At 64.4% G+C, this 56,368-nt stretch carries 51 protein-coding genes and 1 other RNA gene; 17 read left to right on the top strand and 35 right to left on the bottom strand.

Annotated features, from left to right (window positions below; translation table 11 throughout):
* Positions 1-96: 96 nt before the first annotated feature.
* From AC3WL2_RS22705 to gcl, 3 genes are all read right to left on the bottom strand, one after another.
* Positions 97-990, bottom strand: coding sequence for a 2-hydroxy-3-oxopropionate reductase (locus AC3WL2_RS22705; RefSeq protein ID WP_023631172.1), 894 nt, complete (start codon positions 988-990; stop codon positions 97-99).
* Positions 991-1,166: 176 nt separating this feature from the next.
* Positions 1,167-1,949, bottom strand: coding sequence for a hydroxypyruvate isomerase (hyi, locus tag AC3WL2_RS22700; protein ID WP_046856495.1), 783 nt, complete (start codon positions 1,947-1,949; stop codon positions 1,167-1,169).
* 54 nt (positions 1,950-2,003) lie between these two features.
* Entirely contained in the window at positions 2,004-3,779 is a 1,776-nt protein-coding gene (gcl, locus tag AC3WL2_RS22695; RefSeq protein ID WP_102684645.1) for a glyoxylate carboligase, read from the bottom strand.
* A gap of 257 nt (positions 3,780-4,036) precedes the next feature.
* Here gcl and AC3WL2_RS22690 point away from each other — a divergent pair, with 257 nt between their 5' ends.
* Complete coding sequence (locus AC3WL2_RS22690) at positions 4,037-4,477, top strand: GlcG/HbpS family heme-binding protein (protein WP_102684646.1); 441 nt, start codon at positions 4,037-4,039, stop codon at positions 4,475-4,477.
* Between the two features lie 141 nt (positions 4,478-4,618).
* Here the strand turns inward: AC3WL2_RS22690 and AC3WL2_RS22685 are convergent, their stop codons facing one another.
* Positions 4,619-5,230: a TetR/AcrR family transcriptional regulator gene (locus AC3WL2_RS22685; RefSeq protein WP_102684647.1), complete on the bottom strand. Its 612-nt coding sequence runs from the start codon at positions 5,228-5,230 to the stop codon at positions 4,619-4,621.
* A 132-nt stretch (positions 5,231-5,362) separates the two neighbouring features.
* On the opposite strand from AC3WL2_RS22685, the gene AC3WL2_RS22680 reads away from it, so the two are divergent.
* On the top strand, positions 5,363-6,277 hold the full coding sequence (locus tag AC3WL2_RS22680) for a DUF808 domain-containing protein (RefSeq protein ID WP_102684648.1): 915 nt from the start codon (positions 5,363-5,365) through the stop codon (positions 6,275-6,277).
* Positions 6,278-6,344: 67 nt separating this feature from the next.
* On the opposite strand, the gene AC3WL2_RS22675 is transcribed toward AC3WL2_RS22680, so the two are convergent.
* The 7 genes from AC3WL2_RS22675 to puuE form a co-directional block, all read right to left on the bottom strand.
* Positions 6,345-7,127 carry an outer membrane protein OmpK gene (locus tag AC3WL2_RS22675; RefSeq protein WP_102684649.1) on the bottom strand — a complete coding sequence of 261 codons (783 nt, stop codon included), beginning with the start codon at positions 7,125-7,127 and terminating at the stop codon, positions 6,345-6,347.
* A gap of 350 nt (positions 7,128-7,477) precedes the next feature.
* A complete protein-coding gene (locus AC3WL2_RS22670) occupies positions 7,478-8,263 on the bottom strand; it encodes an outer membrane protein OmpK (protein ID WP_102684650.1) in 786 nt (261 codons plus the stop codon).
* A 141-nt stretch (positions 8,264-8,404) separates the two neighbouring features.
* Positions 8,405-9,760, bottom strand: coding sequence for a nucleobase:cation symporter-2 family protein (locus tag AC3WL2_RS22665; RefSeq protein WP_046856489.1), 1,356 nt, complete (start codon positions 9,758-9,760; stop codon positions 8,405-8,407).
* A gap of 194 nt (positions 9,761-9,954) precedes the next feature.
* Positions 9,955-11,271 (bottom strand): urate hydroxylase PuuD, encoded by a 1,317-nt coding sequence (locus tag AC3WL2_RS22660; protein WP_102684673.1) that lies wholly within the window; start codon positions 11,269-11,271, stop codon positions 9,955-9,957.
* A 189-nt stretch (positions 11,272-11,460) separates the two neighbouring features.
* Complete coding sequence (locus tag AC3WL2_RS22655) at positions 11,461-11,964, bottom strand: ureidoglycolate lyase (RefSeq protein WP_102684651.1); 504 nt, start codon at positions 11,962-11,964, stop codon at positions 11,461-11,463.
* 98 nt (positions 11,965-12,062) lie between these two features.
* Positions 12,063-12,578 (bottom strand): 2-oxo-4-hydroxy-4-carboxy-5-ureidoimidazoline decarboxylase, encoded by a 516-nt coding sequence (gene uraD, locus AC3WL2_RS22650; RefSeq protein WP_102684652.1) that lies wholly within the window; start codon positions 12,576-12,578, stop codon positions 12,063-12,065.
* On the bottom strand, positions 12,578-13,504 hold the full coding sequence (gene puuE, locus AC3WL2_RS22645; protein WP_102684653.1) for an allantoinase PuuE: 927 nt from the start codon (positions 13,502-13,504) through the stop codon (positions 12,578-12,580). The genes uraD and puuE overlap by 1 nt, the downstream gene beginning before the upstream one ends.
* 366 nt (positions 13,505-13,870) lie before the next feature.
* Here puuE and uraH point away from each other — a divergent pair, with 366 nt between their 5' ends.
* The gene (gene uraH / locus AC3WL2_RS22640) at positions 13,871-14,224 is read left to right on the top strand and encodes a hydroxyisourate hydrolase (RefSeq protein ID WP_028692847.1); all 354 of its coding nucleotides are present in this window, start codon (positions 13,871-13,873) and stop codon (positions 14,222-14,224) included.
* A 72-nt stretch (positions 14,225-14,296) separates the two neighbouring features.
* On the opposite strand, the gene AC3WL2_RS22635 is transcribed toward uraH, so the two are convergent.
* Positions 14,297-15,073, bottom strand: a complete 777-nt coding sequence (locus tag AC3WL2_RS22635) for an RHS repeat-associated core domain-containing protein (protein ID WP_102684654.1) — start codon at positions 15,071-15,073, stop codon at positions 14,297-14,299.
* 177 nt (positions 15,074-15,250) lie between these two features.
* Complete coding sequence (locus AC3WL2_RS22630; RefSeq protein WP_102684655.1) at positions 15,251-16,600, bottom strand: NCS2 family permease; 1,350 nt, start codon at positions 16,598-16,600, stop codon at positions 15,251-15,253.
* A 355-nt stretch (positions 16,601-16,955) separates the two neighbouring features.
* On the opposite strand from AC3WL2_RS22630, the gene AC3WL2_RS22625 reads away from it, so the two are divergent.
* Positions 16,956-17,711: a GntR family transcriptional regulator gene (locus AC3WL2_RS22625; RefSeq protein WP_038705701.1), complete on the top strand. Its 756-nt coding sequence runs from the start codon at positions 16,956-16,958 to the stop codon at positions 17,709-17,711.
* 145 nt (positions 17,712-17,856) lie between these two features.
* On the top strand, positions 17,857-18,555 hold the full coding sequence (gene aqpZ / locus AC3WL2_RS22620; protein ID WP_102684656.1) for an aquaporin Z: 699 nt from the start codon (positions 17,857-17,859) through the stop codon (positions 18,553-18,555).
* Here the strand turns inward: aqpZ and guaD are convergent.
* From guaD to xdhA, 4 genes are all read right to left on the bottom strand, one after another.
* Positions 18,552-19,856, bottom strand: a complete 1,305-nt coding sequence (guaD, locus tag AC3WL2_RS22615; protein ID WP_102684657.1) for a guanine deaminase — start codon at positions 19,854-19,856, stop codon at positions 18,552-18,554. The two genes, aqpZ and guaD, sit on opposite strands and share 4 nt — an antisense overlap.
* Positions 19,857-19,866: 10 nt before the next feature.
* On the bottom strand, positions 19,867-20,712 hold the full coding sequence (gene xdhC, locus AC3WL2_RS22610; RefSeq protein WP_102684658.1) for a xanthine dehydrogenase accessory protein XdhC: 846 nt from the start codon (positions 20,710-20,712) through the stop codon (positions 19,867-19,869).
* Positions 20,713-20,776: 64 nt separating this feature from the next.
* Complete coding sequence (gene xdhB, locus AC3WL2_RS22605; RefSeq protein WP_102684659.1) at positions 20,777-23,176, bottom strand: xanthine dehydrogenase molybdopterin binding subunit; 2,400 nt, start codon at positions 23,174-23,176, stop codon at positions 20,777-20,779.
* Positions 23,169-24,623, bottom strand: coding sequence for a xanthine dehydrogenase small subunit (xdhA, locus tag AC3WL2_RS22600; RefSeq protein WP_102684660.1), 1,455 nt, complete (start codon positions 24,621-24,623; stop codon positions 23,169-23,171). The genes xdhB and xdhA overlap by 8 nt, the downstream gene beginning before the upstream one ends.
* Before the next feature lie 272 nt (positions 24,624-24,895).
* Between xdhA and AC3WL2_RS22595 the strand changes: the two genes are divergently transcribed.
* From AC3WL2_RS22595 to AC3WL2_RS22565, 7 genes are all read left to right on the top strand, one after another.
* Entirely contained in the window at positions 24,896-25,555 is a 660-nt protein-coding gene (locus tag AC3WL2_RS22595) for a GntR family transcriptional regulator (RefSeq protein ID WP_023631392.1), read from the top strand.
* Positions 25,556-25,558: 3 nt separating this feature from the next.
* On the top strand, positions 25,559-29,047 hold the full coding sequence (gene smc, locus AC3WL2_RS22590; RefSeq protein WP_102719458.1) for a chromosome segregation protein SMC: 3,489 nt from the start codon (positions 25,559-25,561) through the stop codon (positions 29,045-29,047).
* Positions 29,048-29,408: 361 nt separating this feature from the next.
* On the top strand, positions 29,409-30,299 hold the full coding sequence (gene zipA, locus AC3WL2_RS22585; RefSeq protein WP_046856479.1) for a cell division protein ZipA: 891 nt from the start codon (positions 29,409-29,411) through the stop codon (positions 30,297-30,299).
* Positions 30,300-30,399: 100 nt separating this feature from the next.
* A complete protein-coding gene (gene ligA, locus AC3WL2_RS22580) occupies positions 30,400-32,742 on the top strand; it encodes an NAD-dependent DNA ligase LigA (protein ID WP_102684662.1) in 2,343 nt (780 codons plus the stop codon).
* 156 nt (positions 32,743-32,898) lie between these two features.
* An RNA gene (gene ffs, locus AC3WL2_RS22575) (signal recognition particle sRNA small type) lies at positions 32,899-32,995 on the top strand.
* Between the two features lie 163 nt (positions 32,996-33,158).
* On the top strand, positions 33,159-33,548 hold the full coding sequence (locus tag AC3WL2_RS22570) for a hypothetical protein (protein WP_102684663.1): 390 nt from the start codon (positions 33,159-33,161) through the stop codon (positions 33,546-33,548).
* Between the two features lie 23 nt (positions 33,549-33,571).
* Positions 33,572-35,518, top strand: a complete 1,947-nt coding sequence (locus AC3WL2_RS22565; protein ID WP_102684664.1) for a hypothetical protein — start codon at positions 33,572-33,574, stop codon at positions 35,516-35,518.
* Here the strand turns inward: AC3WL2_RS22565 and AC3WL2_RS22560 are convergent.
* A complete protein-coding gene (locus AC3WL2_RS22560; protein WP_102684665.1) occupies positions 35,472-35,906 on the bottom strand; it encodes a helix-turn-helix domain-containing protein in 435 nt (144 codons plus the stop codon). The two genes, AC3WL2_RS22565 and AC3WL2_RS22560, sit on opposite strands and share 47 nt — an antisense overlap.
* An 85-nt stretch (positions 35,907-35,991) precedes the next feature.
* Here AC3WL2_RS22560 and AC3WL2_RS22555 point away from each other — a divergent pair, with 85 nt between their 5' ends.
* Positions 35,992-36,486, top strand: a complete 495-nt coding sequence (locus AC3WL2_RS22555) for a DUF2938 domain-containing protein (RefSeq protein WP_102684674.1) — start codon at positions 35,992-35,994, stop codon at positions 36,484-36,486.
* On the opposite strand, the gene AC3WL2_RS22550 is transcribed toward AC3WL2_RS22555, so the two are convergent.
* Positions 36,447-37,244, bottom strand: a complete 798-nt coding sequence (locus tag AC3WL2_RS22550) for a substrate-binding periplasmic protein (RefSeq protein ID WP_102684666.1) — start codon at positions 37,242-37,244, stop codon at positions 36,447-36,449. The genes AC3WL2_RS22555 and AC3WL2_RS22550 overlap by 40 nt on opposite strands.
* A 131-nt stretch (positions 37,245-37,375) precedes the next feature.
* Between AC3WL2_RS22550 and dnaX the strand changes: the two genes are divergently transcribed.
* The 3 genes from dnaX (at position 37,376) to recR (ending at position 40,528) form a co-directional block, all read left to right on the top strand.
* Positions 37,376-39,436 carry a DNA polymerase III subunit gamma/tau gene (gene dnaX, locus AC3WL2_RS22545; protein ID WP_102684667.1) on the top strand — a complete coding sequence of 687 codons (2,061 nt, stop codon included), beginning with the start codon at positions 37,376-37,378 and terminating at the stop codon, positions 39,434-39,436.
* A 65-nt stretch (positions 39,437-39,501) separates the two neighbouring features.
* Positions 39,502-39,837, top strand: a complete 336-nt coding sequence (locus tag AC3WL2_RS22540; protein ID WP_023632783.1) for a YbaB/EbfC family nucleoid-associated protein — start codon at positions 39,502-39,504, stop codon at positions 39,835-39,837.
* 88 nt (positions 39,838-39,925) lie between these two features.
* Entirely contained in the window at positions 39,926-40,528 is a 603-nt protein-coding gene (recR, locus tag AC3WL2_RS22535) for a recombination mediator RecR (protein ID WP_023632784.1), read from the top strand.
* Positions 40,529-40,594: 66 nt separating this feature from the next.
* Here recR and AC3WL2_RS22530 read toward each other — a convergent pair whose 3' ends face one another.
* The 16 genes from AC3WL2_RS22530 to ccoN (AC3WL2_RS22455) all read right to left on the bottom strand — a co-directional run bounded on the left by AC3WL2_RS22530 (position 40,595) and on the right by ccoN (AC3WL2_RS22455) (position 56,114).
* Positions 40,595-41,143, bottom strand: coding sequence for an adenine phosphoribosyltransferase (locus AC3WL2_RS22530; RefSeq protein WP_102684668.1), 549 nt, complete (start codon positions 41,141-41,143; stop codon positions 40,595-40,597).
* A 53-nt stretch (positions 41,144-41,196) separates the two neighbouring features.
* The gene (gene fnrA / locus AC3WL2_RS22525; protein WP_023630845.1) at positions 41,197-41,931 is read right to left on the bottom strand and encodes a Crp/Fnr family transcriptional regulator FnrA; all 735 of its coding nucleotides are present in this window, start codon (positions 41,929-41,931) and stop codon (positions 41,197-41,199) included.
* Positions 41,932-42,118: 187 nt separating this feature from the next.
* Positions 42,119-43,501 carry an oxygen-independent coproporphyrinogen III oxidase gene (hemN, locus tag AC3WL2_RS22520; protein WP_102684669.1) on the bottom strand — a complete coding sequence of 461 codons (1,383 nt, stop codon included), beginning with the start codon at positions 43,499-43,501 and terminating at the stop codon, positions 42,119-42,121.
* Between the two features lie 101 nt (positions 43,502-43,602).
* Positions 43,603-44,286, bottom strand: a complete 684-nt coding sequence (locus AC3WL2_RS22515; protein ID WP_102684670.1) for a sulfite exporter TauE/SafE family protein — start codon at positions 44,284-44,286, stop codon at positions 43,603-43,605.
* The gene (gene ccoS / locus AC3WL2_RS22510; RefSeq protein ID WP_102684671.1) at positions 44,279-44,491 is read right to left on the bottom strand and encodes a cbb3-type cytochrome oxidase assembly protein CcoS; all 213 of its coding nucleotides are present in this window, start codon (positions 44,489-44,491) and stop codon (positions 44,279-44,281) included. Before ccoS ends, AC3WL2_RS22515 begins: the two co-directional genes overlap by 8 nt.
* A complete protein-coding gene (locus AC3WL2_RS22505) occupies positions 44,473-46,944 on the bottom strand; it encodes a heavy metal translocating P-type ATPase (protein ID WP_256582586.1) in 2,472 nt (823 codons plus the stop codon). The genes ccoS and AC3WL2_RS22505 overlap by 19 nt, the downstream gene beginning before the upstream one ends.
* A 107-nt stretch (positions 46,945-47,051) precedes the next feature.
* Entirely contained in the window at positions 47,052-47,579 is a 528-nt protein-coding gene (locus AC3WL2_RS22500; RefSeq protein WP_102684959.1) for a FixH family protein, read from the bottom strand.
* A gap of 15 nt (positions 47,580-47,594) precedes the next feature.
* Positions 47,595-49,010: a cytochrome c oxidase accessory protein CcoG gene (ccoG, locus tag AC3WL2_RS22495; protein WP_102684960.1), complete on the bottom strand. Its 1,416-nt coding sequence runs from the start codon at positions 49,008-49,010 to the stop codon at positions 47,595-47,597.
* A gap of 257 nt (positions 49,011-49,267) precedes the next feature.
* The gene (gene ccoP / locus AC3WL2_RS22490; protein WP_102684961.1) at positions 49,268-50,251 is read right to left on the bottom strand and encodes a cytochrome-c oxidase, cbb3-type subunit III; all 984 of its coding nucleotides are present in this window, start codon (positions 50,249-50,251) and stop codon (positions 49,268-49,270) included.
* A complete protein-coding gene (locus tag AC3WL2_RS22485) occupies positions 50,248-50,439 on the bottom strand; it encodes a cbb3-type cytochrome oxidase subunit 3 (RefSeq protein ID WP_102684962.1) in 192 nt (63 codons plus the stop codon). The genes ccoP (AC3WL2_RS22490) and AC3WL2_RS22485 overlap by 4 nt, the downstream gene beginning before the upstream one ends.
* A 5-nt stretch (positions 50,440-50,444) precedes the next feature.
* Complete coding sequence (gene ccoO, locus AC3WL2_RS22480) at positions 50,445-51,053, bottom strand: cytochrome-c oxidase, cbb3-type subunit II (protein WP_023631369.1); 609 nt, start codon at positions 51,051-51,053, stop codon at positions 50,445-50,447.
* Complete coding sequence (ccoN, locus tag AC3WL2_RS22475) at positions 51,053-52,495, bottom strand: cytochrome-c oxidase, cbb3-type subunit I (RefSeq protein WP_046856465.1); 1,443 nt, start codon at positions 52,493-52,495, stop codon at positions 51,053-51,055. The genes ccoO (AC3WL2_RS22480) and ccoN (AC3WL2_RS22475) overlap by 1 nt, the downstream gene beginning before the upstream one ends.
* A gap of 434 nt (positions 52,496-52,929) precedes the next feature.
* Complete coding sequence (gene ccoP, locus AC3WL2_RS22470; RefSeq protein ID WP_102684963.1) at positions 52,930-53,871, bottom strand: cytochrome-c oxidase, cbb3-type subunit III; 942 nt, start codon at positions 53,869-53,871, stop codon at positions 52,930-52,932.
* Positions 53,868-54,062: a cbb3-type cytochrome oxidase subunit 3 gene (locus AC3WL2_RS22465; protein ID WP_023632287.1), complete on the bottom strand. Its 195-nt coding sequence runs from the start codon at positions 54,060-54,062 to the stop codon at positions 53,868-53,870. The genes ccoP (AC3WL2_RS22470) and AC3WL2_RS22465 overlap by 4 nt, the downstream gene beginning before the upstream one ends.
* Positions 54,063-54,067: 5 nt before the next feature.
* Positions 54,068-54,676, bottom strand: coding sequence for a cytochrome-c oxidase, cbb3-type subunit II (gene ccoO, locus AC3WL2_RS22460; protein WP_046856462.1), 609 nt, complete (start codon positions 54,674-54,676; stop codon positions 54,068-54,070).
* Between the two features lie 13 nt (positions 54,677-54,689).
* Positions 54,690-56,114 (bottom strand): cytochrome-c oxidase, cbb3-type subunit I, encoded by a 1,425-nt coding sequence (ccoN, locus tag AC3WL2_RS22455; RefSeq protein WP_050706570.1) that lies wholly within the window; start codon positions 56,112-56,114, stop codon positions 54,690-54,692.
* 49 nt (positions 56,115-56,163) lie between these two features.
* Here ccoN (AC3WL2_RS22455) and AC3WL2_RS22450 point away from each other — a divergent pair.
* Positions 56,164-56,368 (top strand): alpha/beta family hydrolase (locus AC3WL2_RS22450; RefSeq protein ID WP_368731138.1); only part of this gene is annotated, 205 nt, incomplete at its 3' end.

The following is a 56,368-nucleotide window of genomic DNA, read 5'->3' as shown; positions in this document are numbered from 1 at the left end:
GCTCCCACAGGTACAGCGCTGGATCATAGGACGGTGCGGTCCCTGTGGGAGCCGGCTTGCCGGCGAAAGGGCTGCGCAGCAGCCCCCGGATTCAAATCACTTGTCGTCGCGGATCGAGAAGTTGGCCATGTGCTCCAGGCCCTTGATCAGCGCCGAGTGGTCCCAGTTGCCGCCGCCCAGGGCCTGGCAGGTGTTGAACACTTGCTGGGCATTGGAGGTGTTGGGCAGGTTGATGCCCAGCTCCTTGGCGCCTTGCAGGGCCAGGTTGAGGTCCTTCTGGTGCAGGTTGATGCGGAAGCCTGGGTCGAAGGTGCCTTTGATCATGCGCTCGGCGTGCACTTCGAGGATCTTCGACGATGCGAAGCCGCCCATCAGCGCCTCGCGCACCTTGGCCGGGTCGGCGCCGTTCTTGGCGGCGAACAGCAGGGCTTCGGCAACGGCCTGGATGTTCAGGGCGACGATGATCTGGTTGGCCACCTTGGCGGTCTGGCCATCGCCGTTGCCGCCGACGCGGGTGATGTTCTTGCCCATGGCTTCGAACAGCGGCAGGGCGCGCTCGAAGGCTTTCGGGCAACCGCCCACCATGATGCTCAAGGTCGCGGCCTTGGCACCGACTTCGCCGCCGGACACCGGGGCGTCCAGGTAGGCGGCGCCGGTGGCCTTGATCTTCTCGGCGAAGGCTTTGGTGGCGGTAGGCGAGATCGAGCTCATGTCGATCACCACCTTGTTCGGGCCCACGCCTTCGGCGACGCCGTTTTCACCGAACAGCACGCTTTCGACCTGTGGGGTGTCGGGCACCATGACGATGATGAACTCAGCTTCCTGGGCCACTTCCTTCGGGTTGGCCAGGGCCACGCCGCCAGCGGCGATCAGGTTGGCCGGAGCTGCGTCGTGGTGGGTCGAAACGAAGATGCTGTGACCTGCCTTTTGCAGGTTCTGGGCCATGGGGTTGCCCATGATGCCGGTGCCGATGAAACCGATTTTAGCCATGAGAGATTACCTCGTTGTAATTGTTGAATCTCGATGGAGCAGGCGGTGCGAACCTTGTGGGAGCTGGCTTGCCAGCGATTGCGATCGATATGCAAACGATGTTGGCCGTGTTGACGCTTTCGCTGGCAAGCCAGCTCCCACAGGGGCCAATCAGGGCAGCCCCTTCGAGCGAATCCTTAGATAGCGTTGTGAGTTTTGAGCCAGCCCAGGCCGGCTTCGGTGGTGGTCTTGGGCTTGTACTCCGCGCCCACCCAGCCCTGGTAGCCGATGCGGTCCAGGTGCTCGAACAGGAAGCGGTAGTTGATCTCGCCGGTGCCCGGCTCGTGGCGGCCCGGGTTGTCGGCCAGCTGCACGTGGTTGATCAGCTTGAGGTTGGTTTCCAGGGTGCGCGCCAGGTCACCTTCCATGATCTGCATGTGGTAGATGTCGTACTGCAGGAACAGGTTGTCGCTGCCCACCTCGGCCTGGATTTCCAGGGCCTGTTTCGTGGTATTCAGGTAGAAGCCCGGGATGTCGCGGGTGTTGATCATTTCCATGACCAGGCGGATGCCGGCGGCCTTGAGCTTGTCGGCGGCGTAGCGCAGGTTTTCCACGAAGGTCTTGCGCACGGTGGCGCAGTCCGGGCCTTGCGGGCGGATGCCGGCCAGGGCGTTGACCTGGGTGTTGCCCAGCACCTTGGCGTACTCGATGGCCTTGTCGACACCGGCGCGGAACTCTTCGACGCGGTCGGGGTGGCAGGTGATGCCACGCTCACCTTTCGACCAGTCGCCCGCGGGCAGGTTGAACAGCACCTGGGTCAGGCCATGGGCGTCGAGCTGCTGCTTGATCTCGGCGGCGCTGAAATCGTACGGGAAGAGGTATTCGACGCCGCTGAAACCAGCGTCGGCGGCGGCCTTGAAGCGAGCCAGGAAGTCCTGTTCGGTGAACAGCATGGACAGGTTGGCGGCGAAGCGAGGCATAAGTCGTCTCCTTGCGTTGATTGCCCCCGCGCGCGGCGCGGGGGCGTCAGGCGATCAGTCCAGCAGCGAGATGGCGGTCGGCGCGTCGTTGCCGACCAGGGCGAGGTCTTCGAACTCGTTGACCGCGTTGATCTCGGTGCCCATGGAAATGTTGGTCACACGCTCGAGAATCACTTCGACCACCACCGGCACGCGGAACTCTTCGGCCATCTTCTGCGCCTTGAGCAGGGCAGGGGCGATCTCGGCCGGTTGGAACACGCGGATGGCCTTGCAGCCCAGGCCCTCGACCACGGCGACGTGGTCGACACCGTAGGTGGCGGCGTCGGTGGAATTGATGTTCTCGAACGCCAGTTGTACACAGTAATCCATGTCGAAACCACGCTGCGCCTGGCGGATCAGGCCGAGGTAGGCGTTGTTCACCAGCACGTGGACGTACGGCAGGTTGAACTGCGCGCCCACCGCCAGCTCTTCGATCATGAACTGGAAGTCGTAGTCACCGGACAGCGCGACCACTTTGCGTTTCGGGTCGGCCTTGACGACACCCAGCGCGGCAGGGATGGTCCAGCCCAGCGGGCCGGCCTGGCCGCAGTTGATCCAGTGGCGTGGCTTGTACACGTGCAGGAACTGCGCGCCGGCGATCTGCGACAGGCCGATGGTGCTGACGTAGGTGGTGTCCTTGCCGAACACTTCGTTCATTTCCTGGTACACGCGCTGCGGCTTGACCGGGACGTTGTCGAAGTTGGTCTTGCGCTGCAGGGTAGCCTTGCGTTCCTGGCAGTCTTCCAGCCAGGCCTTGCGGCACTTGAGCAGGCCTGCGGCTTTCCATTCGCGGGCCACTTCGAGGAACACGTCCAGGGCCTTGCCGGCGTCCGAGACGATACCCAAATCTGGAGTGAACACTCGGCCGATCTGGGTCGGTTCGATGTCCACGTGCACGAACTTGCGGCCTTCGGTGTAGACGTCGACGGAGCCGGTGTGGCGGTTGGCCCAGCGGTTGCCGATACCGAACACCAGGTCGGACTTGAGCATGGTCGCGTTGCCGTAGCGATGCGAGGTCTGCAGGCCGACCATGCCGACCATCAATTCGTGATCGTCCGGGATGGTGCCCCAGCCCATCAGGGTTGGCACTACCGGGACGCCGGTCAGCTCGGCGAACTCGACCAGCTTGTCGCTGGCGTCGGCGTTGATGATGCCGCCGCCAGCTACCAGCAGCGGGCGCTCGGCGTCATTGAGCAGGGCCAGGGCTTTTTCGGCCTGGACGCGGGTGGCGGCTGGCTTGCTGATCGCCAGTGGCTCGTAGGCATCGATGTCGAACTCGATCTCGGCCATCTGCACGTCGAACGGCAGGTCGATCAGCACCGGGCCTGGGCGGCCGGTGCGCATTTCGTAGAAGGCCTTCTGGAATGCGTAAGGCACCTGGCCCGGCTCCAGCACGGTGGTCGCCCACTTGGTCACCGGCTTGACGATGCTGGTGATGTCGACGGCCTGGAAGTCTTCCTTGTGCAGGCGGGCACGCGGGGCTTGGCCGGTGATGCAGAGGATCGGGATGGAGTCGGCCGAGGCGCTGTACAGGCCGGTGACCATGTCGGTGCCGGCGGGGCCGGAGGTGCCGATGCACACGCCGATGTTGCCCGGGTTGGCGCGGGTGTAGCCCTCGGCCATGTGCGAGGCGCCTTCGACGTGGCGAGCGAGGACGTGATCGATGCCACCGACTTTCTTCAGGGCCGAGTACAGCGGGTTGATCGCGGCGCCGGGAATGCCGAACGCGGTATCTACACCTTCACGGCGCATGACCAGAACGGCTGCATCGATTGCTCTCATTTTGCTCATGGTTTGTGCCTCATCGATTTTGTAATTGTATACAACTTGTGTTGCGGCAGAGTGTATTCATGGTCGGCGCAAAAGGTCAATCCATTTTCGTCGGCGGGTTTGACTTGCTGGTCATGGCGAAAAAGGGCGGCATTTCGTCGCAGTGAGAGACATTGGATCAGAAAATTGTATACAAACAGTGTCTTTGTTGTGTTCTATCGTGTCTATTGGTTTTCAACTGCCCTCAGGGCTTCTCACAACAAGAAGAGGACCTTTTCATGAACGCATTGACCCTCAAACAGGCCGTGGGCGTGGTAAATGCCGCGTTGGCCGCAGGCCGCAAGATCAACGCTGCGCCCTTGACCGTGGCGGTGCTCGACGCCGGCGGGCATCTGCTGGCGTTGCAGCGCGAGGACGGCGCCAGCCTGCTGCGCCCCGAGGTGGCCATTGGCAAGGCCTGGGGTGCGGTGGCGTTGGGCAAGGGTTCGCGCCTGCTGGCGCTGGACTCGCAGCAGCGCCCAGCCTTCTACGCGGCTTTGAACGGGCTCGGCGAGCGACCGGTGGTGCCGGTGCCAGGGGGCGTGCTGATCCGTGATCAGGAGGGCAGGGTGCTGGGGGCGGTGGGGATCAGCGGCGATACGTCGGATATCGACGAGCAGTGCGCAATCAGTGCAATTGAGGAAGTCGGGCTGACGGCGGATGCCGGGGTGGCGGCTTAAGGTTCAGTTTCTCTGGGGCCGCTGTGCGGCCCATCGCCGCGGTTCGTCGCCACGACAAGCCGGCTCCCACAGGAATTGTGCAGGGCCTATGGGAGCCGGCTTGCCGGCGATAAGGGCTGCGCAGCAGCCCCATTGGCCCTGTCAGGCCGCCTCGGGCTCGCAGCCCTTCAGCACCAGGCGGATGATGGTCTCGGCCGCCGCGTCATAGTCGCTGTCGGCCAGCTTGGCCTTGCCGGTCACCACGGCGATCTGCCAGTCGAAATCCGCATAGGTTTGCGTCGCCGCCCAGATGCTGAACATCAGGTGGTGCGGGTCGACGTGGGCGATCTGGCCGCGCTCGATCCAGCGCTGGATGCACTCGATGTTGTGGCGGGCCTGCTCGTTGAGCTGCTCCACCTGGCGCGGCGACAGGTGCGGCGCGCCATGCATGATCTCGCTGGCGAACACCTTGGAGGCGTGGGGCAGGTCGCGGGAGATGCGGATCTTCGAGCGGATGTACGAACTGAGCACCTCTTTCGGATCGCCGTCGGCGTTGAACGGCGTCGAGGCCTGCATGATCGGCGCGATGATGCTCTCGAGCACCTCGCGGTAGAGGTTTTCCTTCGACTTGAAGTAGTAGTACACGTTCGGCTTGGGCAGGCCGGCCTTGGCCGCGATATCGCTGGTCTTGGTGGCGGCGAAGCCCTTGTCGGCGAATTCTTCACTGGCTGCGCGCAGGATCAGTTCCTTGTTGCGCTCGCGAATGGTGCTCATTGTCGGGAATCTTCCTCGGGTCTGGCCCCTCCAAGAGGGGTCCGGCATGGTAGCACCCGCTCGGACGGGCGCTCAAGGCAGCGTCTTTGGGCTAGAATCCCGGCCATTCGAACCTACTGGAAACATTTTGACATGGCAGGAAGCAGCTTACTGGTATTGATCGACGATATCGCCACGGTCCTCGACGATGTCTCGTTGATGACCAAGGTCGCGGCGAAGAAGACCGCCGGGGTGCTGGGCGACGACCTGGCGCTCAACGCCCAGCAGGTCACCGGCGTGCGCGCCGAACGCGAGATCCCGGTGGTGTGGGCGGTGGCCAAGGGCTCGCTGGTGAACAAGGCGATCCTGGTGCCGGCGGCGTTGCTGATCAGCGCGTTCATTCCCTGGGCGGTGATTCCGCTGCTGATGGTTGGTGGCGCCTACCTGTGCTTCGAGGGCTTCGAGAAGCTGGCGCACAAGTTCCTGCACAGCAAGGCCGAGGACGACGCGCAGCACGAGGCGCGCAAGGCGGCCGTGGCGGACGAGCAGGTCGACCTGGTGGCCTTTGAGAAGAGCAAGATCAAGGGCGCGGTGCGCACCGACTTCATCCTCTCCGCCGAGATCATCGCCATCACCCTGGGCACCGTGGCCGATGCGCCGCTGAGCCAGCAGATCATCGTGCTGTCGGGGATCGCCATCGTCATGACCCTGGGGGTGTATGGCCTGGTGGCAGGCATCGTCAAGCTCGACGACCTGGGGCTATGGATGACCAAGAAAGCCTCGGCGCTGAGCCAGGCGGTGGGCAACGGCATCCTGCGCGCCGCGCCGTACATGATGAAGAGCCTGTCGGTGATCGGCACTGCGGCGATGTTCCTGGTCGGTGGCGGGATCCTGGTGCATGGCATCGCGCCGCTGCATCACGCCATCGAGGCGTTCGCCGACGGGCGCGGCGGGGCGTTGACCGGGGCGCTGCTCAATGGTGTGGCGGGGGTGATTGCGGGGGCTGTGGTGCTGGCGGTGGTGAGCGTCGTCGGCAAGCTGTGGCAGGCGCTGCGCCCTGCTCACTGAGTAGCGCAGGGACGTGGGGGCGGGGCAAGCCCGCTCCCACGTCAGACAGAGCCTGAGCGCTGTGTGATCAGAAGTGCACTTTGACCAGGAAACTCATGGTGTTCTGATCGGTAGTGAAGGCATCGCTGTCCTTGATGCCGTACTTGTTCTTCCAGTAGTCGTACTCGATACCCACGTACAACTGCTTCTCGCCCAGGTGCAGCGCTTTGCCCAGGTCGTACTTGACCTGCGGGTTGAAGTGCAGGTTCGCCTGGTAGGTGCCGCGACGGTTCTCGTCGTTGTCCACCACCCAGTCCATGAAGCCGTCGATGAGAATGTCGGACGAACCCACAGGGATGGTGTAGGACCACACCGGGGTGATCTGCCAGACGTTGTCGCCTGGGCGGCTGCCGTCGGTGGTGCGCTGGTAGAAGTTCAGCTGGAAGTAGTCGAAGCCTGGGATCGCCAGGTCGAAGCCTGGGCCGATCAGATAGGACTCGGTGTCACCCTCGCCGAACTCGTAGGTCATGGCCAGCAGCACGTCCTTGACCGGGCCGAACTCGAGCTTCTGGTCGAAGATCTTGCCGAACGACAGGCGTGGGCTGAACTCGCCGTAGTAGGTGTTCGGGCCGTTACTGGCGTCCTTCTTGCCCTGGTAGAAGATCTTGTCGAAGAAGAAGAAGTTGTCGCCGTACTTCCACGCATCGGCGTGCTCGAAGGTGACCGTCTGCTGGGTCTCGGGGTTGACCTTGAAGTTCTTGCCCCACAGGTAGGTCAGGCTGTTGTTCTGCCATTGCAGCAGGTCACCGGCTTGGCTGGCGCCGCAGGCCAGCAGGCCGCCGGCGAGGATCAGGCTATTGATGGTACGCATTGCGTGTGTCGCTCCCTTTATTGGATCTGTTGTCAGCGCTCGGGCGCTGTTCTTGTCTTTTGGGTCAGCTTTTTTCAATTGGCCACAGCTGTTTGGCAAGAGCTGCGCCAACTTTTCCACGTTGGGCACAACCATCCTGCTCGACGTCTTTCTGAACGGATGAAATAGGTATTTCACGCTGGCAACACGTTGGCCAACCGCCCGGAAACATTGACTGGGCGGTCAGCAAACGCGGGCGGGATCCTTCCCGCCCCGATCGAGGGGGCGCGCAGATTACTCACTTGCGCGCCGGGCCTCAAGTGCTCCGTCCTGGAGCACGGTGTCACATCATCGGGCATGCGCCCGTTCGGTCAGAAATGCACCTTCACCAGGGCGCTGGCGACGCTCTGGTTGCTGTCCACGTTGCCGCGGCTGTCAATGCCGTACTTGTCCTTCCAGTAGCTGTATTCGAAGCCGACGTAGAGCTGCTTGGCGCCCAGGTTAAGGGCCTTGCCCAGGTCGTATTTGACCTGTGGGTTGAACTGCAGGTTGGCGTGGTAGGTGCCACGGCGGGTCTGGTCGTTGTCGACCACCCAGTCGATGTAGCCGTCGATCAGGATGTCGGACTTGCCCACCGGGATGGTGTAGGACCAGGCCGGGGTGATCTGCCAGACGTTATCGCCGGGGCGGCTGCCCTCGGTGTTGCGCAGGTAGAAGTTCAGGGTGAAGTAGTTGAAGCCGGGCACGTTCAGATCGAAGCCGGGGCCGATCAGGTAGGCCTCGTTGTCGCCCTCGCCACGCTCGTAGGTCATGGCCAGCAGCACGTCCTTGACCGGGCCAAAGGCCAGGTTGCGCTCGAAGATCTTGCCGAACGACAGGCGCGGGCTGAACTCACCGTAGTAGGTGGTCACGCCTTTGCCGGGGTCGGCCTTGCCGTTGTAGAAGATCTTGTCGACGAACAGGAAGGTGTCGCCGTACTTCCACTTGTTGGCGTGTTCGAAGGTGATGGTCTGCTGGATGTCGGGGTTGACCTTGAAGTCCTTGCCGTAGAGGTAGGACAGGCTTTCGCCGTGCCACTGCAGCCATTCGCCGGCATGGGCGGGGAGGGTGGCCAGCAGGCTGCTGCCCAGCAGGATGGAGGTGGTGATGCGCTTCATGTTGTGATTCCCGGACTTATTGTTTTTGTAAGGGCTTTTTCGGCGCGCAGGCGCCCCGGACGGCCCATTCCGGCGGGCCGACGGTACTGCGTTACCACAGGGTTGAAGCGGGGCGGCCAGGACGGCGCCGCCCCTGGTCACTCAGTGCTGGTGACAGGCATCGTTGTGCGCGGCGCGGTCGGCGCCGCCGAGGATGTTGAACAGCAGGTTCAGCACCAGGGCGCTGAGGGTGGCCATGGCGATGCCACTGTGGGTGATCGGTTCCATCCACTGCGGCATCTGCGCGAAGAACTCCGGGCGCACCACCGGGATCAGGCCAAAGCCGACGCTGACGGCGACCAGCAACTGGTTGCGTCGGTCGGAGATGTCCGCTTCCTGGAGGATCTTGATCCCGGTGGCGGTGACCATGCCGAACATGGCGATGGACGCGCCGCCCAGTACCGCGGGCGGGATCGAGGCGATCAGGAAGGCCGCCTTGGGCAGCAGGCTGAGCAGGATCAGCAGCGCGCCGGCCATCACCGTGACGTAGCGGCAGCGTACCCCGGTCATCTGCACCAGGCCGATGTTCTGGGCGAACGATGAGTGGGTGAAGGTGTTGAAGAAGCCGGCGATGAACGACGCGCCGGCATCGCACAGCAGGCCGCGCCGCAGCATGCCTGGTGTTACTTCACGGTCGGTCACCTTGCCCAGGGCGAGGAACATGCCCGTCGACTCGACGAAGATGATCACCACCACCAGGCACATCGACAGGATCGGTGCCAGGCTGAAGGTTGGCATGCCGAAGTGCAGCGGCGTAACCACCTGCAGCCACGGTGCCTCGCTCAGGCCCGACAGGTCGACCATGCCGATGGAACCGGCGAGCACGTAACCCAGGCCCATGCCCACCAGTACCGACACGTTGACCCAGAAGCCGCGCATGAAGCGGTTGATCAGCAGGATCACCGCCAGCACCAGGCCGGCGACCATCAGGTAGATCGGCGCGCCGAAGGCTTCGGCGTCATGGCCGCCACCGGCCCAGTTGACCGCTACCGGGAACAGCGACAAGCCGATGGAGGTGATGACCGTGCCGGTCACCAGCGGCGGGAAGAAGCGCACGACCTTGGACATGAACGGCGCGATCAGCATGCCGAAGAACCCGGCGGCGATGGTCGCGCCGAAGATCCCCTGCAGGCCGACGCCCGGCATGCCGGCCATGGCCACCATGCTGCCGACGGCGGCGAAGCTGGCGCCCATCATGACCGGCATGCGAATGCCGACCGGGCCGATACCGAAGGATTGGATGATGGTGGCAACGCCGGCGACCAGCAGGTCGGCGTTGATCAGGAAGGCGACTTCTTCGCGGGACAGGCCCGCCGCCTGGCCAATGATCAGCGGCACCGCGATGGCGCCGCCGTACATCAGCAGAACGTGTTGCAGACCCACCAGGATCAGCTGGAACAAAGGCAGGGGCTGTCGTGGCGGCGCAACAGGGATGTACGCCTTGGGTGACTCGGACATGCAGCACCTCGAGTTTTGTTTTTATTCTCGGATCCAAGCGGGCGGCTTCACGTGGCAGGCTCCGGTAAGGGAGGCCGGGGTTCCCGCGTGAAGCCGAACGCTCGATGCTTGCTTGTTACGTAGAGCTTGTAGCGAGGCCGGGAGTACCGGCCTCATCGCGGGGCAAGCCCGCTCCCACGCAGTCGTGGGGTGTCTCAGTTGACCTGCGCGCCTTTGGCGATCCAGTCGCCGACCAGCTTGCGTTCCTCGACAGTCATCTGGGTGATGTTGCCCAGCGGCATGATCTGGCTGGCGACGGCCTGCGCCTGGATGCGCGCGGCCTGGGCCTGGATCTGCTGCGGGGTGTCGAACATCACGCCGGCTGGGGCTGCGCTGAACAGCGGGCTGGTCGGCTTGGCCGAGTGGCACACGGTGCAGCGTTCCTGGATGACGGTGTGGATCTTGTCGAAGGTTTCACCGCCAGCCTGGGCTGTGGCTTGGGCCGGAGCCTCGGCGGGTGCCGCAGGTTTGGCGGCTTCCTCGGCGCGCAGTTCGGCGGCGGTCTTGCCACCCACGGCGGTAGCCGGCAGCGGCTGGTACTCGACCTTGGCGGCGGCTTGCTCAGGGGCGGTCGGCAGCGGCTTGGGGCCGGTCACGTAGGCCAGGCAGATCATCGCCAGGGCACCGACTGGCAGGGTCCAGGCGTACTTGTTGCTGTCGTGGCGGGTGTTGAAATAGTGACGGATCAATACCGCGGCCACCGCGATCCCGGCCAGGATCAGCCAGTTGTACTGGCTGCCGTAGGTGCTCGGGAAGTGGTTGCTGATCATGATGAACAGCACCGGCAGGGTGAAGTAGTTGTTGTGGCGCGAGCGCAGCAGGCCCTTGGCCGGCAGCACCGGGTCGGGGGTCTGGTTGTTCTCGATGGCCGCCACCAGCTGGCGCTGCGCCGGCATGATGATGCGGAACACGTTACCGACCATGATGGTGCCGATGATCGCGCCGGTGTGCAGGTACGCGCCACGGCCGCTGAACACCAGGCTGAAGCCCCAGCAGGCGGCGATGATCAGCACGAACAGCACGGCGCCGAGCAGCGCCGGCTTCTTGCCCAGGGGCGAGTCGCAGAGGAAGTCGTAGATGAACCAGCCGGCGATCAGCGAGCCGATACCGATGGCCACGCCTTCGGCACCGCTGAGGGTGCTGCCGGGTGCCAGCAGGTACAGGGTCGGGTTCCAGTAGAACACCACGCACAGCAGGGCGATCCCGGACATCCAGGTGAAGTAGGCTTCCCATTTGAACCAGTGCAGGTTCTCGGGCATCTTCGGCGGGGCCAGCTTGTATTTTTCCAGGTGGTAGATACCACCACCGTGGATGGCCCAGAGGTCACCCGACAACCCATCGCGCGGGTTGCTTCGGTTCAGGTGGTTCTCCAGCCAGACGAAGTAGAACGATGCACCGATCCAGGCCACGCCGGTGATCATGTGAACCCAGCGAATGCTCAGGTTCAGCCATTCGTGAAGGTGTGCTTCCACAGTATATACCTCTCGCCAGTCACCGTTCAGGGACTGCACGAAACACTTCTGCGCGGCGATCATGCAGCGTTGAAAACAGGCTCGGAATGCTCATTTGCAATGAGCAAACTCCGCTTCCTCGCCTGTTTTCGCCTTGCCTGATCGCCGCTCGAAGCATTTCGTACAGCCCCTCGGATGACCGACCCTTTCTTATTGGTGGGGATTGAGGATCAACATCTGTTCCTCGGGGAAGTAATGCTCATCGCAGTTGTTGCCGGAACCACTGCGATCAACCACCAGGAAGTCATCCCGCTTTTCGATCGTCAGCACCGGGTGGTGCCAGACGCCGCGATGGTAATTGATGCCCTGCCTGCCATTGCTGCGGAAGGCGCGGACCAAGCCTGATACAGGTGCATCGCCAAGTGGCGCGACCACGACCAGAAAGGGGTTGCCGAGCAGCGGGATGAAAGCCTGGCTGCCCAGCGGATGGCGTTCCAGCATGCGCACGGTCAGCGGCATCTCCAGCGCGTCGGCGCGGAAGATGCTGATGATCGCCTTGTCTTCAGGCTCGGCGGTCTCGACCGTGGCGAGCTTGTGGAAGCGCATGGTCGAGCCGTTGTTGATCATGAAGTGGTCGCTGCCGTCGGTTTCGATCACGTCACCGAAGGGGGCGAAGGCTTCTTTGGTCAGGGGCTCGATCATCAGGGTGCGCATGCGGTTATCTCTTCTATTCGTTGTTGGGTGGGTTGGCTTGCCGGCCAGGCCCTGGGTGCGGACGCGTCACGCACTCGGGCCAGGACGGGGTTCAACCCTCAAAGCTGAAGCAGGCGGAACAGGGCAATCAGGTTGATCTGGGCCAGGGCTTCCTTGAACTCGGCATCGGTGTCGTTGTGGATGCGTTTTTCGAAGGAGGCGAGGATCTGGTGCCGGTTGCTGCCCTTGACCGCCATGATGAACGGGAACTGGAACTTGGCCTTGTAAGCGTCGTTGAGCTCGGTGAAACGGGCGAACTCTTCAGCGGTGCACTGGTGAATACCGGCGCCGGCCTGCTCGTTGGTGCTCGATTCGGTCAGCTCGCCCTGGATGGCGGCCTTGCCGGCCAGGTCCGGGTGAGCGTTGATCAGTGCCAGCTGGTCGGCGTGGTTGGCGCTGAGGAGGATGTCGCTCATGCGCTGATGCAGCGCCTCGATCTCGTCCAGCTCGGCCAGTTGCCCCAGGTCGTAGGCTTTCTCGGCGACCCACGGCGAGTGCTCGTAGATGTCGGCGAAGGCCGCGACGAAGGCGGCGCGGTCGAGGGTGGAGGGCTTGAGGGTCTTGAAGGCGGTCATCAGGCGTTCTCTTTCTTGTACGGGTGGGTGGCGTGCCAGTGGCGGGCGATGTCCACGCGACGGGCGAACCAGACCTGCTCGTGGCTCTTGGCGTAGTCGACGAAGCGCTTGAGCGCGGCCAGGCGCGCCGGGCGGCCGACCAGGCGGCAGTGCAGGCCGATGGAGAGCATCTTCGGCGCCTCGGCGCCTTCCTCGTAGAGCACGTCGAAAGCGTCCTTGAGGTACTGGAAGAACTGCTCGCCGCAGTTGAAGCCCTGTACCTGGGTGAAGCGCATGTCGTTGGTGTCGAGGGTGTAGGGGATCACCAGGTGCGGCTTGCCGGTCGGGTTGCTCGGCTCCCAGTAGGGCAGGTCGTCGTCATAGGTGTCGCTGTCGTAGAGGAAGCCGCCTTCCTCCATGACCAGGCGCCGGGTGTTCGGGCCGGTGCGGCCGGTATACCAGCCCAGTGGGCGTTCGCCGGTGAGTTCGGTGAGGATGCGGATGGCTTCGAGCATGTGCTCGCGCTCTTGCGCTTCATCCATGTACTGGTAGTCGATCCAGCGGTAGCCGTGGCTGCAGATCTCGTGGCCGGCCTCGACCATGGCGCGGATCACGTCGGGGTGGCGCTGGGCGGCCATGGCCACGGCGAAGATGGTCAGCGGCACGCCGCTGTCCTTGAACAGCTTGAGCAGGCGCCATACGCCGGCGCGGCTGCCGTATTCGTAGAGCGACTCCATGCTCATGTTGCGCGCGCCCTGCAGCGGCTGGGCGGCGACCATTTCGGAAAGGAACGCTTCGGACTCTTTGTCGCCGTGCAGGATGTTGCGCTCGCCACCTTCTTCGTAGTTGAGCACGAAGGACAGTGCAATGCGGGCATTGCCCGGCCATTGCGGATGAGGTGGGTTGTTGGCGTAACCGATCAGGTCGCGAGGGTAGTCAGCGCTCACTGCAGTCTTCCTTCTTGTACGTATGTGCGAGTGGTGGGCGGGCCGCGTCGGGATGTCGCACCACCGGATGGGCTGATTGTATACAACTTCTTAAATACTTTGTAAGCCTGTTTTTCCGCATTTCTTCCCATTTGTCGCCTGAGAATGGCTTGCAAGAAACCTGCCTGATTGGTCAGCTAATGCCGCGAGGGTCGGCATCGGGCGTGTCTTTGCGACTGATGGAGTGTTCGAGGAGCCTTGACCTTGGATGCAGAAAAAATTGTGTACAATCTATCGCTAAACTGTCTTAATGGCTGCATTCCCGCACGGTGCCAGCCTGTTGCCGTGTATTTTTTGCCCACGTAGACGACAAGAGGCGACAAGCAAATGGGACGTTTGACCACACACGTACTGGACGCCGCGCATGGCTGCCCGGGCAGCTCGATCAAGGTCGAGTTGTACCGCGTCGAAGGCCAGCAACTGGAACTGGTGAACACCGCCCTGACCAACAGCGATGGCCGCGTTGACGCGCCGCTGCTGCAGGGTGACGACTACCGCACCGGCGTCTATCAATTGCAGTTCAGCGCCGGTGACTACTACCGCGCCAAGGGTGTGAAGCTGCCGGACACCGCGTTCCTCGACGTGGTCGTGCTGCGCTTCGGCATCGACGAGCAGCAGGAGCACTACCATGTGCCGCTGCTGATCTCGCCGTACAGCTATTCGACCTATCGTGGAAGCTAGTTGGTCGCTAGAAGAATCTTCGTAGGTCCTTGGCCCGCTCTCACACTGGCGGGCTTTTTTTCGTTCGTAGCCCTACTCCCTGACTCTCTCTGCGGTGCTGTAAAAATTCAATGCTCTTCCGGTTTTCAATGCAGCTATGTCCGCGCCTCCAGCCGTCGCTGCGCCGAGCAGGTGGCCGACTACAGCGGTTGCTATGGTTCCGGGTGTGATTTTTGCTGCAACCGCTTCGGGAGCACCGTTGAATTCCAGCCAGGTGGATGCCATCTCGAGATGGGCGACGACAGAGGGCGTTTCACCCCTATTCGCCCGTTGCACGGTTTCTGCGTAACGAGTCTGGAGATACTGGGGCAGGGGCGGAGCCCCATTACTGTCTTTTGCAATGTAGGCGCCGGCGACGCGCTCTCCAAAAAACGATTTGTTTGGGGCATTGACGATCTGCTGGGCTTCCGGCGTGGCCAAGACGCGTCCCGGTATGGCATCGGGCACGGTATTGCGTAAAAACGAAGTCGTGAACTGTTGATACATCTCTTTGATGAAAGCAATCATGCCGCCAGTGGGATCATGCCTGTTGATGGGGTCGCCAGCGCAATAGGTATAACTATTACTGCCACCTTCATCGAAAGGGCTTAGCGAATCTGGGCTACTGAAACGCATAAGTTGGGTGTTGAACAAGCGATGGCCGTTGCCCAGATAATAATGGCCGGTGAGGGGCTCTGGGATTTGTCCGTTGAAGCCAGTCCTTGGTCCCCCTCTGCATGCCTTGCTTCCGTATGGGGTATACGCGTTTGTGATGGACTGGGCATGTATGACCGAACTGGCTCTGTCTACTGACAAAACATAAGTAAGCATGGCGTTGATACTCTGTTGTCGGATCGCAATGGCCGCTCATGGCGAGTTTTTTCTGCGCTAGTAATAGCGTGCGCGCACTGGATTTACACCTATCAGAACTATCAGAAGGGTGCGCAGGTAAACTTGGTACCTCGGGCCGCTGCCTCTGCCCGAGGTGAGTGGAATGAGTCCCGCTGATCAGAGGAACACAAACTTGGCAATGAAGATCGCGCACAGCACCCACAGGCTGGCCGAGATCTCCTTGAATTTGCCGGTACCTGCCTTGAGCGCCACGTAGCTGATGAAGCCAAGGGCAATGCCGTCTGCCACCGAGAAGGTCAGCGGCATCATGATCACGGTGACGATCGCCGGAATGCTGTCGGTGGCTTCATCCCACTCGATATGCGCCATGCTGCCCATCATCAGCATCGCCACGTAGATCAGCGCGCCAGCGGTGGCATAGGCCGGGATCATCCCCGCCAATGGGGCGAAGAACATCGCCGCGATGAACAGGATCCCCACCACCACGGCGGTCAAACCGGTGCGCCCGCCTGCCGCCACGCCCGCAGCACTTTCCACGTAGCTGGTCACCGGCGGCACGCCGACCACCGCGCCGAACACGCTGGAGGTGCTGTCGGCCTTCAGTGCCCGCGACAGGTTCTCGATGCGCCCGTCCGGTGCCACCAGGTTGGCGCGCTGGGCCACGCCCATCAGCGTGCCGGCGGTGTCGAACATATGCACGAACAGGAACGCCAGCACCACGCTGATCATGCTGACGTTGAACACGCCGACCACGTCCATGGCCATCCAGGTCGGTGCCAGGCTCGGCGGCATCGACACCACCCCGCCGAACTTGACCAGGCCCAGGCCCCAGCCGGCCAGGGTGACGCCGATGATGCTGATCAGGATCGCGCCGAACACCCGCTTGTAGCTGAGGATGGCGATCAGCAGGAAGCACACCGCCGCCAGCAGTGGGCCGGGCTCATGCAGCGAGCCGAGCTTGACCAGGGTTGCCGGGCTGTCGACGATGATGCCGGCGGTTTTCAGGCCGATCAGCCCGAGGAACAAGCCGACGCCGGCCCCCATGGCATGGCGCAGGCTTAGCGGGATGCTGTTGAGCAGCCACTCACGCACGCGCGAAACGGTCAGGAACATGAACAGCACGCCCGAGACGAACACCGCCCCCAGCGCCGTTTCCCAGTTGTAGCCCATGGTGCCGACCACGGTGTAGGTGAAAAAGGCGTTGAGCCCCATGCCCGGCGCCAGGCCGACCGGCCAGTTGGCGTACAGGCCCATCAGCAGGCAGCCGAGGGCGGCGGCGATGCAGGTGGCGACGAATGCCGCGCCGTGGTCGATGCCGGCGTCGGCCATGATGTTGGGGTTGACGAAGATGATGTAGGCCATGGTGATGAAGGTGGTCACCCCGGCGATCAGCTCGGTGCGGACGGTGCTGCCATGCTGCTTGAGTTTGAAAATCCGCTCCAGCCAGCCCGTTTCGAGCGGTGGGACGAGATCCAGCGTAGGTGCTTCGGATTTGCGGCTTTCCACAGCGAGTACTCCTCAAGTCTTTCTTGTTGTTCGAAGCCTGGTCCTGAGCCATGCACTGGGGGGCTTCGCGAGGGGGTGTGGCAGACGTCCGACCAGTTTGTTGACTTTTGGGTCAGGAAGTTGCTCGCAGGATTATGCTTTTGTGTACAAAGAATGCAAATAATGTTTTATCTTTTGTTCCCACGAACTGCCGTACAACGGCTATATAGGTAAAAGGCCACCTGCAGAAACGGGTCAGCCTGTGTACAATGGCGCCATACCTTGGCCCCTTTTCTTCTTCCAGGACTTGCCATCCCCCCGCTGACCGGTATTACAGTCACGGTCCGACTGGCAGATCCTTTGTGCTCGAGAGCCCATGAACGAACAGCTGCAACCTCTGAAAAAACCTGTGCGCACTGGCAAGGCCGGCCGCAGCGGTACCCAGGACGACATCGTCTATGCGCATATCTTCGAGGCGATTCTCGAGCAGCGTCTGGCACCGGGCACCAAGTTGAGCGAGGAAGCACTGGGCGAGATCTTCGGCGTCAGCCGCACCATCATCCGCCGCGCCCTGTCGCGTCTGGCCCATGAAAGCGTGGTGCTGTTGCGGCCCAACCGTGGTGCGGTGGTGGCCAGCCCCACGGTCGAGGAGGCGCGGCAGGTGTTCTTCTCGCGGCGCATGGTCGAGCGCGCCATCACCGAACTGGCCGTGCAGCACGCCACTCTCGAACAGCTCAACGAACTGCGCCAGATGGTCCGCGAGGAGCGTGACAGCTTCTCCCGTGGCGACCGTGGCGCCGGTATCCGCCTGTCCGGCGAGTTTCACCTCAAGCTGGCCGAAGCCGCCGGCAACGCACCGCTGGTGAGCTTCCAGCGCAGCCTGGTGTCGCAGACTTCGCTGATCATCGCCCAGTACGAAAGCGGCAATCGCTCGCACTGCTCGTACGATGAGCACATGCAGCTGATCGATGCGATCGAGGCCCGTGATGCCGAGCAGGCGGTAAGCCTGATGATGCATCACATGGACCATATCGACAGCAAGCTCAACCTCGACGAGGAGAGCGCCTCGGACGATCTGCACGCGGTGTTCTCCCACCTGCTGAAAAAGCCCAAGGCTACTGCCAAGGGTTGATCGTTTGCCTGCCTGAGCGGGGCTGCGAAGCGGCCCCTGGCTTTACTGGCCCTTGGCCAAGGCTCTGCTAGATTTTCCTCAGCAAACCTTCATCAAGCAGTTGGGCTTGCGCAGTCGTTGCGTCCAATTACTTGAGGAATGCTCCATGAGTTCATCCCTGGGTGTGCGCATGGGTGCCGAGCTGGTCGGCACCTTCTGGTTGGTCCTGGGTGGTTGTGGCAGCGCGGTGCTGGCCGCCAGCTCGCCTGTCGGCATCGGTGTCCTGGGTGTCGCCTTCGCTTTCGGCCTTACCGTCCTGACCATGGCATTCGCCATCGGCCATATCTCCGGTTGTCACCTCAACCCCGCCGTGTCGTTCGGGCTGGTGGTGGGGGGACGATTCCCGGCAAAAGAGTTGCTGCCCTACGTGATTGCCCAGGTGATCGGCGCGATCCTCGCCGCGGCGGTGATCTACTTCATCGCCACCGGCAAGGCCGGTTTCGAGGTGGGCAACGGCATGGCGTCGAATGGTTATGGCGAACACTCGCCCGGCGGCTACACCCTGGCCGCGGGCTTCGTCAGCGAAGTGGTGATGACCGCGATGTTCCTGGTGATCATCATGGGCGCCACGGACGCCCGGGCGCCGGCCGGGTTTGCGCCGATCGCCATTGGCCTGGCGTTGACCTTGATCCACCTGATCTCGATCCCGGTCACCAACACCTCGGTGAACCCGGCGCGCAGCACCGGGCCTGCGCTGTTCGTCGGTGGCTGGGCGCTGCAGCAACTTTGGCTGTTCTGGCTGGCACCGCTGATCGGCGCTGCGATCGGCGGTGCATTCTATCGAGGCCTGGCCAAACAACCTTAGCGCTGGTGTACGCAACGCCCGGCGGCGTAGGTCTCGCGCACGGTGCGGTCGTCGCCCAGGGTGGTGAGCACGAACAAGGTCTCCTCGATGCTTTTCGACTGCTGCAGGCGGTAGTCCAGCAGCGGGGTGGCCTTGTAGTCGAGCACCACGAAGTCGGCGTCATTGCCCGGGCGCAGGCTGCCGATGCGGTCCTCCAGGCGCAGGGCGCGGGCGCCGCCGAGGGTGGCCAGGTACAGCGACTTGTACGGGTGCAGGCGCGCGCCTTGCAACTGCATCACCTTGTACGCCTCGTTCAGGGTGTTGAGCAGCGAGAAGCTGGTGCCGGCGCCGACATCGGTGCCCAGGCCGACGTTGACCTTGAAGCGCTCGGCCTGGGGCAGATTGAACAGGCCGCTGCCGAGGAACAGGTTGGAGGTCGGGCAGAAGGCGATGGCCGAACCGGTTTCGGCCAGGCGCTGGCACTCGTCGTCGCACAGGTGCACGCCGTGGGCGAACACCGAGCGCTCGCCGAGCAGCTCGAAGTGGTCGTAGACGTCCAGGTAGCCTTGCTGCTCGGGGAACAGTTCCTTGACCCAGTCGATTTCCTTGAGGTTCTCCGACAGGTGGGTGTGCATGTACACGCCCGGGTGTTCCTTGAGCAACTGGCCGGCCACGCTCAACTGTTCCGGCGTGCTGGTCGGCGCGAAGCGCGGGGTGACCGCGTAGTGCAAGCGGCCCTTGCCGTGCCAGCGCTCGATCAGCATCTTGCTGTCGCGGTAGCTGGACTCGGCGGTGTCGGTGAGGTAGTCGGGGGCGTTGCGGTCCATCATCACCTTGCCAGCGATCATGCGCAGATCCAGGCGCTCGGCCTCCTCGAACAGGGCGTTGACCGACTCGGGGTGCACGCTGCCGAACACCAGCGCGGTGGTGGTGCCGTTGCGCAGCAGTTCGGCGAGGAAGATCTTCGCCACCTGGTCGGCATGGGCCTTGTCGGCGAACTGCTTTTCGCAGGGGAAGGTGTAGGTGTTCAGCCAGTCCAGCAGCTGCTCGCCGTAGGAGCCGATCATGCCAGTCTGCGGGAAGTGGATGTGGGTGTCGATGAAACCCGGGGTGATCAGGGCGTCCTGGTAGTGTTGCACCGGGATGGCGGCGTCGAGGGTTGGCAGCAGCTCGCTGGCATGGCCCAGGGCGCTGATGCGGCCGTCGTCGACCACCAGCAGGCCGTCTTCATAGTATTCGCAGGACGCCTCCAGGCCGACCTCGGCGGGGTCGGCGATGCTGTGCAGGATGGCGGCTCGGTAGGCTTTGCGGGTTGCGCTCATGGGGCTCTCGTCAAAGGGTCTGGCTGCGTCGCGAGGACGGCAGCAACTGGGCGATGGGGCCTGAATTGGCGGCAGCGTCGTGCTGGCCGAAGCAGGCGTTGTAGGTGGCAATGATTTCGGCGGCGATGGACACGGCGATCTCGATCGGCAGCTTGCCCTTGACCTCGGCCAGGCCCATCGGGCAGCGCATGCGTGCCATCAGGGCGTCGTCGAAGCCGCGCTCGCGCAGGCGGTGCTCGAACTTGACCCGCTTGGTCTTCGAGCCGATCAGGCCGAACCAGGTGAAGTCGTTGCGCTTGAGGATCGCGGCGGTCAGTTCCAGGTCCAGCTGGTGGTTGTGGGTCATGACGATGCAGTAGCTGCCGGCGGGCAGGTCGGCAACTTCGTCGACCGGCTCTTCGCTGACGATCTTGCTCACTCCGGTGGGGATGAGCGCGGGGAACTCCTGCTCGCGCGAATCGATCCAGCGCACCCGGCAGGGCAGCGCGGCGAGCAAGGGTACCAGAGCGCGGCCGACATGGCCCGCGCCGAACACGGCGATCTCGGCCTGCACGCCACTCATCGGCTCGAACAGCAGCACGGTGGCGCCGCCGCAGCACTGGCCGAGGCTGGCGCCGAGGCTGAAGCGCTCCAGGTGCGGGGTACTGCGGTGTTCCGCGAGCATCTGGCGTGCGATGTGCAGGGCCTTGAACTCCAGGTGGCCGCCGCCGATGGTGTCGTACAGCGCACTGGCGCTGACCACCATTTTCGAGCCGGCGTTGCGCGGGGTGGAGCCGCGCTCCTCGATGATGGTTACCAGCACGCAGGGTTCGCCACGGGCTTGGTGGTCGGCGAGGGCGTTGATCCATTGGTGCATGTCTTCAGTCCTCCTCGGTCCCCTGTAGGCGCAACCTAAGGTCGCGCCTACAGGGAGCGTGGCGTCAGTGCGTCACGGGCTCCAGTTGCTGTTCGGCAGGCTGCGCCGCGGCCACCGCCTTGCGCATCTGCTCGCAACCCCACAACACCCGCTCCGGCGTCGACGGCGCGTCGATGTTTGGCTGCACGCGGTAGTCGGCGATGCTCGCCACCGCGTCCTTGATCGCGCACCAGGCGGCAATGCCGAGCATGAACGGCGGCTCGCCCACGGCCTTGGAGTGGAACACGGTGTCCTCGGGGTTCTTGCGGTTCTCCACCAGCTTGACGCGCATATCGATCGGCATGTCGGCCACAGCCGGGATCTTGTAGCTGGCCGGGCCGTTGGTCATCAGCTTGCCCTTGGCATTCCACACCAGTTCCTCGGTGGTCAGCCAGCCCATGCCCTGGACAAAACCACCCTCCACCTGGCCGATGTCGATGGCAGGGTTCAGCGAATCGCCCACGTCGTGCAGGATGTCGGCGCGCAGCATCTTGTACTCGCCGGTCAGGGTATCGACGATCACCTCCACGCAGGCGGCGCCGAACGCGAAGTAGTAGAACGGGCGGCCACGGGCCTGGTTGCGGTCGTAGAAAATCTTCGGCGTGCGGTAGAAACCGGTGGTCGACAGCGACACCTGGGCGAAATAGGCCTGCTGGACCAATTGCTCGAAACTGACGATCTGCTCGCGCACGCGCACATGGCCGTTACGGAACTCGACGTCTTCCTCGGTGACGTTGTAGTGCCGGGCCGCGAACTCGGTCAGGCGCTTCTTGAGGATCTCGGCGGCGTTCTGCGCGGCCTTGCCGTTCAGGTCGGCGCCGCTGGAGGCGGCGGTGGGCGAGGTGTTGGGCACCTTGTCGGTATTGGTGGCGGTGATCTGGATACGGATGAAGTCGACCTGGAACACCTGCGCCACCACCTGCGCGACCTTGGTGTTCAGGCCCTGGCCCATCTCGGTGCCGCCGTGGTTGAGGTGGATGCTGCCGTCGGTGTAGATGTGGATCAAGGCACCTGCCTGGTTGAGGAAGGTGGCGGTGAACGAGATGCCGAACTTCACCGGGGTCAGCGCCAGGCCTTTTTTCAGCACCGGGCTGTTGGCGTTGAAGCGGCGGATCGATTCGCGGCGCTCATGGTAGTCGCTGCTGGCTTCGAGCTCGGCGGTCATCTCCTCGAGCATGTTGTGCTCGACGGTCTGGTAGTAGTGGGTGACGTTGCGCTCGGTCTTGCCGTAGTAGTTGGCCTTGCGCACCGCCAGCGGGTCGAGGGCCAGGTGACGGGCGATATGGTCCATCACCTGTTCGATGGCGACCATCCCCTGCGGGCCGCCGAAGCCGCGGTAGGCAGTGTTGGAGGCCGTGTTGGTCTTGCAGCGGTGGCCGTGCACCGTGGCATCGCCCAGGTAGTAGGCGTTGTCGGAGTGGAACATGGCGCGGTCGACGATCGAACCGGACAGGTCCGGCGAGTAGCCGCAGTTGCCCGCCAGGTCGAAATTGATCCCGTGCAGGCGGCCGTTGTCGTCGAAGCCGACGTCATATTCCACGTAGAACGGGTGACGCTTGCCGGTCATGGTCATGTCTTCGACCCGCGGCAGGCGCATCTTGGTCGGCTGGCCGGTCAGGCGCGCGATCACCGCGCACAGGCACGCGGGGCTGGCGGCCTGGGTTTCCTTGCCGCCGAAACCGCCACCCATGCGGCGCATGTCGACGACGATCTTGTGCATCGGCACGTCGAGCACCTCGGCCACCAGCTTCTGTACCTCGGTGGGGTTTTGCGTCGAGCAGTAGACGATCATGCCGCCGTCTTCACCGGGCATCACCGAGCTGATCTGGGTCTCCAGGTAGAAGTGCTCCTGGCCGCCGATGTGCAGGGTGCCCTGGATGCGGTGCGGGGCACTGGCCAGTGCGGCGGCAGAGTCGCCGCGCTGGTGGGTGTGGCTGTCGAGCACGAAGTGCTTCTTGCGCAGGGCTTCGACCACGTCGAGCACCGGCTCCAGGTCTTCGTACTCGACGATGGCGGCCATGGCGGCGCGCCTGGCGGTCTCGAGGTCGCAGGCGGCAACGGCGAGCACCGGCTGGCCGAAGAACTCGACCTTGTCGATGGCCAGCAACGGGTCGCCGGCGACCACCGGGCCGATGTCCTTGAGGCCCGGGATATCTTCGTGGGTGATGGCGATGCGCACCCCTTCGAACTGGTAGCAGGGCGTGGTGTCGATGCGCAGGATGCGCGCATGAGCGCGGTCGGCGGTGCGTGCATAGACGTGCAGCTGGTTGGGGAATTCCAGGCGGTCGTCGATGTACACCGCCTCGCCGGCCACATGCTTGTCGGCGCTGTCGTGCTTGAGGCTGCGGCCGACCCCGGTGGTCAGGTCCTGGCTGAACAGTGCGGCCATCTCGGCCTGGCTCTTGACGGCGTGATGGTTAGACATAGGCGGTCACCCGGGTTTCGATGTGCGGCGTTTGCAGTTCGATGAAGTACTTGCGCAGCAGGTTCTGCGCGGTCAGCAGGCGGTACTCGCGGCTGGCGCGGAAGTCGCTGAGCGGGGTGAAGTCCTCGGCCAGGGCCTGGCAGGCGCGTTCGACGCTGGCCTGGGTCCACGGCTTGCCGCGCAGCGCGGCTTCGCAGGCGCGGGCACGCTTGGGAGTCGCCGCCATGCCGCCGAAGGCGATGCGCACGCCGCTGACCACCCCGTTCTCGATGCTCAGGTTGAACGCCGCGCACACCGCGGAGATATCGTCGTCCAGGCGCTTGGACACCTTGTAGGCACGGAAGGCCCAGTCGTTGCTGGCGCGCGGCACGATGATCTTCTCGATGAACTCGCTGTCCTGGCGTGCAGTGATGCGGTAGTCGATGAAGTAGTCTTCCAGGGCCAGGGTGCGCTGGCGCTCGCCTTGGCGCAGGACGATCTGCGCGTCGAGGGCGATCAACAGAGGTGGCGAGTCACCGATTGGCGAGGCGTTGCCGATATTGCCGCCGAGAGTGCCCTGGTTGCGGATCTGCAGCGAGGCGAAGCGGTGCAGCAGGTCGCCGAAGTCGGGGTATTCCTCGTTGAGCGCGGTGTAGCAGTCAGTCAGCGGCGTGGCGGCGCCGATCTCCAGATGGCTGGCGGTCTTGTCGATGCGCTTGAGTTCGGCGACGTGGCCGACATAGATCATCACCGGCAGGGTGCGGTGGAACTGGGTGACTTCCAGCGCCAGGTCGGTACCCCCGGCCAGCAGGCGCGCCTCGGGGTGCGAGCTGTACAGGTCGGCCAGGTCGGCCACGGTCAGCGGCACCAGGCAGCGCTTGTCGCCGCTATTAAGCTCGCCGGTCTGTTGCGGGGCGATGGCCTTGAGGCGAGCGATGGTCCGCGCCTGCTGAGCGTCGAACTGGTCGCGGCAGGGGCGTGCGCAGCTCTGCTCGGCAGCCTCGAGGATCGGCCGGTAGCCGGTGCAGCGGCACAGGTTGCCGGCCAGGGCCTCCTGGGCCTGGTGCAGGTCGTGGCCTTGGCTGTTCTTCTGCAGGGCGAACAGCGACATGACGAAACCAGGGGTGCAGAAGCCGCACTGCGAGCCATGACAGTCGGCCATGGCCTTTTGCACGCTGTGCAGTTCGCCCTGGTGCTTGAGACCCTCGACGCTGATCAGTTGCTTGCCGTGCAGGGCGGAGACGAACGTCAGGCACGAATTGAGGCTGCGATAGCGGATATCGTCGCCACCCTGGGCGTTTTCGACAAGTTCGCCGACGACCACGGTGCAGGCGCCGCAGTCGCCGCTGGCGCAGCCTTCCTTGGTGCCGGGTTTGCCCAGGTGCTCGCGCAGGTACTGCAGCACCGTCATGTTCGGGTCCAGGGCATGCTCGCTGCGCAGCTCCTGGTTGACGAGAAACTGGATCACGGGGGAGGGCCTCGCAATGGTTTTATTGTTGTTCCGGCGGACTCTAAGCAACGGCTGACCTTCGGGTCAATAATTTTCTGACTCAAAGGTCAAGAATTTGCGCGGAGTCTTACCGGACCGCCTCTTCGAGCCTTTTCCAAAGCATAGTTCGCGCCGTGTAGGAAAGTTGACCCGTCAGTCGCAGAAAGCGCGTCGTCCCGCTGCGCGAGCGCCTGGCAAGTGCGCTACAATCGCGCCCTTGTGCACAGCTACCCAGATTGCGAAGGAAAACCATGACGTTCAAGGCGCCGGACAGCCTCTCCGAGCAAATTGCCCACTACCTGGCCGAGCGGATCATCCGCGGCGAACTCGCACCTGGCGAGCGCATCCAGGAGCAGAAGGTCACCCAGGCCCTTAACGTCAGCCGCGGTTCGGTACGCGAGGCGCTGCTCATCCTCGAGCGCCGGCACCTGGTGGCCATCCTGCCGCGCCGTGGCGCCCATGTGACCGAACTCGACGAGAACAGCGTGCGCAGCCTGTGCGCCCTGATGGGCGAGTTCTACATCCTGCTGGGCAACGCCGTTGCCCAGCATTGGCGCACCGAGGGCGACCTGCGCCCGTTCCTGGACATCCAGCAGCGCCTCAAGCAGGCCCATGCCGGCAAGGACATCAAGGCCTTTGTCGGCGACAGCTTCGCGGTGATGCGCGCCGCGTATCCGTTCGCCAACAACCCGTACCTGCAGGAAACCGTCGAGAACCTGCAGCCGGCCATGAGCCGCGCCTACTACCTGGCCCTGGACCAGCGCCAGGCCAACATGGTCGATTACCTGGAGCTGTTCGCCCGCCTGCTCGAAGCTGTGGTCGCCCGCGACCTGCCGCGCATCCGCGAGGTGCTCACCGCCTATTGCCAGCGCAGTTGCGAACTGGTGCTGGCGGCGCTGGCGCGGGTCTGACCGGTGCGCCTGAAGTGCATCCGCCTGGCCGGGTTCAAGTCGTTCGTCGACCCGACCACGGTCAACTTCCCCAGCAACATGGCCGCCGTGGTCGGCCCCAACGGCTGCGGTAAATCCAACATCATCGACGCGGTGCGCTGGGTGATGGGCGAGAGTTCGGCGAAGAACCTGCGTGGCGAGTCGATGACCGATGTCATCTTCAACGGCTCCACCAGCCGCAAGCCGGTCAGCCAGGCCAGCATCGAGCTGGTGTTCGACAACAGCGACAACAGCCTGGTGGGCGAGTACGCCGCCTACGCCGAGATCTCGATCCGCCGCAAGGTCACCCGCGACGGGCAGAACACCTATTACCTGAACGGCACCAAGTGCCGGCGTCGTGACATCACCGATATCTTCCTCGGCACCGGTCTGGGGCCGCGCAGCTATTCGATCATCGAGCAGGGCATGATCAGCAAGCTGATCGAGGCCAAGCCCGAGGAGTTGCGCAACTTCATCGAGGAAGCGGCGGGCATCTCCAAGTACAAGGAGCGTCGCCGCGAGACCGAGAGCCGCATCCGCCGTACCCAGGAAAACCTCGCGCGCCTGACCGACCTGCGCGAAGAGCTGGAACGCCAGATCGAGCGCCTGCACCGCCAGGCCCAGGCTGCCGAGAAATACCGTGAGTACAAGGCCGAGGAACGTCAGCTCAAGGCACGCCTGTCGGCTCTGCGCTGGCGCGACCTGGATGAGCGGGTGCGCCAGCGCGAGACGGTGATCGGCGACCAGGAGGTCGCCTTCGAGGCGCTGGTGGCCGAACAGCGCAACGCCGACGCCAGCATCGAGCGACTGCGCGACGGTCACCATGAGTTGTCCGAACGCTTCAACCAGGTGCAGGGCCGCTTCTATTCGGTGGCTGGCGATATCGCCCGCGTCGAGCAGAGCATCCAGCACGGCCAGCAGCGTCTGCGCCAGTTGCAGGACGACCTGAAGGAGGCCGAGCGCAGCCGCCTGGAAACCGAATCGCACCTGGGGCATGACCGCACCTTGCTGGCGACCCTCGGCGAAGAATTGGCGATGCTCGAACCGGAGCAGGAGCTGACCCTGGCCGCGGCCGAGGAAGCCGCCGCGACCCTGGAGGAAGCTGAGCTCGGCATGCACGGCTGGCAGGAGCAATGGGACGGCTTCAACACCCGCTCCGCCGAGCCGCGCCGTCAGGCCGAGGTGCAGCAGGCGCGCCTGGCGCAGCTCGAATCCAGCCTGGAGCGCCTGGCCGAGCGCCAGCGCAAGCTGGGCGAGGAGGGTGAGCAGCTCGGTGGTGATACCCAGGACACCGAGACGTTTGATCTGGGCGAGCAAGTGGCCAGCAGCGAGTTGCTGCTCGAAGAGCTGCACCTGCAAGAGCAGCAGGTGGTCGAGCGCCTGGAAGGGTTGCGCGAACACCTGCAGCAGACCAGCCAGGCACAACAGCAACAGCAGGGTGATCTGCAGCGCCTGGGCGGGCGTCTGGCCTCGCTGGAGGCTTTGCAGCAGGCGGCGCTGGAGCCCGGTGTGGGGGCCGCCGACTGGCTGCGCGCCCAGGGCCTGGAGCAGCGCCCGCGCCTGGCCGAGGGGCTGCGGGTCGAGCCCGGCTGGGAGCTGGCGGTGGAAACGGTGCTTGGCGCCGACCTGCAGGCAGTGTTGCTGGATGACTTAGCCGGCCTGGACTTCGCCGCGCTGGAGCAGGGCGATCTGCGCCTGCTGCTGGCCGGGGGCGAGGGCCCGCGTGTTCCCGGCAGCCTGCTCGACAAGGTCGAGGGGCGGGCCGACCTGTCGGCCTGGCTGGGGCAGGTCAGGCCGGTTGAAACGCTGGAGCAGGCGTTGGCGCAGCGGGCGTCACTGGTTGCTGGGCAAAGCCTGGTCAGCCGCGACGGATACTGGGTGGGGCGGCATTTCCTGCGGGTCAGCCGCGGTGGTGAAGCCCAGGGCGGCGTGCTGGCCAGGGGCCAGGAAATCGAACGCCTGGCCCAGGAACAACTGGAGCAGGAAGCGTCGCTCGAACAGCTCGACGAGCAACTGCAGCGTCTGCGTGAACAACAGCTCGACCTGGAGGAGCAGCGCGAGCAATTGCGCCGTCGCAGCCAGGACGAGAGCCGCCAGCACGGTGAGCTCAAGGCACGCCTGTCCGCTGGCCGGGCCCGGGCCGAACAGCTTGAACTGCGCCGCCGACGCTTGCACGAAGAGTTGGCCGAGCTCCAGGAGCAGCGTGCCCTGGAGCATGAGCAGTTGGGCGAGGCGCGCCTGCTGTTGCAGGAGTCCCTCGACCTGATGGCCGCGGACACCGAACAGCGCGAGCAACTGATGGCGCGCCGCGACACCCTGCGCGAAGGTCTCGACCGGGTCCGCCAGGAGGCCCGCCAGCACAAGGATCATGCCCATCAACTGGCCGTGCGCCTGGGCTCGTTGCGCGCCCAGCACGATTCCACCCGCCAGGCGCTCGAGCGCCTGGAGCAGCAGGCCGCGCGCCTGAACGAGCGTCAGGAGCAACTGAACCTGAATCTCGAGGAAGGCGAGGCACCGCTCGAAGAGTTGCGCCTGAAGCTTGAGGAACTGCTCGAGCGCCGCATGAGTGTCGACGAAGAAATGCGCCAGGCGCGGCTGCACATGGACGAGGCGGACCGCGAACTGCGTGATGCCGAGCGCCGCCGCACCCAGGCCGAGCAGCAGGCTCAACTGCTGCGTGGCCAGCTGGAGCAGCAGCGCCTGGAGTCCCAGGGGCTGGATGTGCGGCGCAAGACCTTGCAGGAACAACTGCTCGCCGACGGCTACGATCTTCAGGGCGTGCTCGCCACGCTCGAGGCCGAGGCCAGCGAGCAGGGCACCGAGCAGGCGCTGGAGCAGGTCGAGGCGCGTATCCAGCGCTTGGGCGCGATCAACCTGGCGGCCATCGAAGAGTACGAGCAGCAGTCCGAGCGCAAGCGCTACCTGGATGCCCAGGACGCCGATCTGGTCGAGGCACTGGAGACCCTGGAAAACGTCATCCGCAAGATCGACAAGGAAACCCGCAACCGCTTCAAGGATACCTTTGATCAGATAAATGCCGGATTACAGGCACTTTTCCCAAAAGTTTTCGGTGGCGGCAGCGCTTATCTGGAACTGACGGGCGAAGATCTACTCGATACAGGGGTGACGATAATGGCGCGCCCGCCGGGCAAGAAGAACAGCACCATCCATCTGCTGTCCGGCGGCGAGAAGGCATTGACGGCCTTGGCCCTGGTGTTCGCCATCTTCAAGCTGAACCCGGCGCCGTTCTGCATGCTCGACGAGGTCGACGCGCCATTGGATGACGCCAACGTCGGGCGCTATGCGCGCCTGGTCAAGGAAATGAGCGAAACCGTGCAGTTCATCTACATCACTCACAACAAGATCGCCATGGAAATGGCCGACCAGCTGATGGGGGTGACCATGCACGAGCCGGGTTGTTCACGTCTTGTAGCAGTTGATGTGGAAGAGGCTATGGCCATGGTCGACGCCTAGGGTCTGTTCGAAATGTGTCTGCGCGAAGGCCAGACAAGGCGAAACGGGGGGAGGAACGGCCGGGGTCGCGCCCGACTGTACTGGAGTACATGAGCATTCCGAGCCCCGTTTCAACGCAGTATGGGCGAGTGCAGATACATTTCGGACAGAGCCTAAGGGGTAAAGAAAGGGTGTGAACATGTAGGCAAAAGCCTCAGCAGACGCGACAGACGGTGTAAAGTTGCCTTTGGTCGTGCTAGCTTAATGTCACTTGTTTTTTGCGTGGGTAAAACGCCTGTCAGAACATAGAGTTGGCGCCACGTGTTAAAGGCCTTTGAAGCCTTTGTTTTCAAGCATATTTTTTATAGAGGCACGGGATTACATGGAAATCGGTCTGCGCGAGTGGCTGATCGTCATCGGCATCATTGTCATCGCCGGTATTCTTTTCGACGGCTGGCGCCGCATGCGCGGCGGCAAGGGCAAGTTGAAGTTCCGTCTGGACCGTAGCTACGCCAACGCCCCGGACGACGACAGCGGCGGCGCCGAGGTGCTCGGCCCTTCGCGTGTACTGGAAACCCATAAAGAGCCCGAGCTGGATGAGAGCGACCTGCCATCGGTCAGCGCTCCAGTGCGTGAGCGCGAACGCGAGCGTGAAGCCAAACCGGCCAAGGCCAAGCGCGGCAAGCGCAACAACAGCGAGCAGCAACAGGGCGACCTGAAGCTGGCCGCCGAGCCGCGTGAGCCGGACCTGTTCGATACTGGCGACGACGACTTCGCCGCCGACAACACCCGCAACAGCGGTTTTACTGCCGCGTCCACGCCAGCCAAAGAGCTGCCGCCGGCCGAAGAAGTGCTGGTGATCAGCGTCATCTCCCGCGACGAAGGCGGCTTCAAGGGGCCGGCGCTGTTGCAGAACATCCTGGAAAGCGGCCTGCGCTTCGGCGAGATGGACATCTTCCATCGCCACGAGAGCATGGCCGGCCACGGCGAAGTGCTGTTCTCCATGGCCAATGCGGTCAAGCCCGGCGTGTTCGACCTGGACGACATCGACCATTTCAGCACCCGTGCGGTGAGCTTCTTCCTTGGCCTGCCAGGCCCGCGCCACCCCAAGCAGGCCTTCGACGTAATGGTCGCCGCCGCCCGCAAGCTGGCCCACGAGCTCAATGGCGAACTCAAGGACGACCAGCGCAGCGTGTTGACCGCCCAGACCATCGAGCACTACCGCCAGCGTATCGTCGAGTTCGAGCGCCGCGCCCTGACGCAGAAACGCTGACCGACCCGAGCGGGCGGACCCTGCCTCGGTCCGCGCCGCGATGATTGAAACGAAAGAGCAGCCAGGGGCTGCTCTTTTGCTTTGCAAGAGAAGACCAGGAATGAACGCCGAATCCCGAATCCATGAACTGCGCGCCGAACTCGACCAGCACAACTACCGCTACTACGTGCTCGACGAACCCAGCGTGCCTGATGCCGAGTACGACCGCCTGTTCAATGAACTCAAGGCGCTGGAAGCCGAACATCCGCACCTGGTGACTCCGGATTCGCCGACCCAGCGCGTCGGTGGTGCGGCACTGGCGGCCTTCAGCCAGGTACGTCACGAGATACCGATGCTCAGCCTGGGTAACGCCTTCGAGGAAGACGACCTGCGCGACTTCGGCCGCCGCGTGGTCGAAGGCCTGGACCTGCCGGGCGGCGATCAGGCGGCGGTGGACTACAGCTGCGAGCCCAAGCTCGACGGCCTGGCGGTGAGCCTGCTGTACCGCGACGGCCAGTTGGTGCAGGGCGCCACCCGCGGCGACGGCACTACCGGTGAGGACATCAGCGCCAACGTGCGTACCGTGCGCAACATCCCGCTCAAGCTGCAGGGCGAGGGCTGGCCGGCGGTGCTGGAAGTGCGCGGCGAGGTGTACATGAGCAAGGCCGGTTTCGACCGGCTCAATGCGGCCCAGGCCGAGGCCGGCGGCAAGACCTTCGCCAACCCGCGCAACGCCGCCGCCGGCAGCCTGCGCCAGCTGGACTCGAAGATCACCGCCAGCCGCCCGCTGGAGTTCTGCTGCTATGGTGTCGGCCAGGTGTCCGAGCCGTTTGGCGACAGCCATATCGGTATCCTGGAGAAACTCAAGACCTGGGGGCTGCCGATCAGTCGCGAGCTCAGGCACGCCGCTGGTATCGACGAGTGCCTGGCCTATTACCGGGACATCGGCGCGCGCCGCAACAGCCTGCCCTACGAGATCGATGGGGTGGTGTTCAAGGTCAATGCCCTGTCCTCCCAGCGTGAGTTGGGTTTCCGTGCCCGTGAGCCGCGCTGGGCGATCGCCCACAAGTTCCCGGCCATGGAAGAGCTCACCGAGGTGCTCGATGTCGAGTTCCAGGTCGGGCGTACCGGCGCGGTGACTCCGGTCGCCCGCCTCAAGCCGGTGAAGGTGGCCGGCGTGACGGTGTCCAACGCCACCCTGCACAACATGGACGAGATCGCCCGGTTGGGCCTGCGTATCGGCGACACGGTGATCATCCGCCGTGCCGGTGACGTGATCCCGCAGGTCATGCAGGTGGTGCTCGAGCGCCGCCCCGAAGGCGCGCGTGCGGTGCAGGTGCCGAGCCAATGCCCGGTGTGCGGCTCGCAGGTCGAGCGCACTCAGCTGGTCAAGCGCAGCAAGGGCAAGGAAACCACCAGCGAAGGCGCGGTGTACCGCTGTGTGGGGCGCCTGAGCTGCGCCGCCCAGCTCAAGCAGGCGATCATCCATTATGTGTCGCGTCGCGCCATGGACATTGATGGGTTGGGCGAAAAGAGCGTCGAGCAACTGGTCGATGAAAACCTGATCCGCTCGCCGGCCGACCTCTACAAGCTGGAATTCGAGCAAGTGGTCGCCCTTGAAGGCTTTGCCGAGGTCTCCAGCCGCAAGCTGCTCGAAGCCATCGAGGCCAGCAAACGCCCGAGCCTGGCGCGTTTCATCTACGCCCTGGGCATCCCCGATGTCGGCGAGGAGACCGCCAAGGTCCTGGCCCGCTCCCTGGGCAGCCTGGCGCGGGTGCAGGTGGCGCTGCCGCAGGTGCTGACCTACCTGCCGGACATCGGCCTGGAGGTCGCCTACGAGATCCATAATTTCTTCGAGGACGAACACAACCGTGCGGTGATCAAGCAGTTGCTGGACAGCGGTATGCAACTGCAGGATGAAGGTGAACTGGGCGCCGAGTTCGCCGCCAGCACCACCCTCGCCGGGATGCTCGCCAAGCTCGATATCCCGTCGGTCGGCCCGACCGGCGCCGAGAAGCTGGTAGACAAGCTGGGCACCCTGGACAAGATCATCGCCGCCGATGGCATCGACTTGCGCCAGGCCCTGAATACCAAGGCCGCCGACGGGGTACGCGAGTTCTTCAAGGTTGAGGCCAACCAGCAGTTGGCCCGCGCCATCGAAGCCCAGTTGCTGGAGTTCGGCATGCACTGGTCGTGCGAGAAGAAATCCGCCGAAGGTTTGCCGCTGGCCGGCCAGACCTGGGTGCTGACCGGTACCCTGGAGCGCATGAGCCGCGATATCGCCAAGGAGAAGCTGGAAAGCCTGGGGGCCAAGGTGGCGGGCTCCGTGTCCGGCAAGACCCATTGCGTGGTGGCCGGGCCCGGCGCCGGCTCCAAGTTGGCCAAGGCCGGTGAGTTGGGCGTGTCGGTGATGGACGAAGAGGCGTTCGTGGGCTTCCTTGCGGAGCGCGGAATCGACGTCTGAAGGTCAGGGCGTTATCGCAGGGGTGTGCCTGACCCTGCGATGGCTTTTCCACAAGTCCTTGAGAAATGATGGTTTTTTCTCGATCAAAGGTTGTAACTTCTCGCTGGCGTTGTACAATGGCGCGGCTCGTCAGCTGGCGAGCCGTCGTGGTGGCCCCATCGGTCCCCCCGCATTGATTACCCGTTAACCTGGTCAGGCCCGGAAGGGAGCAGCCATAGCGGGAACATCGAGTGCCGGGGTGTGGCTGGTGGGGCCGCCTCCATTTTGGGCGCAGGGTTTTTCCGGCGTACCTGTCAGGCGTCGCACATCAGACGCGTTTCTTTACACCCTCGCACTGTTTTCCGCCTGCACGATCCCGCGCAGCGCCTTATCATGCATCCCATCGTGTCGGCCCATTCGGCCAGGAGATAGCGACCGTGGAACATGTCGACGACCTCACCCGCCAGAAGATTCGCGAGTGGCAGCTGCGCCGCCTGGAAATAAAGGACCAGATGGCCGCCAGTCCCGAGCGCGTGCTGGAGTTGTCCCAGGTGCTCGACCAGATGGAAGAAGAGCACGAGCGCATCCTCGAGGAAGCGGCTGCGCCAGTGGCGGTGAAGGCTGACGCGGTGGCCTTGGAACTGCAGGTGTCGGCGCGCTCGGTGCGTGACTTGCGCAAGCTGCTGGAGCTGGCCCTGCATGAGCTCGATGGCGTGCTCGACGCACCGCAGGCGGGTGTCAGCCATCCCGGCGACATGTCTGGGTCGTTGGGTGCCTACCGCTTCGACCTGGTGGTGGGGCAGGCCGCTGAATCCGACAAACCTTGAGTGATCCCCGGACCCGTACCGACATGCAGCCCGAGCACTTCGACTTTTCCCATCCGGTGTACCTGCCGGTTACCGCAGAGGTGTGCCAGGCCTTGCTGGCCGACGGCGCGCTGGCGCTCGACACCCTGGGCGAGCCGGAGTTGGCGGCAGTGCTGGTGATCCAGAACCTGGCCCAGGCACAGGGTCAGGTCGATGCGCGGGCGGCGGAAAAGGTGCTGGGCAAGCTCTTGGCGTGGGCGGTAGATGGCGTGCACTCGCCTGGCGTGGGGTTGTTGTCTGAGGCCCGTAGGCTGTTCGATGCGCGCAAGCTCTATTTCGGCCTTGAGGTGATCAAGGGTTCGAAGCTGCGTCTGCTCGACGCGGAGCAGGTCCAGGCGCGGGAATACCTGCTGGCCGATGGCAAGTGGGATTTCGACTACCGCATTCGCCTGCATCACAGCGACAACCCGTTCAGCCAGCGGGTGACCACCGGCTTCGATACCGAACGCTGGCTGACCGTCGAGCAGGACAAGCTGCTCAAGGTTATCCAGGCCAACCTCGACGAAGACATCCACGTGCAGGGCTATGCCGGGATCGGCAAGAGCTACCTGCTCGGCGCGCTCATGGACTGCCTGCCCCGTGGTCGGGTGCTGGCCCTGGCGCGCACGCCGGCCAAGCTCGGCGCCTTGCGTCGGCGCATGGGGCTGGATGAGCAGGCCAAGGTCGGCATGACCTTCGGCCAGTTCGCCCGGGCCCTGCTCAAGGATACCCGGTCAGTTTCCGCCCGGACGGCGCAGCGCGGTCCTGGCAAGCGCAGGCTGGCCGAGGAACTGGGGATCGTCGGATTGCGCCAGTACGACGCCGAGCATGCCCTGGACATCTGCCTGGAAGTGCTGCGCAACTACTGCGATTCGCGGGATTACAGCCTGTCGAATCGTCATCTGCCGTATTTTCGCCAAGCACTCTCCGGCGTCGATACCCAGGTCCTGCTCGAGTACGCCAGCCGGCTATGGCGCTACCTGGAGGCGCAACCGGCCTGGGGCGCGCAGACCGGGTTCGAGGCGTTGCTGCTGCTCAAGCGAGCGAGCCTGACTGGCTGCAGCGTGCCAGGGCGCTTCAGCCACGTGATCATCGACGAGAGCCAGGACGTGCCGGCCTCGCTGCTGCAAGTCATCGAGCGGGGCCGCCAGGTGCTGATCACCCTGGGTGACGAATACCAGAAGGCCTCCGGCGAGGTGGTCAGGCGTGAGCGTCAGGTACGGCAGAAGGACATGGCCTTTGCCGTGCGCTCCGGACCCAAGGTAGAGCGCCTGATCAACCCGTTGATCGGTGTGCACTCGAAGAAGTCCAAGGTCGCGTTCGAGGCCGCACGGCATGTCGATGTCGGTATCGAGCACTTCCCCGAAGGGTTCATCCCTCCCGAGGGCTGCGTGGTGCTGACCGCCTCGTGCTGGGACACGATGCGCTGGGCCATGGAAATGGCCGAGTCCAATTGCTTGTTGAACTTCCCCGATTGGCCTCAAATGCGCCGCTTCATGGCCACGGCAATCGGCCTGTTCAGGGCTGCGTTCTATGCGCCTGGGCAGGACGCCGAGGGGCCGCATCCGTACTTCGCGCACCTGCTCGATTGGCAGCAGGTGCGCGAGTCCGAGCGTTTCGATGCCGCGTTCCTCTGGGTCGAGGCGCGCCTCGAGGCGGGTTTCAAGCTTGCAGACCTGACGCTGCTGGACGCACGCATCGCTGCACGGCCCGACAGCCTGACGGTGTTGATGGCCGAGGAGGCCGGCGGCCTGGAGTTCGATCAGGTGCTGCTGACACCGGAACTGATGACCACCGACCGCTTCAAGGACGCCTACGCCTTCGATGCCCGGATCTGCGCCGTGTATATCGCCCTGTCGCGGGCGCGTCGGCAGCTGTACCTGCCGTATGACGTGGAGGAGTGGATCAACTACCACAAGGGCCAGCCGTTCCGCGAGTTGCACGGCTACTGAGGCCTCCACGCCTGCCCTGGCTGGCCGACACCTGCATCAGCCGCTGGAAGGTCGGGCATTGCAGATGGTTCTCCTCAGGGCACTGCGCCGCATGGCGCAACCCCTTGCTCATCGCCTGCAGCCGTTTGATCCGGCGGTCGATCTCGTCGGCCTTGGCCAGCAGCAACTCGCGGTCGACCCGTTGCTCGTCAAGCATGGTGGCTACTTCGTCCAGCGAAAAGCCAGCCGCCTGTCCCAGCGCGATCAGCGCCAGGCGCTCGGGGGTGTCTGGCGGGAACTGGCGGCGCTGCCCATGGCTGGCCAGTGATCTGAGCAACCCCTTGTTCGCGTAGTAACGCAATGTCGACGCCGGCACTCCGGTGCGCCTGGCGACATCGGCAATGTCCATTGCAACCCCTCTTGACTTGAAGTTGACTTCAACTTGCATGCTGCTTGGCATCGACCTTTCCGTCAATCTGCCAAGGGCACTCGTCATGACCATCTCCTCGCTTGTGCTTTCCATCCTGTTCATCGGCATCGGCGCCACCCTGGTCATGGATCTGTGGACCCTGTTGCTCAGGCATCTGGGCGTCACCACCCTGAACTACGCCATGGTCGGGCGCTGGGCGGGGCACCTGCTCGAAGGGCGCTGGCGGCATGCGGCGATCGGCAAGGCTGCGCCGGTCAGGGGGGAGCTGGCGTGGGGCTGGCTGCTCCACTACGCCACAGGGTTGGTATTCGCGGCGCTGCTGGCGGCTATTGCAGGGGAGGGCTGGTTGCGGGGGCCGACACTGTGGCCAGCCTTGCTGTTCGGGGTGGTCTCGGTGCTCGTGCCGTTGTGCGTGGTGCAGCCTGCATTGGGGGCAGGGTATTTCGCGACGAACACACCCGCGCCCTTGAAGAGCTGCCTGCGCAGCCTGGCGACGCACTGCGTGTTCGGTTTGGGCCTCTACCTGGCGGCACTGGGTGTCGCGGCTGCGGGTACTTGAGGGCTGTCGTCACCTGCGAACGGATGGGGCTCGCTATAACGCTCGACGATCCGCTGCATTTCCCCGGACTGCTTGATCCGCACCAGCGCCCTGAGCACCGCCTGGGTCGGCAGTGCGGGGTCGTTGCGCACCATGCAGCCCAGCGCCTGTTCTTCAAGCACGGCCAGGGGCTGCAGGCGTTGAGCAAGGGGCAGGGAGCGGTTGTACCACTGCAGCGACAGCTGGTTGCTCACGGCATGGCGCAAGCGCCCGACCTGGAGTTTCTGCAGGACCAGCAACTGATTGCGGCTATCTTCGCGCTGCAGGCGGGCCTGGTTGAACAGCGGCTCGAGCGTGGGGTAGGTGTAGCCGAGTACGGTGCCGATGGCCTGGGGTGGCAGTGCGTCCGGGCTGACGGGGCCGCTGTCGCCGGGGCGGCCGACCAGCAGGTCGCGCTGCTCGATGAGCGGGATGCTCCAGAGATAGTCGCCGGGCCGATCGGTCAGCCATTGCGTGGAAACGTAGCAGCGTACGTCGATTTCGCCGGCCTGCATCGCTTCCTGCAGGCGCAGGCGCGCCAGCACATGGTACTGGGGGCGGGCATCGACCTCCCGGGCGATGGCCTGCATCAGCTCCAACAGGATGCCTTCCGCTGGCTGCTGGTCCTCGATACGCATCAGCGGCATGCTCCAGCTTTCGGCAATGGAGAAGCGCAGCACCGGCGGTTGCGCCAGGCCGTGGGTGGCCCACAACAACAGGATGGCCAGGACTCGCCGCACGCCTCATCCTCCCTGATCCGTCGCCCGTGTGCCCGACACTGAGCTTAGACGAGATCGGCAGGGTGCAATTTCGGCCCCGCTCCGCTAGCATTAGCGCTCTTTCCGCCCGCTCCGGTCACGATGGTTTTTTGATGAGTTATCAGGTTCTTGCACGTAAATGGCGTCCGCGCTCGTTCCGCGAAATGGTCGGCCAGACCCATGTGCTCAAGGCTTTGATCAACGCCCTGGACAACCAGCGCCTGCACCATGCCTACCTGTTCACCGGGACCCGGGGCGTGGGCAAGACCACCATTGCGCGGATCATCGCCAAGTGCCTGAACTGCGAGACCGGCATCACCTCGACGCCGTGCGGTACCTGCTCGGTATGCCGGGAGATCGACGAGGGCCGTTTCGTCGACCTGATCGAGATCGACGCCGCCAGCCGCACCAAGGTCGAGGACACCCGCGAGCTGCTCGACAACGTGCAGTACGCGCCGAGCCGCGGGCGCTTCAAGGTCTACCTGATCGACGAAGTGCACATGCTCTCCACCCACTCGTTCAACGCCCTGCTGAAGACGCTGGAAGAGCCGCCGCCCTACGTCAAGTTCATCCTCGCCACCACCGACCCGCAGAAACTGCCGGCGACCATCCTGTCGCGCTGCCTGCAGTTCTCGCTGAAGAACATGAGCCCGGAGCGCGTGGTCGAGCACCTGACCCACGTGCTGGGCGCCGAGAATGTGCCGTTCGAGGAGGATGCCCTGTGGTTGCTCGGCCGCGCCGCCGACGGCTCCATGCGCGACGCCATGAGCCTGACCGACCAGGCCATCGCCTTTGGCGAGGGGCGGGTGCTGGCCGCCGACGTGCGGGCGATGCTCGGTACCCTCGACCACGGCCAGGTGTATGGCGTGCTCCAGGCCCTGCTCGAAGGCGATGCCCGGGCGCTGCTGGCCGCGGTGCGTGACCTGGCCGAGCAAGGCCCGGACTGGAACGGCGTGCTGTCGGAAATGCTCAATGTGCTGCACCGCGTGGCCATCGCCCAGGCCCTGCCGGAGGCGGTGGACAACGGCCAGGGCGACCGTGACCGCGTGCTGGCGTTGGCCCAGGCCCTGCCGGCCGAAGACGTGCAGTTCTACTACCAGATGGGCTTGATCGGCCGCCGTGACCTGCCATTGGCGCCGGACCCGCGCGGCGGTTTCGAGATGGTCCTGCTGCGCATGCTGGCATTCCGCCCGGCCGATACCGACGACGCACCGAGGCCGGTACTAAAGCCGACGGGGATCAGCCAGGCCACAGCTGATCCGACCCAACCGGTGGCGGCAGCGGCTATGGCCGTGGCGCCGCCCGTTGTCGCCAGCCCTGTGGCTGAAGTGGTCGCGCCGCTGCCTGTGGCTGAGCCATCCATACAGGCCGAGCCCCCAGTTGTGGACGTGCCGGCCGTTGCCGAGGTTGTCGAGGCGCCGCAAGCGCCATCGGAGCCAGAGCCGCAGCCCGTCGAGGAGGTCGTCGGCCTGCCGTGGGAGGAGCCAATCGCCACTCCGGCGCCGGTTGCGCCCGAGCAGTTGCCCGAGCCGGCACCTGCGGTCGAGGCCGCCCGCCAGCAGCCGGACGATGACGAGCCGCCGTTCGATCCGTCGGCCTACAGCCCGGCGGGCATGGAGCGCGACGACGAGCCCCCGGCGGACGAGGACTACTACGCGCCCGACAGCGACCCGGCCGGCTTCAGCTACCTGGACGAGCTGGCCGAGCACGTGCAGGAAGAGGCGACTGCCCAGGCGCCGGAGCCGCTGCCGGCGGCCAGGCCCGCGACCGGCCTGGCCCTGCAATGGCTGGAATTATTCCCACAGTTGCCTGTCTCCGGTATGACAGGCAACATCGCCGCAAACTGTACGCTGATCGCCGCCGAGGGTGATGACTGGCTGTTGCACCTGGACCCAGGGCAGGGCGCGCTGTTCAACTCGACGCAGCAGCGCAGGCTGAACGACGCACTGAATCAGCAATTGGGCCGCGAGATCCGCCTGAAGATCGAGCTGATCCGCCCCGAGCAGGAAACCCCGGCCCAGGCCGCCTCGCGCAAGCGCGCCGAGCGCCAGCATGACGCCGTGGTGTCGATCGAACAGGACCCGCTCATCCAGCAGATGATCCGGCAGTTCGGCGCGACGGTCAGGCAGGATACTATTGAGCCTGTAGACGCCCTGGCCAGCCAGGGCCAATGAACGGATAACCATGCGGCCGGCCCTGTGCCGGGCCGCATCACATGACCCAATCGAGGTATACCCCCATGATGAAAGGTGGCATGGCCGGCCTGATGAAGCAGGCCCAGCAGATGCAGGAAAAAATGCAGAAGATGCAGGAAGAGCTGGCCAATGCGGAAGTCACCGGCCAGTCCGGTGGCGGCCTGGTCAGTGTGGTGATGACCGGTCGCCACGACGTCAAGCGCGTCAGCATCGACCAGAGCCTGATGTCGACCGACGCTGACGACAAGGAAGTGCTCGAGGACCTGATTGCCGCCGCGCTGAACGACGCCGTGCGCAAGATCGAGCAGAGCAGCCAGGAAAAGATGGGCGGCATGACCGCGGGGATGCAGCTGCCGCCCGGTTTCAAAATGCCGTTCTGATCGGCTTCTGGCTTCAAATGGGGAGCAACGGCCCGACGGTCGTTGCTCCCTTGTTCATTCTGTTTCCTGAATTGGCAGGCCTGCACACATGAGCTTCAGCCCCCTGATCCGCCAACTGATCGACGCCCTGCGCATCCTGCCCGGCGTCGGTCAGAAAACCGCCCAACGCATGGCCCTGCAGCTGCTCGAACGCGACCGCAGTGGCGGCACGCGCCTGGCCCAGGCCCTGAGCCAGGCCATGGAAGGCGTCGGTCATTGCCGCCAGTGCCGGACCTTGACCGAGCAGGAACTATGTCCGCAGTGCGCCGACCCACGCCGTGACGACACGCAACTGTGCGTGGTCGAGGGGCCGGTGGATGTGTACGCAGTGGAGCAGACCGGCTATCGCGGTCGCTACTTCGTGCTCAAGGGGCACCTCTCGCCGCTGGACGGGCTGGGGCCGGATGCCATCGGCATTCCGCAGTTGATGGCGCGGATCGAAGAGCAGGGCACCTTCAGTGAGGTGATCCTGGCCACCAACCCCACGGTGGAAGGGGAGGCGACGGCGCACTACATCGCCCAGCTGCTGGCCGAGAAGGGCCTGACTGCCACGCGCATCGCCCATGGCGTGCCGTTGGGGGGCGAGCTGGAGTTGGTGGATGGCGGGACGCTGGCCCATGCATTTGCCGGGCGCAGGCCGATCACGTTGTAAACCTGTAAACGCATCGCGGGGCCAGTCGCATCGGCGACTGGCCCCGCGATCGTTTTGAAGGGGAACTCAGTATTCGCTCAGGGAAAACTCGGTCAGGCAGAAGGTCGGCACCCCGGCCGCCTGCAGGCGACGCGAGCCTTCCAGTTCCGGCAGGTCGATGATCGCCGCCGCCTCGAACACTTGCGCACCGGTGCGGCGCACCAGGTTGGCGGCCGCCAGCAGGGTGCCGCCGGTGGCAATCAGGTCATCGAAGATCAAGACCGAATCCCCATCGCAGAGACTGTCGGCATGCACTTCCAGGAAGGCCTCGCCGTATTCGGTCTGATAGCCCTCGGACAGCACGTCAGCCGGCAGCTTGCCCTGCTTGCGGAACAGGATCAGCGGCTTGTTCAGCTGGTGAGCAATGATCGAGCCAATCAGGAAGCCTCGCGCGTCCATGGCGCCGATATGGCTGAACTCGGCCTCGACATAGCGCTCGATGAACTGGTCGGCGACATAGCGCAGCCCGCGCGGCGACTGGAACAGCGGGGTGATGTCGCGGAAGATCACGCCCGGCTTGGGGAAGTCCATTACCGGGCGGATCAAGGCTTTGAGGTCGAAGGTGTCGCTGTGCATGGGGCGGGTATCCTGGAAAAACTCGGCGTCAGTATACCCTTTTAGCGCGGCGATCAGACCTCGAGTGCACCACCGGCCAGCGCGCACAACTGGATCGGGTCGAGAATGTGCACTTCCTTGCCCTCGGCCTTGAGCAGACCGTTCTGCTGGAAGCGGGTGAACACGCGCGACACGGTTTCCACCGCCAGGCCCAGGTAGTTGCCGATCTCGTTGCGCGACATGCTCAGGCGGAACTGGTTGGCCGAGTAACCACGGGCGCGGAAGCGCGCCGACAGGTTGACGAGGAAGGTGGCGATGCGCTCGTCGGCGGTCTTTTTCGACAGCAGCAGCATCATCTGCTGGTCGTCACGGATCTCGCGGCTCATCACCCGCATCAGCTGACGGCGCAGCTGTGGCAGCTGTACCGAGAGTTCGTCGAGGCGCTCGAAGGGGATCTCGCACACCGAGGTGGTTTCCTGGGCCTGGGCCGACACCGGGTAGGCCTCGGTGTCCATGCCGGACAGGCCGACCAACTCGCTGGGCAGGTGAAAGCCGGTGATCTGCTCTTCACCGCTGTCGCTGAGGCTGAACGTCTTGAGGGCACCGGAGCGTACCGCGTAGACCGAGCCGAAATTGTCACCCTGGCGGAACAGGAACTCGCCTTTCTTCAGCGGGCGGCCGCGTTTGACGATTTCATCCAGTGCGTCCATGTCTTCCAGGTTCAGGGACAGGGGCAGGCACAGGGGGGCCAGGCTGCAATCCTTGCAGTGGGCCTGGTTGTGTGGGCGCAGTTTTACTGGCTCGGACATTTCTTTCGATCCTTGTGGGAAAGCACACATAAGCCGTAAGGATAACCTGCGGCATGGGCTGTAGGCCAGTGTGCGCATTTTTGGTGCACGCTAGCAGCGGTGCGGAAGGTGTGTCCCGTCACCGTTCAACTGTCCATAGTGTGCCTCGAAAGGCGGGCTGTCCATGCGGTGAAACGCCTCAAGCGCCTCAGATCACCCGCGAGAAACGCTGGCGGTTCTGCTGCGCGAGGTAGGCGTCGAACACCATGCACACCGAGCGCGCCAGCAGGCGGCCGGCCGGCAGGATGCGGATGCCCTTGGCGTCCAGGCTGATCAGGCCGTCGCGTTGCATGGCTTGCAGTTGTGGCCACTGCTCCTTGAAGTAGCCGCGAAAATCGATGGTGAAGGCCTGTTCGATCGCTTCGAAATCCAGTTCGAAGTGGCAGATCAGTTGCTGGATCACTGCGCGGCGCAGGCGATCGTCCTGGTTGCACATCAGGCCGCGCTGGGTCGCCAGCTGGGCGGTGGAGAGGGAGTCCTGGTAGGTGTTGAGGTCGCTGCTGTTCTGGCAGTAGAGGTCGCCGATCTGGCTGATCGCCGACACGCCCAGGCCGATCAGGTCGCAGTGGCCGTGGGTGGTGTAGCCCTGGAAGTTGCGTTGCAGGGTGCCTTCTTCCTGGGCGATGGCCAGCTCGTCGTCGGGCAGGGCGAAGTGGTCCATGCCGATGTAGCGGTAGCCGGCGGCGGTCAGTTGGTCGATGGTGGCGTGCAGCATCTCCAGCTTGGCCGCCGGGGCCGGCAGGTCACTACTGTCGATGCGCCGCTGGGGCATGAAGCGTTCGGGTAGATGCGCGTAGTTGAATACCGACAGACGGTCGGGCTGTAGGCGGATCACTTCCTCGACGGTGCGGGCGAAACCTTCCGGGGTCTGCTTGGGCAGGCCGTAGATCAGGTCCAGGTTGATCGAACGGAATTGCAGGGTGCGCGCTGCTTCGATCAGCGTGCGGGTCTGCTCCAGGCTCTGCAGGCGGTTGACCGCGCGCTGCACGGCCGGGTCCAGATCCTGCACGCCGAGGCTGACACGGTTGAAGCCCAGCTCGCGCAACAGGCCCATGGTCGACCAGTCGGCCTCGCGCGGGTCGATCTCGATGCCGTAGTCGCCGGAGTCGTCGTCCAGCAGGTGGAAATGCTGGCGCAGGGTGGCCATCAGCTGACGCAGTTCCACATGGCTGAGGAAGGTCGGCGTGCCGCCACCGAAATGCAGCTGTTCGACGACTTGCTTGGGGTCGAGGTGGCAGGCGATCAGCTGGATTTCCTGCTCCAGGCGTTGCAGGTAGGGCGCGGCGCGGCCGCGGTCCTTGGTGATGACCTTGTTGCAGGCGCAGTAGTAGCAGATGTTGGCGCAGAACGGCACATGTACGTACAGCGACAGCGGGCGGGCGGCGCGGCGGCTCTCGCGCAGGGCGTGGAGCAGGTCGAACGAGCCCACTTCGCCATGCAGTTGCACAGCGGTCGGATAGGAGGTGTAGCGTGGCCCGGCCAGATCGTAGCGACGAATCAGGTCGGCGTCCCAGCGTAGGTCGTCGAGCATGTGGGTAGTCCCCGGATAAAGCTGCAGTGTCCGGAGTCTAGGGGCGGATGTAAGAAATCGTGTTGATTTGTATCAGGAGATCTGGTGGTCGCAGTAGCCTCTCAATGCCCCATGAGCCAGTGCTGGTGAGGCCCGGGCAGGGTCCACAGGCCAAAGAGGATCACCAGCACGCCACCGGCCATGCGTACCCCGCGATTGCGCAACAGGGCACCGACGCGCTCCGCGGCGAGCCCCGTGGCCAGCAGCACCGGCCAGGTGCCCAGGCCGAACGCCAGCATCAGCGCCGCGCTGTACAGTGCATCGCCCTGGCTCGCCGCCCACAACAGTGTGCTGTACACCAGGCCGCATGGCAGCCAGCCCCACAGGGCGCCCAGCAGCAAGGCACGGGGCAGGCTGGACACCGGCAGCAAGCGCGTGGCCAGCGGCTGCACATGGCGCCAAAGCCCGCGCCCGAGTGCCTCGATACGGGTCAGGCCGCTCCACCAGCCGGCCAGGTACAGGCCCATGGCGATCAGCAGCAACGCGGCCGCGACCCGCAAACCGGTCGCCAGCGGGCTGCTGGCCAGGGCCACGCCAGCCAGGCCGAGCAGCAAGCCGGCGGCGGCATAGCTGAGGATGCGCCCGAGGTTGTAGGCCAGCAGCAGGCGCAGGCGCCGGCTGCGCTGCTCGGGGGGGATGGCCAGGGTCAGGGCGCCCATCAGGCCGCCGCACATGCCCAGGCAATGGCCGCCCCCGAGCAGGCCCAGGACCAGCGCCGAGCCCAGCAGGGGGATCAGTTCAGGCACGCGGGGCAGGGTCCTGGTCTTCGGGTTTCTCGCCCTTGGGCTTCACGGCGGCCTGGTGGCAGGGGTCCTGGTCATCGAACAGGATGCTGTGGGCCGGGCCTTCCAGATCGTCGTACTGGCCGCTGTCCACCGCCCAGAAGAAGATGTACACGGCGACACCGACCAGCAGCAGGGCGGCGGGAATCATCACGTAGAGGGCGGGCATAGCGGTTTCCTTTCGAGCGACGCGGGCTCGCGCCCGGGCGGCGTCTCCCCGCTGGGCAGCCGGGTCAGGCGCAGGGCGTTGAGCACCACGATCAGCGAGCTGATCGACATGCCGATCGCCGCCCACACCGGGGTGATCCAGCCGAGCGCGGCGAACGGCAGCATGAGGCCATTGTACAGCGTCGCCCAAAGCAGGTTCTCGATAATGTTGCGGCGGGTCCGGCGGGCCAGTTCGAAGGCCTGCACCAGCGCCTGCAGGCGGTTGGACAGCAGCACCGCGTCGGCGCAGGTCTTGGCCAGGTCCGTGGCGCTGCCCATGGCGATGCTGATGTCGGCGGCGGCCAGTACCGGCACATCGTTGACCCCGTCGCCGAGCATCAGCACCTTGCGCCCTTCACCTTGCAGCGTTTTCAGGCGGGCGAGCTTGTCGTCCGGACGCAGGCCGCCGACGGCCTGGTCGATGCCCAGTTGCGCGGCCACCTGCGCAACCATCGGCGAACTGTCGCCGGACAGCAGCAGCGTGTTCCAGCCGCGTGCCTTGCAGGCGGTCACCAGGTCGTGAGCGTCGTCGCGCAGGCGGTCATCCAGGCCGAACCAGGCCAGTGGCCCTTGCTGGTCCCCGAGCAGCAGCCATTGCCCCTGTGGTTCCGGCACGTTGGGTACCTCGGCGCCACTGAGGGCGCAGACGAAGGTGGCCTGGCCGATGCGCAGGCGCTGGCTTGCCAGCATGCCCTCCAGGCCCAGCCCCGGCACGGCGGTGACGGTTTCGGCCGCCTGCGCGGCGCGGCCGAAGGCGCGGGCGATGGGGTGTTCGGAGCGGTTTTCCAGCGCCGCCGCCAGCGCCAGGCACTGGTCAGCGTCCAGTTGGCCCAGCGGGCGCACGCTGCGCAGGGCCAGGCGGCCTTCGGTGAGGGTGCCGGTCTTGTCGAAGATCACCGTGTCGATCTGGTTGAGGCCCTCGAGCACATGCCCGCGGGTCACCAGCAGGCCGAGCTTGTGCAGGCTGCCGGTGGCGGCGGTGAGGGCGGTGGGGGTGGCCAGCGACAGGGCGCAAGGGCAGGTGGCGACCAACATGGCCAGGACGATCCAGAACGCCCGGGGCGCATCGAGCTGCCACCAGAGGACACCGATCACAGCGGCGGCAACCAGCGTGAACAGCAGGAACCATTGTGAGGCGCGGTCGGCGATTTCCGCCAGGCGCGGTTTTTCCGACTGGGCGCGCTCCAGCAGGCGGACGATGGCCGACAGGCGCGAGTCCTGGCCCAGGGCCTGGACCTCGACCGTGAGTGTGCTTTCGACGTTGAGGGTGCCGCCGGTCACCCGGTCGCCGACGTGGCGTGCCAGAGGCAGGTATTCGCCGGTCAGCAGCGATTCGTCGACGCTGGAGCGGCCGTCGACGATCAGCCCGTCGGCCGGGATCACCGCGCCGGGCAATACCTGCACGTGGTCGCCGCACTGCAGTTCGCCGAGCAGGATGCGCTCGCCCTGGCCGTTGGCGTCCAGTCGCAGGCACGAGGCCGGCAGCAGGTTGACCAGCTGCGCGGTGGCCGCCGCGGTACGTTCGCGGGCGCGGCGCTCCAGGTAGCGGCCGGTGAGCAAAAACAGGGCGAACATGCCCACGGTGTCGAAATACAGTTCGCCGTGGCCGGTAATCGCGGTCCAGATCCCGGCGCAGTAGGCCAGGGCGATGGCCAGCGACACCGACAGGTCCATGGTCAGGTGGCGGGTACGCAGGTCGCGGGCCGCACCCTTGAAGAACGGTGCGCAGCTGTAGAACACGATGGGCGTGGTGAGGAACAGCGCGACCCAGCGCAGGATGGTGTGCAGCTCGGGCGACAGGTCGATGTTGAATTCCGGCCAGGTGGCCATGGTCGCCATCATCGCCTGGAACCACAGCAGCCCGGCCACGCCCAGGCGGCGCAGGGCGCTGCGGTTCTCCCGGGCCAGCTGTTCGGCGGCCTGGTCGGGCTGGTAGGGGTGGGCGGCATAGCCGATGCGGCGCAGCCCGGCCAGCAGCTGCGACAGTGGCAGTTGCTGGTCGTCCCAGTTGACCAGCAGGCGATGGTTGGACAGGTTCAGGCGGGCGTCGACGACGCCGGGCAGGTTGCGCAGGTGCTTCTCGATCAGCCAACCACAGGCGGCGCAGCTGATGCCCTCGACCAGCAAGGTGGCCTCGGCCAGTTCGTCTGTGTGGCGCACGAAGGTCTGCTGCACGTCGCTGCGGTCGTACAGGGCCAGCTCGTCCTGGAGTTGGCGGGGCAGGGCCTCGGGGTTGGCGCTGGTGTCGCTGCGGTGCTGGTAGTAGTGCTCCAGGCCCCCGGCGACGATGGACTCTGCCACTGCCTGGCAGCCCGGGCAGCAGAATGCCCGGGGCTCGCCAAGCACCACGGCGGTGAAGCGGCTGCCGGCGGGGACGGGCAGGGCGCAGTGGTAGCAGGGGGTGGGTTGGCTCATCGACATCTCTTCTTGCTGCAGCGGGTTCGTGGCAGCGGGCTTACCCCCGCGATGGGCCTGGAATGCTGGTTTTCAGGCCCGCCCCCACGAGGTGTGGTGTGTCGCTGTTACTGGTGCTCGGCCCCTTGAATGGCTTCATCGCCCAGCTGCAAGGTCACCCCATGCTCGACCTTCTCCTCCTCGAACAACCGCCACACATGGTCGTCCTGGCTGCCGAGCAGCTCGACGAAGCGCCGGCCGTCGACCTTGTCGTCCAGCTGGCCGACATAGCGGCCTGGTTCGGTGCGTGCCAGCTGCACCTTGCGGTCCTTGGCCGGCTGGGTCGGCGAGATCAGGTTCAACTCCAGCGCCTGCGGGTCGCTGTTGCCGGTCAGGCGCACTTCGACTTCGCCGGTCAGCTCGTCCAGGTGCACGCTGGCCTTGAGGTTGAGGGTCTGGGCCAGCAGCTCGCGGTCCAGTGAGCGGTTGATGCCCTTGCCGGCCTCGTAGTAGTTGTCGTTGACCAGGTTGTCCGGGTTGCGCACGGCGATGCTGACCATGGTCAGGCTCAGGCACACCGAGGTGGCCAGGATGCCGATGATGATCCAGGGCCAGAGGTGCTTGTACCAGGGGCTGGCGGCGGTGGCGGCAGGCATTGTCTAGGTTCTCTTTCAGCGGATCTGTGGGCCGATGAAGCGGCTCTTGGCTTCAACCTGGCTGGCGCTGTCGTCAGCGTCCTTGAGGATGAAGGTGATTTCGTTGGTGGTCGAGGGCAGCTGCTCCGGTGCGACCGACAACTGCACCGGCAGGTTGACGATATCGCCGGCGGCCACGCGGATCTCGCGCTGGCCTTCGAGCTTGAGGTCGGGCAGGCCGGCGGCGTCGAGCACGTAGACGTGGTCGCGCTGGTCCTTGTTCATCACCTTGAGGCTGTAGACGTTCTCGATCCGCCCTTGTGCGTTCTCGCGGTACAGCACGCGGTCCTTGGCCACGTCGAAGCCCACCAGCGAACGGGTGGCGAAGGCGGTGACCAGGGCGCCGATCATCACCAGCAGCACCAGGGCATAGCCGATCAGGCGCGGGCGCAGCATGTGGGTCTTCTGCCCGGACAGGTTGTGCTCGGTGGTGTAGCTGATCAGCCCCTTGGGGTAGTTCATCTTGTCCATGATGCTGTCGCAGGCGTCGATGCAGGCGGCGCAGCCGATGCACTCGATCTGCAGGCCGTCACGAATGTCGATGCCGGTGGGGCAGACCTGCACACACATGGTGCAGTCGATGCAGTCGCCCAAACCCTTGGCCTTGTAGTCGATGTCCTTCTTGCGCGGGCCGCGGGTTTCGCCGCGGCGCGGGTCGTAGGAAACGATCAGGGTGTCCTTGTCGAACATCACGCTCTGGAAGCGCGCGTAGGGGCACATGTAGATGCACACCTGCTCGCGCAGCCAGCCGGCGTTGCCGTAGGTGGCCAGGGTGAAGAAACCGACCCAGAAGTAGGCCCAGCCATCGGCCTGGCCGGTAAAGAACTCGATCGCCAGTTCGCGGATCGGCGCGAAGTAGCCGACGAAGGTCATGCCGGTGACGAAGCCGATCAACAGCCACAGGCTGTGCTTGGCCAGCTTGCGCAGGAGCTTGTTGGCGCTCATGGGCGCCTTGTCCAGCTTCATGCGCTGGTTGCGGTCACCTTCGGTGACTTTCTCGCACCACATGAACACCCAGGTCCACACGCTTTGCGGGCAGGTGTAGCCGCACCAGACCCGGCCGGCGTACACGGTGATGAAGAACAGGCCGAAGGCGGCGACGATGAGGATGCCCGAGAGCAGGATGAAGTCCTGGGGCCAGATGGTGGCGCCGAAGATGTAGAACTTGCGCTCGGGCAGGTTCCACCACACGGCCTGGTGGCCGCCCCAGTTCAGCCAGACGGTGCCGAAATACAGCAGGAACAATACCGCGCCACCGACCATCCGCAGCCTGCGGAAAATGCCGGTGAAGGCGCGGGTATAGATTTTTTCGCGCGAGGCGTAGAGGTCGACGGAATCCTTCCCTTTGCTGGCAGGCGGGGTGACGTCATGTACCGGAATTTGCTTGCTCATCATCAAGTCCCACGGCAGTGGAGAAATGCCGCGGCCAGTGCGTGCCGGCCGCAGTCTCGCGCGTTCTGCTAGCGCTCTGCGGCCCATGATACGCCTGTGATGGCGCATGCGGGGCGCACTGCGACACTTAGTCGCGTTGGGTTCGTGGTGTGAATCGTGTTATGGCGGGTGTCAATTGATCCATGTCAGTCGCGGCTGTTTTTGCATGTGCTGAAACAGCCATGGGAGCGGCGTGCCGCCGCTCCCATGGTTCGACATCACTCGGCTTGTGGGGGCTGCTGCTGTTCCTGGTGCGACAGGCTATACACGTACGCCGCCAGCAGATGCACCTTGTCGTTGCCCTGCATCTGCGCCTGGGCCGGCATCTGGCCCTGGCGACCATAGCGGATGGTCTGTTGCAACTGGGCGAAGCTCGAACCGTAGATGAACGCTTGCGGGTGGGTCAGGTTGGGCGCGCCCATCGCCGGGGTGCCCTTGCCTTCGGGGCCGTGGCAGGCCACGCAGTTGGTGGCGAAGATTTCCTTGCCCTTGGCCGGGTCGGCCTTGGCGTCCTCGGGCAGCTTGCGACCGTCGAGGTTGGTCAGCACGAAGGCCGCCACATCCGCCACGCCCTGTTCGCCGATGACCGTGGCCCAGCCCGGCATCACGCCATGACGACCGTTCATGATGGTGGTCTTGATGGTCTCCGGCTCACCCCCCCAGCGCCAGTCGTTGTCGGTCAGGTTGGGGAAGCCGTAGGCGCCGCGGGCATCGGAACCGTGGCATACCGAGCAGTTGGAGGCGAACAGGCGCGCGCCCATCTTCAGTGCCTGCGGATCCTTGGCCACTTCCTCCACCGGCATGGCGGCGAACCTGGCGAAGATCGGCCCGAAGCGGGCGTCGGCCTTGGCCATCTCCTTTTCCCATTCGTGCACGCCGGTCCAGCCGGCCTGGCCGTTGGAAAACTCGGTCTTCTTTTCGTTGTCGACGTAGGCGTAGCCCGGCAGGATGCCTTTCCAGTTGCCCAGGCCTGGGTAGAGCACCAGGTAGCCGAGGGCGAAGACGACGGTGCCGACGAACAGCCAGAACCACCATTTCGGCAGGGGGTTGTCGTACTCCTCGATGCCGTCGAAGGCGTGCCCGACGACTTCGTCGGTGATTTCCTCGCGCTGGCCCCGGCGGGTCGACAGCAGCAGCCAGGTCAAGGCGAAGATGGTGCCCAGGGTCAGGACGGTGACGTACAGACTCCAGAAGGTTGTCATTGTTGTTTGCTCCTAGAAGCTTGTGCTTGCTCGACGTGACGGGTGGCTTCGGGATCGTCCGCGAACGGCAATTGCGTTGCCTCGTCGAACTCCTTCTTGCGCCGCGGGCTGAACACCCACAGCGCCAGGCCCACGAAGGCCACCAGCACCACGACGGTGCCCAGGCCGCGAATCATCCCGATATCCATTACGGTCACCGTTTGCTCTTGATGAGGGTGCCAAGGCCTTGCAGGTACGCGACCAGGGCGTCCATCTCGGTCTTGCCCTTGACCGCGTCGGCGGCGCCGGCGATGTCTTCATCGGTGTAGGGGGTGCCCAGGGTGCGCAGCACTTCCATCTTCTTGGCGGTGTCCTTGCCGTCGAGCTTGTGCTCGACCAGCCACGGGTACGACGGCATCTTCGACTCCGGCACCACGTTGCGCGGGTTGTACAGGTGCGCACGGTGCCAGTCGTCCGAGTAGCGCCCGCCGACCCGCGCCAGGTCCGGGCCGGTGCGCTTGGAGCCCCACAGGAACGGGTGGTCCCACACGCTTTCGCCGGCCACCGAGTAGTGGCCGTAGCGCTCGGTCTCGGCGCGGAACGGGCGGATCATCTGCGAGTGGCAACCGACGCAGCCTTCGCGGATGTAGATGTCGCGGCCTTCGAGCTCCAGCGCGGTGCGTGGCTTCATGCCCTCGACCGGCTTGTTGGTGACGTCCTGGAAGAACAGCGGGACGATCTGGGTCAGGCCGCCGACGCTGACGGCGATGACCATGAAGAAGGCCATCAGGCCAATGTTCTTCTCGACTGCTTCATGCTTCATCAGTGGGCTCCCACGACGACGATCTTGGTGGCTTCCTCAGCCTCCACCGGGTTGGCGGCGCGCACGGTGCGGTACACGTTGTAGGCCATCAGCAGCATGCCGGAGGCGAAGAACGCACCGCCCAGGGCGCGAACGATGAAGCCCGGGTGGCTGGCCTGCAGGGCTTCAACGAAGGAGTAGGTGAGGGTGCCGTCATCGTTGATGGCGCGCCACATCAGGCCCTGGGTGATGCCGTTGACCCACATCGAGGCGATGTACAGTACGGTGCCGATGGTCGCCAGCCAGAAGTGCGCGTTGATCAGCCCGACACTGTGCATCTGCTGGCGGCCGTAGAGTTTCGGGATCATGTGGTAGACCGCGCCGATCGAGATCATCGCCACCCAGCCGAGGGCGCCGGCGTGGACGTGGCCGATGGTCCAGTCGGTGTAGTGCGACAGCGAGTTGACCGTCTTGATGGCCATCATCGGGCCTTCGAAGGTGGACATGCCGTAGAACGCCAGCGACACCACGAGGAAGCGCAGGATCGGGTCGGTGCGCAGCTTATGCCAGGCGCCCGACAGGGTCATCATGCCGTTGATCATGCCGCCCCAGCTCGGCGCCAGGAGGATGATCGACATCACCATGCCCAGCGACTGCGCCCAGTCCGGCAGCGCGGTGTAGTGCAGGTGGTGGGGGCCGGCCCAGATGTACAGGGTGATCAGCGCCCAGAAGTGCACGATCGACAGGCGATAGGAGTAGATCGGCCGTTCGGCCTGCTTGGGCACGAAGTAGTACATCATCCCCAGGAAACCGGTGGTGAGGAAGAAGCCCACGGCGTTGTGGCCGTACCACCACTGGATCATCGCGTCGGTGGCCCCGGCGTAGGCCGAGTAGGACTTGAACAGGCTCACCGGCAGCGAGATGTGGTTGACGATGTGCAGCATCGCGGTGACCACGATGAAGGCGCCGTAGAACCAGTTGCCGACATAGATGTGCTTGGTCTTGCGCTTGACGATGGTGCCGAAGAACACCAGGGCGTAGGTGACCCAGACGATGGCCAGCAGGATCGCCAGCGGCCACTCGAGCTCGGCGTATTCCTTGGTGGTGGTGAAGCCCATCGGCAGGGTGATCAGCGCGCCGACGATCACCGCCTGCCAACCCCAGAAGGTGAAGGCGGCCATGCTGTCGGAGATCAGGCGGGTCTGGCAGGTGCGCTGCACCACGTAGTAGCTGGTGCCGAACAGGGCACAGCCACCGAAGGCGAAAATCACCAGGTTGGTGTGCAGCGGGCGCAGGCGGCCGAAGCTCGTCCATGGCAGGTCCAGGTTGAGCTGGGGCCATACCAGTTGCGAGGCGATGAAGACGCCGAGCCCCATGCCAAGGATCCCCCAGACCACCGTCATGATGGCGAACTGGCGGACGACCTTATAGTTATAAGCAGTCGGACTGATTGCAGTGCTCATTCTAAGGTTCCACGGTTTGGGTGTTCTTGTTGGTTGGTAAATCGGCGCCAGTATTGATAACCACCAGGGTTATGGCAACGCAAGTTGTGTACGCCGACCCGTGTCCAGGCCCTTTTCGCCACCGTCCCGTGGCGTTGGGGGTTGAACGATTGTACACAAATAAATATTTGTAATGTGTACCGTTTTCCATGTTTTTCTGATCGTTCGGTCAAGCTTTTGTTCTTGGGACGGGCACGCAAGGCACATCCCAAAGCCGCAGGCTCGAGCGTCCAGGTTGGATGCGTGATGTCAGGCTGTGCACCACGTCTGTTCCGGTCGCTGCGAGCGGAGCCACTGTGGCAACAAGCTTAGTTGTGTTCGGAGGGGGTGCAAGGCGGGGAGGGTAGAGCGGGCCTGTGGGAGCGGTCTTGCTCCCACAGGGGTGTTGCGCTTGCTTACTTGGCGGTTACGGTTTCCGGCACTTCATCCTGCGACAGGCTGTAGACATAGGCCGCCAGCAGGTGGACCTTGTCATTGCCCTGGATATCCTGCTGCGCCGGCATCTGGCCCTGGCGGCCGTAGCGGATGGTCTGCTGCAGCTGGGCGAAGCTCGAGCCGTAGATGAACGCCTGCGGGTGGGTCAGGTCGGGTGCGCCCATGGCTGGGGTGCCCTTGCCTGCGGGGCCGTGGCAGGCCACGCAATTGCTGGCGAAGATCTCCTGGCCCTTGGCCGGGTCGGCCTTGACGCCTTCCGGCAGGCTGCGGCCATCGAGGTTGGTCAGCACGAACGCGGCGACATCCGCCACGCCCTGCTCGCCGATCACTGTGGCCCAGCCCGGCATCACGCCGTGGCGGCCGTTCATGATCGAGGCCTTGATGGTCTCCGGCTCGCCGCCCCAGCGCCAGTCTTTGTCGGTCAGGTTGGGGAAGCCGTACGAGCCCTTGGCGTCGGAGCCGTGGCACACCGAGCAGTTGGAGGCGAACAGCCGGCTGCCCATTTTCAGCGCCTGCGGATCCTTGGCCACTTCCTCCACCGGCATGGCGGCATACTTGGCGAAGATCGGGCCGAACTTGGCGTCAGCCTTGTCCATCTCTTTCTGCCACTCGTCCACCTGGGTCCAGCCGTTCTCGTAGCCGGGCAGGATGCCTTTCCAATTGCCCAGGCCTGGGTAGAGGATCAGGTAACCGACCGAGAACACCAGGGTGCCGACGAACAGCCAGAACCACCATTTCGGCAGCGGGTTGTCGTACTCCTCGATGCCATCGAAGCTGTGGCCCATGGTCTGGTCGGTGGTGTCGCTGCTCTGGCCCTTGCGGGTGCCGAGCAGCAGCCAGGTCAGGCCGATCAGGCTGCCGATGGTCAGTACGCTGATGTACGTACTCCAGAAGGTGGTCATTGCCGGGTACTCCTCATTGCAGCAGGTTCCTGCCCGGCGGGGGGCAGGCGGTCGTCGACGAAGGGCAGCAGGCGCGCTTCGGCGAAATCACGGTCGCGGCGGCGGTTGAACACCCAGAGCGACAAGCCGATGAAGGCGATCATCACCACCAAAGTGCCCAAGCCGCGGATCATGCCGATGTCCATTTCCATCGCGCTCACCTCTTGTTCTTGATCGCGGTGCCGAGCACCTGCAGGTAGGCGACCAGCGCGTCCATCTCGGTCTTGCCCTTGACGGCGTCCTTGGCCCCGGCGATGTCATCGTCGGTGTACGGCACGCCCAGGTTGCGCAGGACGCGCATCTTGACGTCGGTGTGGCTGTTGTCGACCTGCGAGGACACCAGCCACGGGTAGGACGGCATCTTCGACTCAGGCACCACGTTGCGTGGGTTGTACAGGTGCGCACGGTGCCAGTCGTCCGAGTAGCGCCCGCCGACCCGGGCCAGGTCCGGGCCGGTGCGCTTGGAACCCCACAGGAACGGGTGGTCCCAGACGCTTTCGCCGGCCACCGAGTAGTGACCGTAGCGCTCGGTTTCGGCGCGGAACGGCCGCACCATCTGCGAGTGGCAGCCGACGCAGCCTTCGCGGATGTAGATGTCGCGGCCTTCGAGCTGCAGGGCGGTGTAGGGCTTCATGCCTTCGACCGGCTTGTTGGTCACGTCCTGGAAGAACAGCGGGACGATCTGGGTCAGGCCGCCGATGCTGACGGCGAACACCATCAGCAGGGCCATCAGGCCTATGTTTTTCTCAACGACTTCGTGTTTCATCAGGCTCTACTCCTCAAGCCAGCTGGGCATTGGCGGTGGCTTGCTCGGCAGCCGGGGCACGCACGGTGCGCCAGGTGTTCCAGGCCATCAGGAACATGCCGCTGAGGAAGATCACGCCGCCGACGAAGCGCACGACGAAGCCTGGGTGGCTGGCCACCAGGGTTTCGACGAACGAGTAGGTCAGCGTGCCGTCGCTGTTGACCGCGCGCCACATCAGGCCCTGGGCGATACCGTTGACCCACATCGAGGCGATGTAGAGCACGGTGCCGATAGTGGCCAGCCAGAAGTGCGCGTTGATCAGCCCGAGGCTGTACATGCGCTCCTTGCCGAACACTTTCGGGATGGTGTGGTACAGCGCGCCGATGGAGATCATCGCCACCCAGCCGAGCGCGCCGGCGTGGACGTGGCCGATGGTCCAGTCGGTGTAGTGGGACAGGGCGTTGACCGTCTTGATGGCCATCATCGGGCCTTCGAAGGTGGACATGCCGTAGAACGCCAGCGAGACGACCAAAAAGCGCAGGATCGGGTCGCTGCGCAGCTTATGCCAGGCGCCCGAGAGGGTCATCATGCCGTTGATCATGCCGCCCCAGCTCGGTGCCAGGAGGATCAGCGACATGATCATGCCCAGCGACTGCGCCCAGTCCGGCAGCGCGGTGTAGTGCAGGTGGTGCGGGCCTGCCCAGATGTACAGGGTGATCAGCGCCCAGAAGTGCACGATCGACAGGCGATACGAATACACCGGACGTTCGGCCTGCTTGGGCACGTAGTAGTACATCATCCCCAGGAAGCCGGCGGTGAGGAAGAAGCCCACGGCGTTATGGCCGTACCACCACTGCACCATGGCATCGGTGGCGCCGGCGTACAGCGAGTAGGACTTGGTCAGGCTGACCGGTACTTCCAGGTTGTTGACGATATGCAGGATCGCCACGGTCAGGATGAAGGCGCCGAAGAACCAGTTGCCGACATAGATATGCTTGGTGTTGCGCTTCATCAGCGTACCGAAGAACACCACGGCATAGGCGACCCAGACGATGGTGATCAGGATGTCGATCGGCCACTCCAGTTCGGCGTACTCCTTGGTGCTGGTGTAGCCCAGGGGCAGGCTGATGGCCGCCAGCAGGATCACCAGTTGCCAGCCCCAGAAGGTGAACGCGGCCAAGCGCGGTGCGAACAGGGTGGTCTGGCAGGTGCGTTGCACCGAATAATACGAGGTGGCGAACAGGGCACAGCCACCGAAGGCGAAGATCACCGCGTTGGTATGCAAGGGTCGCAGGCGGCCGAAGCTGGTCCACGGCAGGTCAAGGTTGAAGGCGGGCCAGGCGAGCTGGGCGGCAATGAAGACGCCGAGCCCCATCCCGACGATGCCCCACACCACCGTCATGATGGCGAATTGGCGGACCACCTGATAGTTGTAGGCGGTACTGCTGGTTGTGTTCATGTATGGGTTCCCATCCACGGTTATAGGCAGGCTAGACAGCGAGGCAAGCATGATTAATGGGCAAAGTGCCGGTATTGACGGGGATCAATGGGCGAAGATCGGAAATGTCCCAGGCTTGCGCTGCGATCCTCCGCAAATTCCGGCGGATCGCGGCGTTTGCGGCTGCCTGATCCTGGCCCACGGCGCCGGTGCGCCGATGGACAGCGGGTTCATGGAGGACATGGCGCAAAGGCTGGCGGGGCAAGGGGTAGGGG

It is taken from the genome of Pseudomonas sp. FW305-96 (assembly GCF_058783825.1).
The sequence above is the reverse complement of the archived record's forward strand: the minus strand, read 5'-3'. Positions and strand labels throughout refer to the sequence as shown.

What these genes read in the sequence shown, in the direction of transcription:
- AC3WL2_RS22505 (WP_256582586.1), bottom strand. Translation starts at nt 46,944, where the DNA reads ATGAGCCAACCCACCCCCTGCTACCACTGCGCCCTGCCCGTCCCCGCC.
- zipA (WP_046856479.1), top strand. Translation starts at nt 29,409, where the DNA reads ATGGAAATCGGTCTGCGCGAGTGGCTGATCGTCATCGGCATCATTGTC.
- AC3WL2_RS22500 (WP_102684959.1), bottom strand. Translation starts at nt 47,579, where the DNA reads ATGCCTGCCGCCACCGCCGCCAGCCCCTGGTACAAGCACCTCTGGCCC.
- AC3WL2_RS22675 (WP_102684649.1), bottom strand. Translation starts at nt 7,127, where the DNA reads ATGCGTACCATCAATAGCCTGATCCTCGCCGGCGGCCTGCTGGCCTGC.
- AC3WL2_RS22670 (WP_102684650.1), bottom strand. Translation starts at nt 8,263, where the DNA reads ATGAAGCGCATCACCACCTCCATCCTGCTGGGCAGCAGCCTGCTGGCC.
- AC3WL2_RS22655 (WP_102684651.1), bottom strand. Translation starts at nt 11,964, where the DNA reads ATGCGCACCCTGATGATCGAGCCCCTGACCAAAGAAGCCTTCGCCCCC.
- ccoP (WP_102684961.1), bottom strand. Translation starts at nt 50,251, where the DNA reads ATGACAACCTTCTGGAGTCTGTACGTCACCGTCCTGACCCTGGGCACC.
- uraD (WP_102684652.1), bottom strand. Translation starts at nt 12,578, where the DNA reads ATGACCGCCTTCAAGACCCTCAAGCCCTCCACCCTCGACCGCGCCGCC.
- AC3WL2_RS22465 (WP_023632287.1), bottom strand. Translation starts at nt 54,062, where the DNA reads ATGGAAATGGACATCGGCATGATCCGCGGCTTGGGCACTTTGGTGGTG.
- AC3WL2_RS22540 (WP_023632783.1), top strand. Translation starts at nt 39,502, where the DNA reads ATGATGAAAGGTGGCATGGCCGGCCTGATGAAGCAGGCCCAGCAGATG.
- ccoN (WP_050706570.1), bottom strand. Translation starts at nt 56,114, where the DNA reads ATGAACACAACCAGCAGTACCGCCTACAACTATCAGGTGGTCCGCCAA.
- ccoN (WP_046856465.1), bottom strand. Translation starts at nt 52,495, where the DNA reads ATGAGCACTGCAATCAGTCCGACTGCTTATAACTATAAGGTCGTCCGC.
- AC3WL2_RS22565 (WP_102684664.1), top strand. Translation starts at nt 33,572, where the DNA reads ATGCAGCCCGAGCACTTCGACTTTTCCCATCCGGTGTACCTGCCGGTT.
- AC3WL2_RS22625 (WP_038705701.1), top strand. Translation starts at nt 16,956, where the DNA reads ATGAACGAACAGCTGCAACCTCTGAAAAAACCTGTGCGCACTGGCAAG.
- AC3WL2_RS22665 (WP_046856489.1), bottom strand. Translation starts at nt 9,760, where the DNA reads ATGTCCGAGTCACCCAAGGCGTACATCCCTGTTGCGCCGCCACGACAG.
- AC3WL2_RS22560 (WP_102684665.1), bottom strand. Translation starts at nt 35,906, where the DNA reads ATGGACATTGCCGATGTCGCCAGGCGCACCGGAGTGCCGGCGTCGACA.
- AC3WL2_RS22680 (WP_102684648.1), top strand. Translation starts at nt 5,363, where the DNA reads ATGGCAGGAAGCAGCTTACTGGTATTGATCGACGATATCGCCACGGTC.
- dnaX (WP_102684667.1), top strand. Translation starts at nt 37,376, where the DNA reads ATGAGTTATCAGGTTCTTGCACGTAAATGGCGTCCGCGCTCGTTCCGC.
- aqpZ (WP_102684656.1), top strand. Translation starts at nt 17,857, where the DNA reads ATGAGTTCATCCCTGGGTGTGCGCATGGGTGCCGAGCTGGTCGGCACC.
- AC3WL2_RS22485 (WP_102684962.1), bottom strand. Translation starts at nt 50,439, where the DNA reads ATGGATATCGGGATGATTCGCGGCCTGGGCACCGTCGTGGTGCTGGTG.
- AC3WL2_RS22555 (WP_102684674.1), top strand. Translation starts at nt 35,992, where the DNA reads ATGACCATCTCCTCGCTTGTGCTTTCCATCCTGTTCATCGGCATCGGC.
- hemN (WP_102684669.1), bottom strand. Translation starts at nt 43,501, where the DNA reads ATGCTCGACGACCTACGCTGGGACGCCGACCTGATTCGTCGCTACGAT.
- hyi (WP_046856495.1), bottom strand. Translation starts at nt 1,949, where the DNA reads ATGCCTCGCTTCGCCGCCAACCTGTCCATGCTGTTCACCGAACAGGAC.
- AC3WL2_RS22685 (WP_102684647.1), bottom strand. Translation starts at nt 5,230, where the DNA reads ATGAGCACCATTCGCGAGCGCAACAAGGAACTGATCCTGCGCGCAGCC.
- ccoO (WP_023631369.1), bottom strand. Translation starts at nt 51,053, where the DNA reads ATGAAGCATGAAGCAGTCGAGAAGAACATTGGCCTGATGGCCTTCTTC.
- ccoO (WP_046856462.1), bottom strand. Translation starts at nt 54,676, where the DNA reads ATGAAACACGAAGTCGTTGAGAAAAACATAGGCCTGATGGCCCTGCTG.
- ccoP (WP_102684963.1), bottom strand. Translation starts at nt 53,871, where the DNA reads ATGACCACCTTCTGGAGTACGTACATCAGCGTACTGACCATCGGCAGC.
- ccoS (WP_102684671.1), bottom strand. Translation starts at nt 44,491, where the DNA reads ATGCCCGCCCTCTACGTGATGATTCCCGCCGCCCTGCTGCTGGTCGGT.
- AC3WL2_RS22595 (WP_023631392.1), top strand. Translation starts at nt 24,896, where the DNA reads ATGACGTTCAAGGCGCCGGACAGCCTCTCCGAGCAAATTGCCCACTAC.
- AC3WL2_RS22705 (WP_023631172.1), bottom strand. Translation starts at nt 990, where the DNA reads ATGGCTAAAATCGGTTTCATCGGCACCGGCATCATGGGCAACCCCATG.
- AC3WL2_RS22690 (WP_102684646.1), top strand. Translation starts at nt 4,037, where the DNA reads ATGAACGCATTGACCCTCAAACAGGCCGTGGGCGTGGTAAATGCCGCG.
- xdhC (WP_102684658.1), bottom strand. Translation starts at nt 20,712, where the DNA reads ATGCACCAATGGATCAACGCCCTCGCCGACCACCAAGCCCGTGGCGAA.
- AC3WL2_RS22635 (WP_102684654.1), bottom strand. Translation starts at nt 15,073, where the DNA reads ATGCTTACTTATGTTTTGTCAGTAGACAGAGCCAGTTCGGTCATACAT.
- xdhB (WP_102684659.1), bottom strand. Translation starts at nt 23,176, where the DNA reads ATGTCTAACCATCACGCCGTCAAGAGCCAGGCCGAGATGGCCGCACTG.
- ccoG (WP_102684960.1), bottom strand. Translation starts at nt 49,010, where the DNA reads ATGAGCAAGCAAATTCCGGTACATGACGTCACCCCGCCTGCCAGCAAA.
- ligA (WP_102684662.1), top strand. Translation starts at nt 30,400, where the DNA reads ATGAACGCCGAATCCCGAATCCATGAACTGCGCGCCGAACTCGACCAG.
- guaD (WP_102684657.1), bottom strand. Translation starts at nt 19,856, where the DNA reads ATGAGCGCAACCCGCAAAGCCTACCGAGCCGCCATCCTGCACAGCATC.
- AC3WL2_RS22530 (WP_102684668.1), bottom strand. Translation starts at nt 41,143, where the DNA reads ATGCACAGCGACACCTTCGACCTCAAAGCCTTGATCCGCCCGGTAATG.
- recR (WP_023632784.1), top strand. Translation starts at nt 39,926, where the DNA reads ATGAGCTTCAGCCCCCTGATCCGCCAACTGATCGACGCCCTGCGCATC.
- fnrA (WP_023630845.1), bottom strand. Translation starts at nt 41,931, where the DNA reads ATGTCCGAGCCAGTAAAACTGCGCCCACACAACCAGGCCCACTGCAAG.
- uraH (WP_028692847.1), top strand. Translation starts at nt 13,871, where the DNA reads ATGGGACGTTTGACCACACACGTACTGGACGCCGCGCATGGCTGCCCG.
- gcl (WP_102684645.1), bottom strand. Translation starts at nt 3,779, where the DNA reads ATGAGCAAAATGAGAGCAATCGATGCAGCCGTTCTGGTCATGCGCCGT.